Annotated in this window: 53 protein-coding genes; 29 read left to right on the forward strand and 24 right to left on the reverse strand. The window is 41.8% G+C overall.

What is annotated here, in order from left to right; genetic code table 11:
• Positions 1-256 precede the first annotated feature (256 nt).
• Both VIM89_RS07280 and VIM89_RS07285 read right to left on the reverse strand, forming a co-directional pair.
• A complete protein-coding gene (locus VIM89_RS07280; RefSeq protein WP_488155482.1) occupies positions 257-1120 on the reverse strand; it encodes a glycoside hydrolase family 16 protein in 864 nt (287 codons plus the stop codon).
• 9 nt (positions 1121-1129) lie between these two features.
• Positions 1130-1858: a hypothetical protein gene (locus VIM89_RS07285; protein ID WP_488155483.1), complete on the reverse strand. Its 729-nt coding sequence runs from the start codon at positions 1856-1858 to the stop codon at positions 1130-1132.
• A gap of 136 nt (positions 1859-1994) precedes the next feature.
• Between VIM89_RS07285 and VIM89_RS07290 the strand changes: the two genes are divergently transcribed.
• Positions 1995-3260 carry a metallophosphoesterase gene (locus tag VIM89_RS07290; protein WP_488155484.1) on the forward strand — a complete coding sequence of 422 codons (1266 nt, stop codon included), beginning with the start codon at positions 1995-1997 and terminating at the stop codon, positions 3258-3260.
• A gap of 182 nt (positions 3261-3442) precedes the next feature.
• Here the strand turns inward: VIM89_RS07290 and VIM89_RS07295 are convergent, their stop codons facing one another.
• Complete coding sequence (locus VIM89_RS07295; protein ID WP_488155485.1) at positions 3443-5161, reverse strand: sensor histidine kinase; 1719 nt, start codon at positions 5159-5161, stop codon at positions 3443-3445.
• A gap of 213 nt (positions 5162-5374) precedes the next feature.
• Complete coding sequence (locus tag VIM89_RS07300) at positions 5375-5740, reverse strand: response regulator transcription factor (protein ID WP_488155486.1); 366 nt, start codon at positions 5738-5740, stop codon at positions 5375-5377.
• A 280-nt stretch (positions 5741-6020) separates the two neighbouring features.
• On the opposite strand from VIM89_RS07300, the gene VIM89_RS07305 reads away from it, so the two are divergent.
• The gene (locus VIM89_RS07305; protein ID WP_488155487.1) at positions 6021-6503 is read left to right on the forward strand and encodes a hypothetical protein; all 483 of its coding nucleotides are present in this window, start codon (positions 6021-6023) and stop codon (positions 6501-6503) included.
• Positions 6504-6688: 185 nt separating this feature from the next.
• Here VIM89_RS07305 and VIM89_RS07310 read toward each other — a convergent pair whose 3' ends face one another.
• Entirely contained in the window at positions 6689-7369 is a 681-nt protein-coding gene (locus VIM89_RS07310) for a YiaD family glycine zipper/OmpA-like lipoprotein (RefSeq protein WP_488155488.1), read from the reverse strand.
• Between the two features lie 226 nt (positions 7370-7595).
• Here VIM89_RS07310 and VIM89_RS07315 point away from each other — a divergent pair, with 226 nt between their 5' ends.
• From VIM89_RS07315 to VIM89_RS07330, 4 genes are all read left to right on the forward strand, one after another.
• Entirely contained in the window at positions 7596-7748 is a 153-nt protein-coding gene (locus tag VIM89_RS07315; RefSeq protein WP_488155489.1) for a hypothetical protein, read from the forward strand.
• Positions 7749-7972: 224 nt separating this feature from the next.
• Positions 7973-8896 (forward strand): hypothetical protein, encoded by a 924-nt coding sequence (locus VIM89_RS07320; RefSeq protein WP_488155490.1) that lies wholly within the window; start codon positions 7973-7975, stop codon positions 8894-8896.
• Between the two features lie 331 nt (positions 8897-9227).
• Positions 9228-12245: a glycosyltransferase family 117 protein gene (locus VIM89_RS07325; RefSeq protein WP_488155491.1), complete on the forward strand. Its 3018-nt coding sequence runs from the start codon at positions 9228-9230 to the stop codon at positions 12243-12245.
• Positions 12246-12367: 122 nt separating this feature from the next.
• Positions 12368-13699 carry a WD40/YVTN/BNR-like repeat-containing protein gene (locus tag VIM89_RS07330; RefSeq protein ID WP_488155492.1) on the forward strand — a complete coding sequence of 444 codons (1332 nt, stop codon included), beginning with the start codon at positions 12368-12370 and terminating at the stop codon, positions 13697-13699.
• A gap of 105 nt (positions 13700-13804) precedes the next feature.
• Here the strand turns inward: VIM89_RS07330 and VIM89_RS07335 are convergent, their stop codons facing one another.
• Positions 13805-14131, reverse strand: coding sequence for an ATP-binding protein (locus tag VIM89_RS07335; protein WP_488155533.1), 327 nt, complete (start codon positions 14129-14131; stop codon positions 13805-13807).
• Between the two features lie 242 nt (positions 14132-14373).
• Between VIM89_RS07335 and VIM89_RS07340 the strand changes: the two genes are divergently transcribed.
• Entirely contained in the window at positions 14374-17436 is a 3063-nt protein-coding gene (locus VIM89_RS07340) for a glycosyltransferase family 117 protein (RefSeq protein ID WP_488155493.1), read from the forward strand.
• Between the two features lie 178 nt (positions 17437-17614).
• The gene (locus VIM89_RS07345) at positions 17615-18064 is read left to right on the forward strand and encodes a GNAT family N-acetyltransferase (protein WP_488155494.1); all 450 of its coding nucleotides are present in this window, start codon (positions 17615-17617) and stop codon (positions 18062-18064) included.
• A gap of 179 nt (positions 18065-18243) precedes the next feature.
• Here VIM89_RS07345 and VIM89_RS07350 read toward each other — a convergent pair whose 3' ends face one another.
• A complete protein-coding gene (locus VIM89_RS07350; protein ID WP_488155495.1) occupies positions 18244-18684 on the reverse strand; it encodes a DUF983 domain-containing protein in 441 nt (146 codons plus the stop codon).
• Positions 18668-19564 (reverse strand): AraC family transcriptional regulator, encoded by an 897-nt coding sequence (locus VIM89_RS07355; protein ID WP_488155496.1) that lies wholly within the window; start codon positions 19562-19564, stop codon positions 18668-18670. The genes VIM89_RS07350 and VIM89_RS07355 overlap by 17 nt, the downstream gene beginning before the upstream one ends.
• 358 nt (positions 19565-19922) lie before the next feature.
• On the opposite strand from VIM89_RS07355, the gene VIM89_RS07360 reads away from it, so the two are divergent.
• Positions 19923-20555, forward strand: coding sequence for an HAD family hydrolase (locus tag VIM89_RS07360; protein WP_488155497.1), 633 nt, complete (start codon positions 19923-19925; stop codon positions 20553-20555).
• Positions 20556-20706: 151 nt separating this feature from the next.
• Here VIM89_RS07360 and VIM89_RS07365 read toward each other — a convergent pair whose 3' ends face one another.
• Together VIM89_RS07365 and VIM89_RS07370 are read right to left on the reverse strand one after the other, a co-directional pair.
• Positions 20707-22218 (reverse strand): PAS domain-containing sensor histidine kinase, encoded by a 1512-nt coding sequence (locus VIM89_RS07365; protein ID WP_488155498.1) that lies wholly within the window; start codon positions 22216-22218, stop codon positions 20707-20709.
• Between the two features lie 54 nt (positions 22219-22272).
• A complete protein-coding gene (locus VIM89_RS07370; RefSeq protein WP_488155499.1) occupies positions 22273-22740 on the reverse strand; it encodes a PA2169 family four-helix-bundle protein in 468 nt (155 codons plus the stop codon).
• 260 nt (positions 22741-23000) lie between these two features.
• On the opposite strand from VIM89_RS07370, the gene kaiC reads away from it, so the two are divergent.
• The 6 genes from kaiC (at position 23001) to VIM89_RS07400 (ending at position 29991) form a co-directional block, all read left to right on the forward strand.
• Positions 23001-24749: a circadian clock protein KaiC gene (gene kaiC / locus VIM89_RS07375; RefSeq protein ID WP_488155500.1), complete on the forward strand. Its 1749-nt coding sequence runs from the start codon at positions 23001-23003 to the stop codon at positions 24747-24749.
• Positions 24746-25033 (forward strand): circadian clock KaiB family protein, encoded by a 288-nt coding sequence (locus VIM89_RS07380; RefSeq protein WP_488155501.1) that lies wholly within the window; start codon positions 24746-24748, stop codon positions 25031-25033. The genes kaiC and VIM89_RS07380 overlap by 4 nt, the downstream gene beginning before the upstream one ends.
• A 14-nt stretch (positions 25034-25047) precedes the next feature.
• Positions 25048-25368, forward strand: coding sequence for a circadian clock KaiB family protein (locus tag VIM89_RS07385; protein WP_488155502.1), 321 nt, complete (start codon positions 25048-25050; stop codon positions 25366-25368).
• Positions 25368-27035: a PAS domain-containing sensor histidine kinase gene (locus VIM89_RS07390; RefSeq protein WP_488155503.1), complete on the forward strand. Its 1668-nt coding sequence runs from the start codon at positions 25368-25370 to the stop codon at positions 27033-27035. The genes VIM89_RS07385 and VIM89_RS07390 overlap by 1 nt, the downstream gene beginning before the upstream one ends.
• 235 nt (positions 27036-27270) lie before the next feature.
• Entirely contained in the window at positions 27271-28803 is a 1533-nt protein-coding gene (locus VIM89_RS07395; protein ID WP_488155504.1) for a serine hydrolase domain-containing protein, read from the forward strand.
• A gap of 288 nt (positions 28804-29091) precedes the next feature.
• Positions 29092-29991, forward strand: a complete 900-nt coding sequence (locus VIM89_RS07400; protein WP_488155505.1) for a DUF3078 domain-containing protein — start codon at positions 29092-29094, stop codon at positions 29989-29991.
• Between the two features lie 207 nt (positions 29992-30198).
• On the opposite strand, the gene VIM89_RS07405 is transcribed toward VIM89_RS07400, so the two are convergent.
• The 3 genes from VIM89_RS07405 to VIM89_RS07415 form a co-directional block, all read right to left on the reverse strand.
• Positions 30199-30609, reverse strand: a complete 411-nt coding sequence (locus VIM89_RS07405) for a hypothetical protein (protein WP_488155506.1) — start codon at positions 30607-30609, stop codon at positions 30199-30201.
• Positions 30610-30701: 92 nt separating this feature from the next.
• Positions 30702-31346, reverse strand: coding sequence for a DUF2306 domain-containing protein (locus tag VIM89_RS07410; RefSeq protein ID WP_488155507.1), 645 nt, complete (start codon positions 31344-31346; stop codon positions 30702-30704).
• A complete protein-coding gene (locus tag VIM89_RS07415; protein ID WP_488155508.1) occupies positions 31346-32338 on the reverse strand; it encodes a serine hydrolase domain-containing protein in 993 nt (330 codons plus the stop codon). Before VIM89_RS07415 ends, VIM89_RS07410 begins: the two co-directional genes overlap by 1 nt.
• Before the next feature lie 231 nt (positions 32339-32569).
• On the opposite strand from VIM89_RS07415, the gene VIM89_RS07420 reads away from it, so the two are divergent.
• The 3 genes from VIM89_RS07420 to VIM89_RS07430 all read left to right on the forward strand — a co-directional run bounded on the left by VIM89_RS07420 (position 32570) and on the right by VIM89_RS07430 (position 35643).
• Positions 32570-33790, forward strand: coding sequence for an acyltransferase family protein (locus tag VIM89_RS07420; protein WP_488155509.1), 1221 nt, complete (start codon positions 32570-32572; stop codon positions 33788-33790).
• A 121-nt stretch (positions 33791-33911) separates the two neighbouring features.
• The gene (locus VIM89_RS07425; RefSeq protein ID WP_488155510.1) at positions 33912-34958 is read left to right on the forward strand and encodes a sensor histidine kinase; all 1047 of its coding nucleotides are present in this window, start codon (positions 33912-33914) and stop codon (positions 34956-34958) included.
• Positions 34948-35643: a LytR/AlgR family response regulator transcription factor gene (locus tag VIM89_RS07430; protein WP_488155511.1), complete on the forward strand. Its 696-nt coding sequence runs from the start codon at positions 34948-34950 to the stop codon at positions 35641-35643. Before VIM89_RS07425 ends, VIM89_RS07430 begins: the two co-directional genes overlap by 11 nt.
• 18 nt (positions 35644-35661) lie before the next feature.
• Here the strand turns inward: VIM89_RS07430 and VIM89_RS07435 are convergent, their stop codons facing one another.
• Positions 35662-36279, reverse strand: coding sequence for a hypothetical protein (locus tag VIM89_RS07435; protein ID WP_488155512.1), 618 nt, complete (start codon positions 36277-36279; stop codon positions 35662-35664).
• A gap of 114 nt (positions 36280-36393) precedes the next feature.
• On the opposite strand from VIM89_RS07435, the gene VIM89_RS07440 reads away from it, so the two are divergent.
• Positions 36394-36675 (forward strand): type II toxin-antitoxin system RelE/ParE family toxin, encoded by a 282-nt coding sequence (locus tag VIM89_RS07440; RefSeq protein ID WP_488155513.1) that lies wholly within the window; start codon positions 36394-36396, stop codon positions 36673-36675.
• A 9-nt stretch (positions 36676-36684) separates the two neighbouring features.
• Positions 36685-36978, forward strand: a complete 294-nt coding sequence (locus VIM89_RS07445) for a HigA family addiction module antitoxin (protein WP_488155514.1) — start codon at positions 36685-36687, stop codon at positions 36976-36978.
• Positions 36979-36982: 4 nt separating this feature from the next.
• Here the strand turns inward: VIM89_RS07445 and VIM89_RS07450 are convergent, their stop codons facing one another.
• Both VIM89_RS07450 and VIM89_RS07455 read right to left on the reverse strand, forming a co-directional pair.
• Entirely contained in the window at positions 36983-38452 is a 1470-nt protein-coding gene (locus tag VIM89_RS07450) for a rhamnogalacturonidase (protein WP_488155515.1), read from the reverse strand.
• 62 nt (positions 38453-38514) lie between these two features.
• Positions 38515-38844: an MmcQ/YjbR family DNA-binding protein gene (locus tag VIM89_RS07455; RefSeq protein WP_488155516.1), complete on the reverse strand. Its 330-nt coding sequence runs from the start codon at positions 38842-38844 to the stop codon at positions 38515-38517.
• Between the two features lie 90 nt (positions 38845-38934).
• Here VIM89_RS07455 and VIM89_RS07460 point away from each other — a divergent pair, with 90 nt between their 5' ends.
• Both VIM89_RS07460 and VIM89_RS07465 read left to right on the forward strand, forming a co-directional pair.
• Complete coding sequence (locus VIM89_RS07460) at positions 38935-39714, forward strand: enoyl-CoA hydratase/isomerase family protein (RefSeq protein WP_488155517.1); 780 nt, start codon at positions 38935-38937, stop codon at positions 39712-39714.
• Between the two features lie 153 nt (positions 39715-39867).
• Entirely contained in the window at positions 39868-42513 is a 2646-nt protein-coding gene (locus VIM89_RS07465) for a PAS domain S-box protein (RefSeq protein WP_488155518.1), read from the forward strand.
• A 30-nt stretch (positions 42514-42543) separates the two neighbouring features.
• Here VIM89_RS07465 and VIM89_RS07470 read toward each other — a convergent pair whose 3' ends face one another.
• Positions 42544-43416 carry a hypothetical protein gene (locus VIM89_RS07470; RefSeq protein ID WP_488155519.1) on the reverse strand — a complete coding sequence of 291 codons (873 nt, stop codon included), beginning with the start codon at positions 43414-43416 and terminating at the stop codon, positions 42544-42546.
• A 229-nt stretch (positions 43417-43645) separates the two neighbouring features.
• On the opposite strand from VIM89_RS07470, the gene VIM89_RS07475 reads away from it, so the two are divergent.
• From VIM89_RS07475 to VIM89_RS07485, 3 genes are all read left to right on the forward strand, one after another.
• The gene (locus VIM89_RS07475; RefSeq protein WP_488155520.1) at positions 43646-44566 is read left to right on the forward strand and encodes a hypothetical protein; all 921 of its coding nucleotides are present in this window, start codon (positions 43646-43648) and stop codon (positions 44564-44566) included.
• A 720-nt stretch (positions 44567-45286) separates the two neighbouring features.
• Complete coding sequence (locus VIM89_RS07480; protein ID WP_488155521.1) at positions 45287-46072, forward strand: sensor histidine kinase; 786 nt, start codon at positions 45287-45289, stop codon at positions 46070-46072.
• A 4-nt stretch (positions 46073-46076) separates the two neighbouring features.
• Positions 46077-46718 carry a response regulator transcription factor gene (locus VIM89_RS07485; RefSeq protein ID WP_488155522.1) on the forward strand — a complete coding sequence of 214 codons (642 nt, stop codon included), beginning with the start codon at positions 46077-46079 and terminating at the stop codon, positions 46716-46718.
• Here VIM89_RS07485 and VIM89_RS07490 read toward each other — a convergent pair.
• The 3 genes from VIM89_RS07490 to VIM89_RS07500 are packed head-to-tail and all read right to left on the reverse strand — an operon-like array spanning position 46715 to position 49084.
• Positions 46715-47794, reverse strand: a complete 1080-nt coding sequence (locus VIM89_RS07490) for a winged helix DNA-binding domain-containing protein (protein ID WP_488155523.1) — start codon at positions 47792-47794, stop codon at positions 46715-46717. The two genes, VIM89_RS07485 and VIM89_RS07490, sit on opposite strands and share 4 nt — an antisense overlap.
• On the reverse strand, positions 47791-48093 hold the full coding sequence (locus tag VIM89_RS07495; RefSeq protein WP_488155524.1) for a chaperone modulator CbpM: 303 nt from the start codon (positions 48091-48093) through the stop codon (positions 47791-47793). The genes VIM89_RS07490 and VIM89_RS07495 overlap by 4 nt, the downstream gene beginning before the upstream one ends.
• A 49-nt stretch (positions 48094-48142) precedes the next feature.
• Positions 48143-49084 carry a DnaJ C-terminal domain-containing protein gene (locus VIM89_RS07500; protein ID WP_488155534.1) on the reverse strand — a complete coding sequence of 314 codons (942 nt, stop codon included), beginning with the start codon at positions 49082-49084 and terminating at the stop codon, positions 48143-48145.
• A gap of 102 nt (positions 49085-49186) precedes the next feature.
• On the opposite strand from VIM89_RS07500, the gene VIM89_RS07505 reads away from it, so the two are divergent.
• From VIM89_RS07505 to VIM89_RS07515, 3 genes are all read left to right on the forward strand, one after another.
• Positions 49187-50188 (forward strand): hypothetical protein, encoded by a 1002-nt coding sequence (locus VIM89_RS07505; protein WP_488155525.1) that lies wholly within the window; start codon positions 49187-49189, stop codon positions 50186-50188.
• A gap of 94 nt (positions 50189-50282) precedes the next feature.
• Positions 50283-50696, forward strand: coding sequence for an ester cyclase (locus VIM89_RS07510; RefSeq protein ID WP_488155526.1), 414 nt, complete (start codon positions 50283-50285; stop codon positions 50694-50696).
• Positions 50697-50871: 175 nt separating this feature from the next.
• Positions 50872-52170, forward strand: coding sequence for a hypothetical protein (locus VIM89_RS07515; protein WP_488155527.1), 1299 nt, complete (start codon positions 50872-50874; stop codon positions 52168-52170).
• A gap of 55 nt (positions 52171-52225) precedes the next feature.
• Here the strand turns inward: VIM89_RS07515 and VIM89_RS07520 are convergent, their stop codons facing one another.
• From VIM89_RS07520 to VIM89_RS07535, 4 genes are all read right to left on the reverse strand, one after another.
• Positions 52226-52939 (reverse strand): Type 1 glutamine amidotransferase-like domain-containing protein, encoded by a 714-nt coding sequence (locus tag VIM89_RS07520; protein ID WP_488155528.1) that lies wholly within the window; start codon positions 52937-52939, stop codon positions 52226-52228.
• Between the two features lie 210 nt (positions 52940-53149).
• Complete coding sequence (locus VIM89_RS07525; RefSeq protein ID WP_488155529.1) at positions 53150-53632, reverse strand: SRPBCC domain-containing protein; 483 nt, start codon at positions 53630-53632, stop codon at positions 53150-53152.
• Position 53633: 1 nt separating this feature from the next.
• Complete coding sequence (locus tag VIM89_RS07530) at positions 53634-54242, reverse strand: DUF998 domain-containing protein (protein WP_488155530.1); 609 nt, start codon at positions 54240-54242, stop codon at positions 53634-53636.
• Complete coding sequence (locus VIM89_RS07535) at positions 54242-54565, reverse strand: ArsR/SmtB family transcription factor (protein ID WP_488155531.1); 324 nt, start codon at positions 54563-54565, stop codon at positions 54242-54244. The genes VIM89_RS07530 and VIM89_RS07535 overlap by 1 nt, the downstream gene beginning before the upstream one ends.
• A 207-nt stretch (positions 54566-54772) precedes the next feature.
• Between VIM89_RS07535 and VIM89_RS07540 the strand changes: the two genes are divergently transcribed.
• Positions 54773-55553: ABC transporter permease (locus VIM89_RS07540; RefSeq protein WP_488155532.1), on the forward strand; the 781-nt coding region annotated here is incomplete at its 3' end.

A 55553-nucleotide genomic window follows, 5' to 3' on the forward strand; every position in this document is an offset into this window, starting at 1 on the left:
ACGATCTTAAAACTACAAGGCAATGGAAAAATTACTACCAAAGAAATCGTAAAATTGTAAACGTATTGCAGGATGATTATTCACCTGTAAATCTATAACAGGATTATCTCAAAACCTGTAAACTTTTTTTAGGACGAGACAGCAGGTAGTTTCAGACTGCAATCATACCCATTCAACGTCAGCGACGTCGAACAGTGCGAGAAAATTCTAAGAATTGCGCAATTCTGGCGCAAGGTAGATTCAGAGATCAAAACTCTTACCCCTTCGGCTTCGTCACCAACACCCAATCCACTAACACCTTTGCCTGCCCGGCTTTGATCTTATCAACGGTAGCCTGCGAAATTCCAAAGTAAGGTTTGGTGATCTTGTTCACGCCGTTTGGATAACCACCGCCCAATGCGAAGTTGAGGATGATAAATTTAGGGTTATCAAATGCCCATTTGCCATAATGTTCAACCTGGGCTTTGGTCACAGTGTAAGTAATTACGCCGTCGGTTTTAAATACCATTTTGTCGGGTGTCCAGTCTACTGAATAAATATGCCAGTCGTTTACGGTGCTTTTCTTTGGGAGGAAATAACGGAAGGTGAGGGGAGTATTGCCAAAGTAATTCGGTCCGTGCATGGCATTGCTTATCCAGCTGCCATCGCCAACGGTTTCCATCATGTCAATTTCGCCGCAGGCAGGCCATTCGCCTTCGCCCAGAGCCCAGAATGCAGGCCATAACCCTTCGCCCGAGGTAAGCTTCATCCTGGCTGAAGCGCTGCCGTACGTAAATTCCATTTTTGCACGGGTGTTTATCCTACCCGAAATGAAGTCATACTTCTTCTGCTCCTTGCTGGTGTAGCCGGGGAGATATTTCGGTTTTATCATCAAAGCGCCATTTTTGGCTCCTTCTGCTGCCTTGCCGTGCACCATGTAAAGCACCGAGGTGGAATCGACATAGGCTTGCTGTTCATCATTCACGGTTTCGCCGGTAACCTCTACGTTCCACTTGCTGCGGTCGAGGCTTTTGCCATTAAAATCTTCAAAAAATACAGTGTCGACTTTTGCTTTTTGCTGCGCAAAGCATGGTATCGACGCGGCTAAAGCCAGGAAAGATAAAAGGAAGAAGGTTTTCATAATTGGTTTTTATTTCACGATATAATTATAATAAATCGGGGTCAATGAATGGCCAACAACTTTTGCAATAGCCTTTACCGGGTAGCCATCGTTGTTATAAGTATAGGTATAAACATCGGCATTTTTGGTAACAACGTTGTTAATATTGGTACTGGCATCACCATATAATATGTACATCAAAAAATAATTATTGTGGGGAATAGCAGAGAAATAATGTTTCATGTTATCATACGAGTAAATGCTCTCATCGTATAAACTGATGCTGCCGTCCGCATGGTAGTTTTTCAGACTGGCGATATTGCCCCGTTCATCATAAGTATAGGTCGAATAGCCTCCATGAAGCGTTTGTATTTCAGTTACCTCACCTTTGGAGTCAAAGGTAAAATATGCGGTATCAGGTTTTTTTGAGATCGCCTTCTCGATAAAGCTAACAGCAGGAGTGTAATAAAAATCAAACTCTTTAACTACAACACCGCCGGGATTTATCGTTTTAGCAACGCTCACGCGGCCTGCGTCGTCATAAGTCATGGTATAGTTTGTCCCGTCGCTGCTTTTTACGAGGGTTAGGTTATTTTCGCGGTTATAAAAAAACCTGGTGGTATCGATCGGGACGCCATCTGCACTGTCATCAATTATTTGTTCACTAAGCAAATATGTTTTTTGCAGACGCTCGCCTTTCTTACATGAAAAAGTCACGAATAGCATCAGTCCTAAAACACCAAACGTCCACTTCTTCATTGAATAAAAATATACAGGTTATATAATCGGTTTGCAAAAGTGTTTGAAAAGGTACTGTTTTTTTGATTAACAATCTGATATAATGACTTTTTAATTACTTCCGCTTTTATAAATTGCGCGTTACGCAAATCTCATTATGCACCGGGGCGGATTTATAAGAATATTTCTGATCATCGCAGCCATCAGTCTTCTGCTGGACTGGTATGTATTTAATGGTCTGAAAACTTTTGTTAAGGACTGGAAATCCGTACGCCTAAAGCGCGTAGTGCTTTGGGGATATTTGCTGGTATCAATAGGGGTGACAATTTTATTTATAGCAGGCACCGGCAGTTTCAGTACAGCAAAAGGGATGACGCCGTATCACGAATGGATGCTGAGCCTGCTGATCGCTCTTTTTATTACCAAGATAATCTTCTCCCTGATATTGCTTATCGGCGATATCGGACGACTTTTTTATGGCGTGGGTAATTATGCGGTCAATCATAATAATAAAAAGCCTGGTATCCCATTTGTTCCTGCACGCCGCAAGTTTATCAGCGAGGCGGCCATATTAGTGGCTGCAATTCCGTTTACCGGGTTCCTTTATGCGATGTTCAAAGGGAAGTACGATTATAAACTGCACAAACATACCCTTTACTTTGACGACCTGCCCGATGCTTTTGACGGGTTTACCATCACACAGATTTCCGATATCCATTCAGGAAGTTTTGATAATAGGAATGCCGTTCAGCGAGGCATTGATCTGGTGAAATCTCAAAAAAGCGACCTTTTTGTTTTCACCGGCGACCTTGTGAACAATGCTGCCTGGGAAATAGAGCCTTACATCGATATGTTTAGCCAACTGAAAGCGCCATACGGGCAGTTTTCCATATTGGGTAATCACGATTATGGCGATTATATTCACTGGGATAGCGATGCGGAGAAGGATGCCAATCTGGAAAAACTGAAGGAACACCACAAATCATTAGGCTACCGACTTTTGTTGGATGAAAACTTAGTGATTGAGAAAGGCGGGCAAAAAATAAGCCTGATAGGCGTACAAAACTGGGGCAGGGGCTTTGTACAAAAAGGCAACCTGGATAAAGCGATGACGGGTGTGGATAAAGATGCATTCAAAATCCTGCTTTCGCATGATCCGACGCATTGGGAAGAAAAGGTGCGTTACTATCCTGAAAAGATACATTTAACGCTATCCGGGCATACGCATGGCGCACAGTTTGGCGTAGAAACAGCAGGTTTTCGCTGGAGCCCCGTAAAATATGTTTACCTCGACTGGGCCGGGTGGATGGAGCAATACGGGCGTCAACTGTATGTAAACCGGGGGTTCGGCTTTCTGGCATTTTCAGGCAGGTTGGGCATATGGCCGGAGATCACAGTGATTACTTTGAAAAAGCGGGTTTGAAGTCGGAAGTCGGAAGTCGGAAGTCGGAAGTCGGAAGTCGGAAGTCGGAAGTCGGAAGTCGGAAGTCGGAAGTCGGAAGTCGGAAAAAATTTAGCCATTAAAATACAAATAATAGGGCAATACACCAATTAAAAGCCAACCGCCATGCGCCATGCACTAATCGGGCGTTGCAAACTGCAAACTCACAACTGCAAACTGTTGGCGGGTAGATTCTTCTCGTTTTTCTGATAAGGGATAATGAGCATAAAGGTGGTACCTTTTCCTTCCTCGCTTTTAACCGTAATTTTCCCTTTTTGTAATTTGATGAGTTGTTTGCAGATAAACAGGCCAAGCCCGGTACCGACCTGCTCTTTTGAAGAACTGGTTTGATAGTATTTTGAAAAAAGCCCCGACTGTTGCTCCGGACTGATACCTGCGCCGGTATCTGTTACTTCCACCTGCAAACGGGTGTCATTTGCGATTAGCTGCGCATTTACTGTAACGCCTCCTTCCTGAGTAAATTTGATGGCATTGCTCAGCAGGTTTACTACGATTTGTTTTAGCCTGAAACTATCGCCCAGCACAATAGCGTTTTTATTACCCGCGAATTTGTATTTGAGATACAGTTTCTTTTTTTCGGCGCTGAATCCCATGCTCTCGATCACCGTGCTCAGGATATAGTCGGGGTTAAAGGGTTCGGTATTGATGGTCAGTTCGCTATGCTCCATTTTTGCAGCGTCGAGCGTATCGTTCAATGTACGCAGCATCATATCCGATGATACTTTTATGGACTCGAGCATTTCTTCTTGTTTGGGCGTCAGGTCTGATTTACTGAAAATGTACAGGAAGCCCATGATCGCGGTAAGTGGGGTTCGTACCTCGTGGCTCATGTGGTGCAACAGTTCCATTTTTTGCTGGGCCAAAGCTACAGAGCTTTCAATTTCTTCACGCAATTGAAGCCCGGATTGGTGAATTTGTGTTATAAACACGATCAGCAATGCTGAGAATAATACCAGGAGACACAAAGCAGTGAGGTATAATTTATTCAGAAGCGTTGTACTGTCCTGGTACGATTTAAGAGCCATTCCCTTAAATTCGTCGGCCATATTGTAATTAATATCCTTTACCTGGTTAATTAAATTTCCTAATTCATTTATAATATAAGAATTAGTGGTAACCAACTGGCGCTGTGTATGTAATTGCTCAGCACTTTGATGCTTCAATTGCTGCAAAGCTTTATTATAAGCAAGCTGATTTTGTTTGATGACCTTTAGGGCCTTTGCATTGGTTTCTTTAGTATCGCGCTGGTGTCTTGTGTTGCTTCCGTCCTTATTGTTGATAGCATCTTTAATCCGTTCGATGAGGCCACGTTTCGAAGCAGCTTTATCAGCAGTATTGGGCTTACTAAAAGCTTCAGGTTTCTTAAAATTTAAATTGGCATTCAGCTCTTTTGTTTTATCAAGCCCAATTGAGTCGACATTGGCATAGGCTGTTAGCAATGAATCAAAACTGCGGCGGAGCAAATACAGGCGGCCTGACAGGGATGCCTTTTGCTGATGCCAGTATTTTATCCTGGCTCTTTCAAGCAAAGTAAGGTTCGATGTATCCGACACTTGTTTTTGCAGCAAAGTGTCTATTTTGTTAAAAGCAATGGATATCTTTTGCTGGTAATTTTCTTTTAATTTCCTGTTATTGTTTATCAGTGATTGCTGAAAGTTGTCATCAGCCAGGTGAAGCAACAAAAGTATTTTTTCGGGTTCCGCACGGTTGCTTTCAATATCTTTTGATACTTGTGATATTTTATTTAATTTATCATTAATAGAGTTGCGAACAAATAACGCCACCACGGAAAGCATGATAATAAATCCAAGAAAAGCAAAGAATATCCTCCTTGCAAGGGTTCTGGTATAAGTTAATTTCATTAAATCAATTTAGGACCGGCACTGTCTGCCTGAAAACACAAATCACATTTGTAAGCAGATCTATCACCAATAAACGTTGTCGTTTTGGACGAATTGCATCCCTTTAGGGATGCAAAGCTCTTATCTTAATTATTTATTGCACATATTATCCTCTGGGGATTGTTAAAAGCCCCAAAAGCTGGATAACAAATAAGTTTTGTGCTTGATTAAAGACTAATCTAAAATGAGATTATTTACTTTACTCACCAGTTCATCTAAGCCAAAAGGTTTGGAAATGATGTCATCACAAGGCAGTGTTGAAAAATCGGCCCCACGGTGATAAAAATACGAGCATAGCATTACCGGTGTGCTCCCAAACCGGGGATGCCATTTTAATTGGTGGCAAATATCATCGGATGATTTACGTCCGGCAAGCCTGTCGTCGAGTATAAATAGATCGGGTTGGAAAATTTTGGCAATTTCTATCAGGTTGTGACTATCGGAGGTAATCAATACCTGGAATTTTTCGTAAGTAAGAGCTTCCTCTACAGCTTCCAGTATAAACTGGTTGTCGTCTAATACCAATATACGCTTTAGCATAATCGTTGTTGTCTAATAAGGGGTTGTTGTGTAAAGGTTTTTTCCATTCAAATCAATATGAATTAAAACTTCCTAAAGCTTTCTTATGACTATATAAACGGAAATAGGTTTAAGCTATTTTAGGCGAGAATGTTAAATAATGTAAAATTGGTGTAAGGTTTTTGTTATAATATGTTGCGTTTAGTACATCTCAAGCCTGTTTTGTCATCTGCAAATACTTATTTCCTTAAATATTATCATTGGGAGTATTTATATTATTTTTGCAATAAATAATATACTTATGAAAAAACTATTGCAAACATCGGCCCTTATCATCGTATTAATATTTGCTTTCACAGCATGTAATACTGTTAAAAAATTACCGGCTACGGTTGCTGGAGCCTCGCGTGCCCGTTTTGTAGGTAATTGGACACTTACCAGAGTTAGTTATGAAGGTTTGGTGCCGGGAGCGGTACAAACCGTATTTGACCAGGGCGCCCCCGAAGATTTTAACGGCAGCACCTGGAACTTAACCAATAGTGGTAATGGCAAGTATACTTTGGCCAATGGTGCATCGCAAACTATATTCTGGTCATATAATAATACTAATGGTGAAATCTTCCAGTTTAAGAAACTTTACCCGGGAGATAGTGCCCGGAAGGTACAGGAAGGCTATCAACTGGTAGTAGCGGCTATCGACGATAATTATATGACTTTAAAATCACCGGTAAGCCTGGGCAATAAAACAGCTTACGTGGTTTACTCATTCAGTAAAAACAAGTAAACAAGAAAATATTAAAATAAAAAACAAATGTCATACGAACGAACGGGAAGGGTATGTGTGATGGCGTGAGGAGAAATCTTATACACCTTGCATTGTTCGCTTTGCAAATTGTATGAGATTTCTCACCCGCGTCACTGCGCAAGGCCTACCTGTGGATTCGATGACATCGTTTTTTAGGAGTTTATTTATTGTGCAGCCTGTGTAGCCTGTTGCTTCATCTGGTCGTTAGCAACGATAACAATTTCTACACGACGGTTTTGTGCACGGCCTTCAGCGGTGCTGTTCAGTGCGATTGGTTCTGTTTCACCTTTGCCTTTCGTGCTTAAGCGGGAACCATCAATGCCCTCGCCAACTAAAAATGCTTTTACTGCACCCGCTCTGCGGATAGAAAGATCCATATTATGTTCGGCAGTACCTGTGCTGTCGGTATGCCCAACCACGAGGATATTGGTTTGAGGGTTATTTTGCAATGATACTGCAAGCTTTTTCAAGCTTGTTTGGGCCACGGGCTTTACGTTTGTTTTATCGATATCAAACAAAATTCCCGAATCAAATTTTACAAGGATACCTTCACCTTCGCGGGTAACGGTTGCTCCGGGAACGGTTTGCTTGATCTCAGCGGCCTGTTTATCCATTTTGTGGCCAATTAAAGCTCCTGCTGTACCGCCCACTGCGCCACCAATAATGGCGCCTAATGCCGTATTACCTGCTGCCTTACCAATAAATGCCCCAATAACACCGCCGCCGCCTGCACCGATAGCAGCGCCCTTCTCTGTTTTGGTGAATGAGCTGCAGCCTGAAAATAAAATACTGGCTGTGGCGATGGATATGCCTACTGTGGCAATTTTGATCTTCATGTTCTTCATAGTCAATAGATTGCGTTTGTTGTAATTACTAAATAATAGATATTAAATATCTATTTATATATATGGCAAAGATAGACAGATAAAAAACAATCACAACCTCATGCCTCAACGATAATATATTCTGATGATGTTATGACACATATTTTATCGATATTATTACTTCTAATATTTTAGTTAGCCTTTGAATGAAATAGGATAGACAGCAAAAAAATCTATCTTCGCGGCAATGATCAGTCCGCGTTCAAAGAGTTATTATGTTGCTGCCATAATTATAGGGTTATCGGTCGGACTTGCTACACGCGATATGCCTGTTGGTATCCTGCTTGCCGTGGTATTGATGATCTTATTCTCAGAGCTGAGAAAAAAAGGCAGTCAATAAAAAAGATGCTGCATCTGCAGCACCCCTTCGTTAAACATAGAACAGTTAAAATTAATTAGTAAAAATATATTGGGAGTTATTTGTCTTTCTTCAAGTTTCGTTCTGTTAAGACTGCAAGAATTATATATGGTTTAATATGAATGATAATATTTCTGACTAACTAACTAAACCATAAATCCGTATTACAGTCTATTGAGCTTTATGATATATTATTAAACTATTTGATGAAAGTTTTTTACGTACCCCTATTATTTCTGCTACTCATTAGCGCAGGCAGAGCATTGGCCCAAACCACCACAACAGAGGACCCGGAAGACCTTCTCGACAAACTGGAAAGTCAACTAAAACAGGATAAAAAGGCCTCTTTTAAGATCGGTGTAAATTATCTGAGCAATAATGTATTTATGGGACGAGCAGATACCGTTCGTACGCCAACCATTTTGCCTGAGGTGAAATACATTTTTAAGAACGGCATTTACCTGGCCGCCACTGCCGATTATATTCCAAACCGCGTAACCAACAAACTGGATGGAGGAAGCACTGCATTGGGATACGATTTTGATATTACCGACGATTTTAACGGTGGCATATCGTTTACCAAACTATTTTACGCTGCCAATAGTACGCAGATCGGTTCATCCATTGGCAGTACCATCAATGCTAATTTGAGCTACAATATTGAAGATATTATTACGCCCATTATTAGCGTCGATTATAACTTTTTGAAGCAGGACTTTGGTCACGATATCTTTTTAAACGCCGGTATATCGCACGATTTTGCTATTGAAGGAATATTCGGTGATAAGGATCTTTTTATTATTTCACCTTCAGCCAACCTGAACGCCGGTACGCAGAACTTCTATGATGCTTATTTCGTTCTTAAAAAATATAAGCTAACCAAAAAAGCCCTGGCTTTGGAACAAGCTGCAGAAAGTTTGATCGTAAAACGGGAAGATCAGCTAAGCAAATTTAAATTACTTGATTATGAGCTCTCTGCACCTGTTGAGTATAAAACAGGAGTGTTAATTCTGAGCTTTACACCAACCTACGCCATTGCAGAAAATAAGTTACCGCCGCGGGTTACCAAAGGTATGGTGAATACTTCGGGCATATTTTATTTTGAAGTAGGGGCGGCGCTGAAGTTTTAATCAGTTGCTAAAAAAACTATGTCATTTCGATGAGCGGACTGGGTAGCGCTTTTGGGCGAAGAGAAATCTTATACGATAAGCAGGGCCGCTTTGCAAGGCGCAAAAGATTTCTCCTCACGCCATCACTGCTCCCACCCCTTGTTCGTTCGAGATGACACGCCTTAGATTTTTGGATTATAGATTCTCATATCTCAAATCTCACATCCCAAATCTGCGCAGCTCCCCCAATCGTTAAATAATGTTAAAAGATGTTAAACCAAAGCTGCTCATTATAAATAGCTTACAAATAAGCCGGATATTAGGGTATTGATAAACTTTTACCCTGATAACCATGCATTTTAACAAGATCAACAACCTTTTGGGTTGGCTCTGCTTTGTCATTGCATCCACTACCTACATCTTAACCCTCGAACCATCCGTAAGCTTTTGGGATTGCGGCGAATTCATTTCCTGCGCCTATCGGCTACAGGTATCGCACCAGCCGGGATACCCGCTTTTTGCGATGATCTGTAAAGTATTCTCGTTATTGAGTTTTGGCGACGTGCATAAAGTGGCCTACTTCACCAATATGGCCTGTGCGCTGGCCAGCGGGGCAACCATCATGTTCCTGTTTTGGACGATCACGCTGATGGCCCGGAAAATGATGCTGAAAAATGGCAATCAACCCGATGGCGTTAAACAAACGCTCATTTTTGGTGCGGGTATTATTGGGGCATTGGCCTTGGCCTTCAGCGATACGTTTTGGTTCTCAGCAGTAGAGACGATTGTTTTTGCTATGTCAGCATTATGCACTGCAATTGTGTTCTGGGCAATACTGAAATGGGATGCCAAATCAACCGAGCCAGGTGCCGATAAATGGATCGTATTTATTGCCTATATGATCGGATTATCCATCGGTATACATCTTTTAAACTTGCTTACAATCCCTGCCATCGTGTTCGTTTACTATTTCCGCAGGTATAAAAATATCAACCTAAAAACCGGCATTATTGCTCTCCTCATCAGTATTGGTATACTGGCTTTTGTGCAATTCGGCATCAGGGGATATACAGTTGCGATAGCTGCTTATGCTGACCTTTTCTTTGTGAATACCTTAGAATTGGGCTTTGGCAGCGGAGCGATTTTCTTTTTTGTTTTGCTGATCGGTGCATTGATATTGGGCATTCGCTATAGCATCCACAAGGGTAAACCAATGCTCAATTTGGCTCTGGTGTGTATAACGTTTATTTACTTTGGCTACTGCTCTTTCGCTTATGTACCTATCAGGGCAACTGCCAATACCGATTTGAATAACTCGCACCCTGATAACGCCTTTACATTATACTGGTACCTGAACCGCGGCCAATATGGCGACGTACCGTTGGTATCTGGTCCGTATTATGATGCGAAAATCATCGATCAAGCCGAGGGCGGAACTATCTATGCTAAAGGCAAAAATAGATACGAATCAGCAGGGAAGACACCGGTCTACACTTACGATCATACTACAGTTTTACCACGGATGTTTAGCCAAAGAGACCAGGATCCTCAATTTTATAAGCAATGGTTGGGACTATCGGATAATGATGTTCCTACATTCTCAGATAATCTGCGGTTTATGTTCACCTGGCAGATATGGCAAATGTATGGCCGCTATTTTCTATGGAATTTTGCCGGGCGTTATAATCAGCAGGATGGTCAGCTTGAAAAAAGTGGCTTGCATAACTATTCTAATGGCGACTGGACAACCGGTATTTTCGATAAAGGCAAGCATCTTCCAAATTCTGTTTTGAATGATAAGGGGTATACGCCGCTTTATGCGCTGCCTTTAATACTTGGGTTAATCGGCTTGTTTTACCACTCACGGCAAAGTAAAAAGGATGCTTTTATAGTTGGTTTGTTTTGGTTTTTCACCAGCATCGCCATCGTAATGTATGTAAACCAGGCGTATCAGCCACGCGAACGTGACTATTCTTACGTGAGTTCATTCTATGCTTTTGCTATCTGGATCGGTATAGGGGTGATTGCCATTGCTGAGTTTATGCGCAAAAAGGTAAATGCCCGTATGGCCAGCTATGCAACTATTGGCTTGTGTATGCTGATCGGACCGGTATTATTAGTAAAACAGGAGTGGAAAGGACATGACCGCTCGACCAAAATGACGGCGCATGATATGGCGTATAACTACCTGATGTCGTGCCCTAAAAATGCGATTTTGTTTACCGGGGCCGATAACGATACCTATTCATTATGGTATGTGCAGGAAGTAGAAGGAGTGAGGCCGGATGTGCGTATCATTGTGAATACACTTTTTGGCAGCGACTGGTACATCCACCAGATGCAGGGCAAGATGAATCAATCTGAGCCATTGCCTATCACCATGAGCTTTGATAAATACAAGAATGGCACCCGCGATTATATCCCATTTAATGATGCCAGGTTACCTGACTCCGTCGAATTGAAAGATGTGTTTGATTTTGTTACCTCCGACAACCCGCAAACCAAGGTTGAAATGCAGGATGGCGAAGTATTAAACTATCTGCCAACCAAAAACTTTAAGCTGACTGTAAATGCTGATGCACTGGTGAAAAACGGCGTGATCACCCCGGATCAAAAAAGCAGGGTGGCAGACAGCATGCAATGGAAATTTCCGGGCAATTACCTGATGAAGGATAATCTCGCACTCATCGATATTTTGGCCCATAACGACTGGAAAAGGCCGATTTGCTTTACAGTAACAATGGGTAATGACGGATTTAACGGCTTGCAGGATTACTTGTATAAAGAAGGTTTTGTTTATCACCTGATTCCGTTCAAACCAGATGCAAATAATCAGACTAAGGTAAACACCCGGGTGATGTATGATAACGTGATGAACAAATTTAAATGGGGCAATTATAAAACCGCCAGGTATTTGGACGAGCAATCAACCGGGTTATTTTATTCATTAATCACCAATACCTTTACCGAACTGGCTGACGGTTTAATGGCAGAAGGGCATAATGATATGGCATTAAACGCCATAAAGAAATATGATAACGAGATGCCTGATATTTATCCCTTTGTTGGCATCGCTCAAAGTAAATTCAGAGTGATCGATACTGCTTACCGCCTGCATGCAAATAATGTAGCCAACAAATATGTATCGAGCATGGATAACTATATCACCGATCAGCTGAATTATGATTATAATCTACTGCAAGCCAGTCCTGGTGATGTAAATTCCTCGAATGTGCAATTTGAAATGTCGGTATTGAACGCCATGACGCAGATCACAAAGGATAATCAGGAATTAGCTTTGAATAATAAACTGCAGGCGCAGTTAAGCGATTATGAAAGCAAGTTTGCGGGGGTGATTGGGAAGCAATAGTAATTTTCACAATTCATGAAGTTAATGTCCGCTGATAATATCAGCGGATATTTTTTTGCTTTTAATTGAGCAATAATTTGATTCAGGAATTAAATTATTTAATTTAGGGCAACTTAAATCTTATGAACAAAAAATCCATACTACTCCTGCTATTAACAATTAGTGTAATTTTTTTTAGTTGTTCAAAAAGTAGTCAACCCAATCCTGGCCCTAAGGGTGATGGAACTACTGATAGCAGTATTAAAATCGAAATTGTAAGCGGCGATAACCAGACCGACACCATTGGCCGCCCATTAGTCTCGCCAATCAATGTGAAGCTTACAAAAAACGGGCAGCCTTTGGCCAACTATAAGGTTGGATACCAGGGGTCCGGATGTAACAGCGATCATACGGATATAACATATACCAGTGCTGATGGTACTGTTAAATGCTATTGGTCGCTCGCAGGAGATATTGGACAACAAACACTGAAAATTTACGCAATGGATAACAGCAATACAAAACTGGACTCCATTACTGCTCATAGTACAGGTATTGCGCCCGGCAATGGCGGCTGGCACTATTCAGCTTGCACAGTACCCGCAGGTTTCACAGTATCGCCATTTTGCAAGCTGAGCAACGGCAGACTTTTTAATGCGGTGATCGATGAAAAAACTTGGTTAAGATATTCGGATGATAACGGAGCCAGTTGGAACGCCGTTAAAGCTTTAGGTAATACCCATCAATTTGCATTAATAGCGTCATCCACAACAGATGAATTATATGCAATTGCAAATGATGGCAACTATTATTCTACAGATCAGGGTAATACCTGGACCAATTTACCTGTGCAGGCTTTTAACAGCCAACTGCTATCAGGTTTAATTTTTACGCCTAACGGAAATATATTTGTTAGTACCCGATTCAACGGACTTTACATTTCTACAGACAAAGGAAAAACATGGACAGCCGTACCACTATCAGCTATAAAGGAGTCAGCCTCGGGAAGTGGAGTAGATGGCGATCTGGCTTATCCGTTTGGAGATAAAGATGGTAACTTTTATATTTTGGGTCTGGAGGGACAAACCATACATAAATCTTCTGACGGAGGTAAAACATGGGCGCAAGTATTTCCTGCCGGCAATCTTTTGGTAACATCAATCTGCATTGACCCTACTACTAACTGGATATATGCGACAGTGCAAACCAGTGGGATATATGTTTCAAAAGATGAGGGCGTTACATTTAGTTTAGTGATAAATTATAACCTGGGATTTGTAGAAAACCTTAGCGTACAAAGTGATGGTAATTTGTACTTTAGTACGACTTCTTATATCTATGGCTCAATTGGAGCGACATCCCCTTTAAAACAAGTAACTGAAGCAGGGCCTATACCATCCAACTGCATTGTGGCTAAAAATAATAACCTTGTAGTTAACAACTTCTGGCTGGGTACAATTGGCTATCGCAATTAATTTAAACCATCAATAAGTAAAAGGAAAGCTCACAAAGTTATTGTAAGCTTCCTTTTTTATTTAGCTTTGATTTCTCCCAACGAAAGGCCTTATTTAATCTTTACCTCACCGGTAACTCCACAATAAATTCCGAGCCTTCATCCTCTTACTTTCAATACTGATATTACCCCCGTGTCCCTTCACCAAAATTTCATAACTTAAAGATAAACTCAAACCTGTCCCTTCTCCCGTAGGTTTAGTGGTAAAGAACGGCTGCATGATCTTATCTTTTATAGCATCGGATATCCCGTTGCCATTATTTTTACTATTAGGAAATCGGCAACCTAACCGTGAATTCTGTTCAATTGCGTGATTAAGGCATGGTAAGGTACAAAAAAAACAAACGGAACGAACAAGTTTTGTTATTGTGTTCCAGTTGGTTAATTGGTGTATTTGAAGTGAACCCCAGCGATAGTTTGCAGTTTTAAGTTTGCGGTTTGCAGTATTTTATTTAAAGGTTACTTCAAATCTGCCAACTGCCTACCGGCAACTGCAAACTTCTTTCCGCCTTCCGACAATTTTTCATAATTTCGATCACATTTGTTAAAAGATGTTAAGGGGTTTGTTATTTATCTGGAAAGATTTATAAAAATGCAGATATTAGCCCCCGCAAAAAAGTATACTAATTATCTTCCATGCAATACAAAAAGATCAATAACCTTTTAGGATGGCTGTGTTTTGTCATCGCTTCAATCACTTATATTCTGACATTAGAGCCTTCCGTAAGCTTCTGGGACTGCGGCGAGTTTATCTCCTGCGCCTATCGCTTACAGGTAGCCCACCAGCCAGGTTACCCGCTTTTTGCTATGCTGGGTAAGTTTTTCTCGCTCTTTTCTATGGGCGATAAAACCAAGGTGCCATATTTTACCAATATGGGGTCGGCATTGGCCAGTGGTGCTACGATCATGTTCCTGTTCTGGACAATCACCGCTATTGCCAAAAAAATGCTGGTTAAAAGAGGCGAAGAAGCCGACAGCAACAGCCAGATTATGATATTTGGCGGGGCTTTGGTAGGCGCACTAGTATTTACTTATACCGATACCTTCTGGTTCTCGGCTGTTGAAACCATCGTATTCGCGCTATCATCCTTATGTACTGCAATCGTATTCTGGGCAATATTAAAATGGGAGGCTCATTCTGACGAGCCCGGCGCTGATAAATGGATCATTTTTATTGCTTATGTGGTTGGTTTATCCATCGGTATCCACCTGTTGAATTTGCTGACCATCCCGGCTATCGTGATGGTATATTACTTCCGCAGATATAAAAATATTAACGTAAAAAGCGGTGTCATCGCTTTTCTGATCAGCATAGTAATTCTGGGTCTGGTGCAATACGGCATAAGGGGATATACTATCCAGTTTGCTGCCTATTTCGACCTTTTCTTCGTAAATACTATCGGCCTGGGTTTTGGCAGCGGAGCGTTTTTCTTTTTTGCTGTGCTGATCGGGCTGATCATATTCGGTATCTGGTGGAGCATCAAAAACAATAAACCTGCGCTCAACCTCGCGCTTTTGTGCGTGGCATTTATTTATTTTGGCTATAGCTCATTTGCTTACATTCCAATCCGTGCTACCGCGAATACCGATCTTAATAACTCGCACCCTGATAATGCATTTACTTTGTATGGCTACCTGAACCGTATTCAATATGGTGAAACACCGTTGCTGACAGGGCCTTACTTTGATGCTAAAGCGATTGACCAGACCGAAGGCAGCATTATCTATCGTAAAGGCGAAAAGAAATATGAGAACGCAGGTCGTAAGGTAAATACGGTATATGATCATACTACTATCTTCCCGCGTATGTATAACACCGAAAACACGGATGGTTCTTACGCACAGGACGCCCGTTTTTACAGGGAATGGCTGCACATGGGCGATACTGACGCCCCTACCTTTAGCGATAACCTGCGCTGGATGTTCAGTTGGCAGATGTACCAGATGTATTTTCGCTATTTCCTATGGAATTATGTAGGAAGATATAACCAGTTAGACGGTCAGCAAAGCACGGAAGGCGTTGACGGAAACTGGACATCGGGCATATTTGATGCAGGCAAACATTTGCCGAAATCGCTTACCCAGCACCCTGCAGGTACACCAATTTATGCCAGCAATGCCTATACACCGTTGTATGCAATTCCATTGATATTAGGTTTAATCGGCTTGGTGTTCCATTTCCAGCGCGATCAGAAAGATGCCCTTGTGGTGTTACTGCTATGGTTCTTTACTGGTCTGGCTATTGTACTGTATGTAAACCAGCCGAGTGTGCAGCCGCGTGAGCGTGACTACTCGTATGTAGGTTCGTTCTATGCATTTGCTATATGGATAGGTTTGGGTGTAATAGCCCTCGCTGATTTGGCGAAGAAATTTATGACGCCAAAAACAGCAGGTATGGCCGCAACGATAGTCTGCTTGCTTGTTCCGATACTGGTAGCCAGCAAAGAATGGGGCACACATGACCGTTCTACTAAAATGACGCCGCATGATATGGCTTATAACTACCTGATATCGTGCCCGCCAAATGCCATACTGTTTACTTATGGCGATAATGATACCTACTCATTATGGTATGACCAGGAAGTGGAAGGTATCCGGCCGGATGTGCGCATTGTGAACCTGAGCTTGTTCAGCGGCGACTGGTATATCCGCCAGATGACCAAGAAAATGAACGACTCGGAGCCATTGCCTATCACTATGCCTTATGATAAGTATAAAGAAGGTGTGCGTGATGCGATACAATATATTGACAGGGGTATCCAGGGCTCCACCAATTTGAAAGAGGTTTTCGATTTCATCACTTCTGATGACGATGCCTTTAAATACACCCTGCAGGATGGTACTAAGATCAATTATCTTCCTACTAAAAACTTCAAATTACCGGTGAATCCGGACGAAGTGGTAAAAGACGGTGTGGTAAGCGCCGACCAGAAAAGTAAACTGGTTGATACCATGACCTGGAAATACACCTCAAACTTTGTTACCAAAGATAACCTGGCATTCTTAGATATATTGGCCCACAACAACTGGAAACGGCCAATTTGCTTTACTATAACTGTTGGCCAGGAAAACATGATGGGGCTGCAGCCATATTTATATAAAGAAGGCTTTACCTATCACCTGATCCCATTCAAAGCTGATACTGCCAACCGCGATCAGTTGGGTAAAACCAATACTTTGGTGATGTACGATAACATCATGAACAAATTTAAATGGGGAAATTACAAAACGGCCAAGTATCTTGATCCGGAATCGACCACGATGTTCTATCCGGTAATCATGCAGACCGTGTTGGAGTTAACTCAAAACCTGGTACAGGAAGGTCACAAAGACCTGGCATTAAAAGTACTGCACAAGTATGATGCTGAAATGCCTGATATCTATCCCTTCATCGACCTGGCGCGCAGTAAGTATTTCCTTGTTGCCACAGCGTATACTTTAAATGATGTCACCCTTGGTAATAAGTACGTGAACAGCATTGACGACTATGTTGCCGATCAGCTGGATTACAATTATAGCCTGATGCAAAAAGATGTAACAGATGTCGATCAGCGTACTGTACAGCTGGGCATATCATTGTTGGATGCTTTAAGTAAAGTGACAAAGGATAATCATCAAACGGCCATTGCTGATAAGATTGATAAACACATAAAGGATTACGAAAGTAAATTCTCTGCTCTGATAGGCAAACAACAGTAATAGATTCATATCATTATATTTCAAAAGCCATCTTTGATTATCAGAGATGGCTTTTTTTGTACATTAGGAGAAAACGGGTGTCACACTGAGCCTGTCGAAGTGCGGTGCGGTAAGGCCTTCGCCCGCCAATGCTTCGACAGGCTCAGCATGACAACGCTCTTAAGGAATAAAAGATATTATGAATATAAAAAGAATCAACCTCTCAGAAGCCAGCCTTGTTATCGGTCTCTTCGATAAATACCGCGTATTTTATAAAAAAGACAGCGATATAGGTTTGGCAGAACAGTTTATCAAAACACGTTTAAGTAATAATGAATCCGTGATCTTTGTTGCTTTAGAGAGTGATTTGCCGGTAGGCTTTACGCAATTGTATCCAAAATACTCATCCGTAAGTGCAGTTAAAAACTGGATACTGAATGATCTGTATGTTGAACCCGGTCATCGCAAACAGGGCATTGGCGAAGCACTAATAAAAACAGCAATGGATTTTGCAAAAGGCGATGGGGCGATTTATATTCAATTGGAAACGGCAGTAGGCAACTACACTGCTCAAAGTCTGTATGAGGGAATAGGCTTTCAAAAACAGGAACCCGATACAGAGTATTTCATGTACCGGATTCTTGTTTGAATTTCTTTAAAACTGGTTACAAACAAAAAACCATGTCATTTCGAACCTGCATCAGGGCCTACAGTGAGGGCGCAGGTGAGAAAACTTATACGACATGTATAGCAGACTATGTGTCGTATAAGTTTTCTCCTCACCCAAGCGCTTAACCTCCTGCAGTTCGTTCGAAATGAACATTTTTGTTAGTTTTTCATTAACTCGCTGTAAGGTTTCTTAGCCCTTTCCGGATCATAATTCAGGTTAGGGGTAAGCCAGTATAATAATATCACCCTTGAATAGCGATAGTTGATCGGAGAAAGAATAAAAGCCCCGCCAAGCAGTATAGCTATATAAAGCCATGGCGATTCGGAACCGGTAAGGATAAAGGTAGCTACAGCAAAGGTCACCATTTGTGCCACGTTCATTCCATAACTTACAAACATGGCTACATAAAAGTAACCGGGCTCAATTTCAAACTGAAAATTACAGTAAGGGCAGTTCCTGTAATCTCTTTTTTTGCCAAAGCTGTACATTTTACCAATAAACATATCGCCCTTGCGGCATTTCGGGCATTTGCATTCTAAAGCGGCTTTAAACTGGGATAAAGGCTTTTGTTGTGGTATATTATCAATTTCTGCGGTCATTTTTTTTGTGATTTAAAGTAATTTTTCTGAATTCTTCCGGGGTTAAGCCGGTATATTTTTTAAAAAATTTAGTAAAATAAGAATTGTCGCTAAAGTTGAGCTGATAACCTATTTCGGCTATGGTCAGGTCAAGGTTAATAAGTAATCTTTTAGCTTCCAAAAGCACCCGGTTGCGGATAACTTCGCCGGCCGATATTCCCAGTAGGTCACTACACAATGCATTTAAATGATTGGGTGTGATATACATCAGCTCGGCATAATCCCTCGGCAGCTTTAACGTTGCAAAGTTTTTTTCTATCAGCTTCTGAAAGTTCTTCAGCAATGTATAATTATAGGGTAATGCCTGCTTTTCTTTTTGACCAACATTTGTGCGGTTTAATAATATAAATACCTGTAGCAATAATGCCCTGATCAAATCAAGACTCATGCGGTCGGTGGTTTCACTTTCAGCAATGATATCCTCAAACAGATTAATAATTTTTGGTTGCAAAGCTGGCTTAATCTGTATTACCGCATCGTCAATAATTCCGCTGAAAAATGAGAATTGATCAAGGTACTCATTCTTTAATAGAAAAGACTCAAAGAACGATTGTGAAAAATGGATCACGTACCCATCAACCTCGCCTTCAAAATTCCATGAATGTACCTGACCCGGGATCATGAAGTAGATCTGATAGGGGGTTACATCGAAAGTTTTAAAGTCGATAGCGTGCGTTCCTGCTCCCTTAGTAAACAAAACCAGGTGATAAAAGGTATGTTTATGCGGGAAGTAAAGATCGCGGTGTTTTTGCAAATAAATGGCAAAACGGCTGATAAGCAGATCTTCCTGCTGAAAGTCAGAAAGCTTGCAAATATCATATATGGGGAATGTGCCTTGCATGGCAACAAAATTACATGATATATGCAATTTAGTATGGCAATAAATAGGGGATGAATGGTATTTTTTACTGATTTATGGTTTTTGATGCCTGAGTATTGACAAAAAATAATCCCCCGCCGGGTAGCGGGGGATATATGGACCTGTCTTACTCGCTAATTCAGGCCAAACCTAAACCTTATCAACCGTAAAAATCATACTTAATTCTGAATTTTTCATGAAATAAGTTAAAAATTAAGTAATAATTTGTTTACATCCTTATTGATCTGGCAATCCCGGGTAGTATGGTGAATGTAAAAGTCTTAATAATCAGTATAATTCTACCAGAATTATGATAAACTTGCCCCAAAATAAAATAGTAATGGAAAAACCCGACAGTATAATATTTGATATGGACGGCACCTTGTGGGATGCTGTGGATACCTATACCGAATCATGGAACATCGTTTTCAGGGAGTTGGGCATTGATAAGACCATTGAAAGGGATGAGCTGGCCAAAATGGTTGGTTGGGAAGGCAAAAAAGTCTGGAATGCCATTATGCCCGGTTACCCGGTAGAAAAACAGGAAGAGATTTATGCCAAAGTAAATGACGTACGCAAAGTCCTGCTGCCACAAAAAGGCGGGGTATTATATGATGGGGTAAAAGAAGGATTGGCCCAACTAGCTACCAAATACCAGCTTTTTATAGTAAGTAACTGTGCGAAAGGTATTATCCGGTTGTTTATTGATTGGGCAGGTATCGACGAACACATTATTGACGAAATAGCTTATGGCATTAATTACATGCCAAAGCATCATAACATAAAATTACTGGTTGATAAGCATCATTTAAAAAATCCGGTTTATGTAGGCGATACCGAAGGAGACGGCCAGCAAAGCAGGCTGGCAGGTTTGCCTTTCGTGTTTGTAAGCTACGGCTTTGGCGCTACAGATGACCATGATGTACGTTTTGATAGCTTTAGGGAGTTTACGGAGTATTTTATGGGGTTGTAATATCACGCGTCATGCCGAATTTATTTCGGCCATCCCATCATAAAGGTATGAGATATGCCTGTCTGCCGTTGGCAAGTCGCAAACCAAGCAAGCGTGAATGTCCTGTGGGGTGCTGAAATAAATTCAGCATGACATTTGTAGAAATTTGAGATTAAACCGCCATCGGCAAGCTAAAATAAAAAGTCGATCCTTCGCCTTCCGTGCTTTTCACCCAAATCTTCCCTTTATGGCGCTGAATGATCTCGCTGGATAGATAAAGCCCGATACCGAAACCTGAAACGTTCCGCCCTTCGTCTTCTTCGGCACGGTAAAAACGCTGGAATATTTTTTCCTGGTCTTTGGGTTTGATGCCGATGCCTTCATCAGTAACCGATACTACCGCATTTCCGTCGTTCACTTCGCATTTCAAAATAACGTAGCTCCCTTTTGGAGAATATTTAATAGCATTATTTACCAGGTTGCTGATCACCTGCCCGATCTTCGCCCTGTCGGCATTAACAGTTAATTCGCCTGACGATTCAAAGCGTATGGAATGCGTATTGCTTAATATCCGGCTTTCAGTCAGCACTTCCTCAATAAGGGCACAGATATCAAATGTTGTCCAAATGAGTTTTAATTTGCCGGGTTCAATTTTGGAGAGATCGAGAAAGCCGTGTATAAGAGCCGTCATCTTATTTACCTGGTTGCCCGATTTTACTACTGCGGTTTTTACAAACGGATCAGTGGTGCCTGATAATTTGGTTTCCATTAATTGCAGATAGGCTTTAAGCGAGGTGAGCGGTGTTTTCAGCTCGTGGCTGGCCATCGCAATAAAATCATTCTTCCTGATCTCGTCACTTTTACTTTCGGTAATATCTACAATGGTACCGAGCATGCGCACAGGTTCTTTATTTTTATTGTATTGTACTGTGCCTTTGGTACGTATCCAGTGCAATGACTGGTCAGGCCAGTAAACACGCACCTCATAAAAGTAGCTGCCATCGATCAATGCCTGATTAAAAGCTTTTACCACGATATTTTCCATATCGTCGGGATGCACCTGTGCTCTTACATGATCGAGCGTGATAACTGTATCAGGCGGGTGGCCGAAAATTTCTGCCATCTGCTGTGAATAGGAAAAAGCATTATCAGATAAAGTCAGCTCCCAAAATGCCATGCCCGTAGCTTCGGCAGCAAGTAACAGGCGATGCTCGCTTTCCTGGGCCGCTTCTTTTGCTTTTACTTCGGCAGTAATATCTGTAAATGTGCTCAGGATATAAGCTACTTGTTGTTGGTCGCCGAGTATAGGAATATTGGAAAACGACCAGTAATGAGGCGTTTTATGATCAGCACCCGGCTCAAAAATATCGTAGCGGTAAACCGGGACATCTACCTGCTCGCCCGTCCGTATAACATGTGAAAATATCTTTCGGGCCGCAGCATCATCGTTCTGGTCAATATCATCCTGGTATATCTCCAAAAAGCTTTTCCCCACAACAGCCTCACGCGGCAAACGTGCAGTTTTTAAATAAGCGTCGCTTACCGCGGCAATGGTAAACTGTGGAGCGTCCGTTTTTATAAGTAAAGAGCCGGGTGACTTTTCAAAAAGTACACGAAAAAGATCAACGGGGATACTATCGGGGAAAGTATCAGTCATACCAGCAGCGCTTAAAATCGGGTTCAAGTTGTTAAGTTATGCAAATTCTGTCTAATTCAGAACTGTTTGATACTTACAAATTTAATGCAGGCTTGCAAATCCGCCCTTAAGCATTAATACGTATTGGTAAGAATTTTCAATGTCATGCATGTGTTTTCTTAGAAGAGCTACGCCTTTTTTATCCCAATGAAGTTCCGGGGCATTAAATGCTTTTTGATAAATAGCTTTTACAACATCCTCACAGAATTCGCAATATTCAAGCATTTTATTTCGAGTCTCTTTGAAAATGAATGCCTTAAGATCGGTCCATGAATGATAGAATTTGCCGGCCATGCTATCGGGTCGCGCAGGCTTACCACCTAATTGATAGATATTATAGGTCAGTTCTTCAATATGCTGATAGCTTTGATAGATCATGTCAGAAAGCAGCTCTTCCAGATCTTCGTCCGGCGTTGTTGCAATCCGTTGCCTATAACCCGTTATACGGTCTTTATTGATCCGTATCAGGTCATTCAAGGCTGATATCTGGTACTCTATGTATTCGCGCATATTCATCTTACAGATGCAATCTTTATACCAATAACCCGGTTTAAAGCAAATGGTTTATATATTGTTGATTTTCAGACGAAAACGTATGTGCCTAACAGGAAACTTTTTCACATTAAAAAACAATTTTGCAGCTTCAGGGTTGATACAACATTTGTAAAAATCTAAATAGTTAACGTTCAGTTTAATAGAGTTTACTGATCTGTTATTAAATTAGAACGATAGAAATTTATTTAAGAGAGATTTCATCAGCCTTTAAACCTATGAAAACTACCAATAACACGAAACAGAAAAAAGAGAATAAAACATTACCATCGCTGCAAAAATCTCCAACCGGAATCTCCGGATTGGATGAAGTAACCGGAGGCGGCATACCAAAAGGCCGTCCCACCTTAGTTTGTGGCGAAGCAGGCAGCGGCAAAACCATGCTGTCGATTGAGTTTATTGTAAAGGGCGCCATGCAGTTTAACGAACCCGGGGTGATCATGACCTTTGAGGAACGCGCTGCAGAATTGGCCGTAAACGTTGCCTCGCTGGGTTTCGACCTGGAAAAATTGCAGGCCGATAAGAAAATAAAGATGGACTATGTCCATATTTCGAGGGCAGAGATACAGGAAACCGGCGAATATGATCTTGACGGATTATTTATCAGGCTCGGTCATGCCATCGATAGTATCAAGGCAAAAAGAGTGGTATTGGATACCATTGAAAACCTCTTCGGAGGGCTGGATAATGAAGGCATATTAAGAGCCGAACTAAGGCGCCTTTTTACCTGGCTAAAAGATAAGGGGGTAACCGCTATTATTACCGGCGAACGTGGTGAAGGTAAATTAACCCGTTACGGACTGGAAGAATATGTATCCGACTGTGTGATCCTGTTAGACCATCGCGTGGTAAACCAGATATCCACCCGCCGGATGCGCATAGTTAAATACCGTGGCTCGTTGCATGGTACCAATGAATATCCGTTCCTGATAGATGCTGAGGGTATTTCGGTACTGCCGGTCACATCGCTCAAATTAGATAAGGAAATTACATCCGACCGTATTTCATCGGGCATACCGACTATAGATGAAATGTTGGGCAGCAAGGGCTTTTTTAGAGGAAGCAGCATCCTGATATCGGGTACAGCCGGTACAGGTAAGACCAGTATTGCCACCGCATTTGCGGATGGCGTATGCCAGAATAAAGAGCGATGCCTGTTTTTTGCTTTTGAGGAACCACCGCTGCAGATTATACGCAATATGCGTTCGATCAATATGGACCTGAATAAACACGTAAAAGCAGGACTGTTAAAGTTTTGTGGCGCACGGCCAACGCTATATGGCCTGGAAATGCACCTGGTAGCCATCCATAAGGAGATTCAGCAATTCAAACCATCAGTGGTAATATTGGATCCGATCACCAATTTTATATCGATAGGTTCAATAAGCGAGGTTAAAAATATGCTGATCCGTCTTGTTGATTTTCTGCAGAATGAACAGATAACCGTCATGTTTACGGCGCTGACCTTAAATGATCAGATGAATGACCAGACTGATGAAGCCATATCATCACTGGTAGATAGTTGGCTATTGATAAAAGATATTGAGTATAACGGTGAACGAAACAGGGCGATGTATGTGATGAAGTCGCGCGGGATGAAGCATTCTAACCAGGTGCGGGAATTTGTGATCAGCGACGACGGTCTTGAATTGATCGATGTATATGTTGGACCGGATGGCGTCCTGACCGGCTCTGCCCGCGAAGCGCAAATGTTACAGGAAGAAACGGGCGTAGCCATACATAATTATGCCCTCAGTCGCAAGGACAGGGAGATTATGCGTAAGCGCAAAGTATTGGAATCTAAAATTGCCAACCTCAATTCTGAGTTCGAGTCGGTAGAAGAAGAGCTGAATAAGGTGTATGAAGAAGAAGAGTTAAGAAAACAGATATTGAGCAAAAATCGTGAAATGATGCAAACGATAAGGCGGGGCAATGGAGCTGATGAACCACAAAATACTAAGAAATGACAACAGAACATAAAAAATGGGAACTAAGGTTATATATAGCCGGGCATACCGAAAAATCGGTCACGGCCCTGAATAATCTTAGACGCTATTGCGAAGAACACCTTAAGGGTCAATATAAAATAGAGGTGATAGACCTGTTGCGCAAACCGCAACTGGCGGAAGGCGACCAGATACTGGCAACGCCGACGCTGGTGCGTAAAGTGCCCGAACCCATTAGAAAAATTATCGGAGACCTGTCTAATGAAGAAAAAGTGCTTGTTGGTTTAAACATTATCCCTGCTTAAATGATTTATTTATAATGGCAGAGAACAAAAGCGTTTCTGAGCCGAAGAAACCTAAAAATACATATGTGATGCGCCTTTTTATAACGGGGGCCTCGCCTAACTCGACGCGTGCCATATCGAACCTGAAGAAGATATGCGAAGAATATTTAAAAGATCGCTATGAGCTGGAAATAATTGATGTTTATCAACAACCCTCAGTTGCTATAGATGAGCAGGTGATCGCATTGCCGATGCTGATAAAAAAGGCCCCGGGCATGGAGCGGAAATTAATTGGAGACATGTCCGATAAACCTAAAGTGCTTAGAGGACTTGAAATAAATGCAGTGAATTTGTGATGGAAAAGCAGATTTCATACGAAGAATTACTAAATAGAAATAACGAATTACAATGGCGGCTGGACGAAGCAAATGATATGCTTGAAGCCATCCGTACAGGACAGGTTGATGCGCTGATAGTTAAAAATGGCGGTATGCATAACCTGTACACTTTAAAAACAGCCGATCATACCTACCGTGTCTTCATCGAAAAAATGAGCGAAGGCGCGGTGACGATTGATGAGGGTGGCTTTATATTATATTGCAACAGCAGTTTTACCAACCTGGTACAAGTTTCTGCTGAAAAGGTCGTTGGAATACCTTTTATTGATTTTATTGCTGAAGAATCAAAGGCAGGCTATAAAAAAATAATTAAGAAAGCCTGGAAAAAGGATACCAAAGAAGAGTTTATGATTAAGAGCGGCAACGAGAAGACAACCTGTTGCCTGTGCTCCTTTGCAGCAATTGATATGGATTGGGGACATAGCCTTAGCGTAATACTAACAGACCTGACAATACAAAAGGCGGCGCAGAAGCATTTAATAAGCCAGAATGAAAAGCTGGAGGCTGCCCAGAATGTGGTTACTCAACAAAAAGACGAGTTGGAGTCGATAGTAAAAGAACGCACTAAGGATTTATCCGTTAGCCGGGGAAATTTAAAGCTATTGGCCGATCACATCACCCAAATGACCTGGACATGCATGCCCGATGGTAGGGTGAACTTTTTCAATGAACGCTGGTACAATTATACAGGCCTTGGTTTTGAGCAATCTATGGGATGGGGCTGGCGGGAAACCATTCATCCGGATGATATTGAAAACTTCATGGATAAATACCGTGAAGCCCTGCATACCGGTGGGATATTTGAAGTTGAAAACCGGTACCGCAGGGGAAAAGATGGTGTTTATCGCTGGCACCTGAACCGTGCAATGCCTTTGCAGAATGAGAATGGTGAAATCATATTATGGGTTGGTACAGCTACAGATATCGAGGAACAAAAACGGGAACTGGAGCGCAAGGACGAATTCATTGGTGTTGCCAGTCACGAATTAAAAACGCCGTTGACCAGTTTGAAAGGATATCTTCAGCTTATTTTACTACATCAGAAGGATGACTTGCCAATAACGGTAAAACAGTACATTAATAAAGCAGTAATTGCATTGGGCAAGCTGCAATTTTTAGTGGACGACTTGCTGGATATGAGCAAAATAAAAGCAGGCAGACTGAACTATAACATGGATGTTATTAACCTGAAAGATGTAGTGGCAACCTGCGTTGAAAATGCTGCGCATATGAATCCGGCTTTTACGATAGAATTAGAGGGTGAAGAGGATTTGATGGTAAAAGGTAATGCTGAACGTATTGAACAGGTGCTGATGAACCTGATCAATAATGCCGTTAAATACTCCAATGGGAATCGTAAGATAATCGTTAAATCATTTAAACATGAGAACTGCGCCCGCGTATCGGTTGCCGACTTTGGTATCGGCTTATCAGAAGAACAAAAACTTAAGATTTTTGAACGCTTTTACCGGGTCGAAGATAAAAAGAACATGACCAGTGGTTTGGGCATGGGTCTGTACATCTCGTCCGAGATCATCAATACACACAATGGCAAAATAGGTGTGGAGAGTAAGTTGGGTGATGGATCTACCTTCTACTTTGATCTGCCTTTGGTAGAAGCTTAGTGACTGTTTAATATCGCGCGCAGATTTACTCACCCGGTCATTGCTTCGCTCGACCACCCTCTCTATGCTTCGCATAAAGAGGGGATTTTTATTTTTTTTACCCTCTTTCCGCAAGGCGGAGAGAGGGTCGACCAGCGTAGCGTCGTCGGGGTGAGTTGACTCTGCGCCTGCTTTATTCGGCAACTGTTTTAAATTTCCGGGAATATAGGTAAATATGTAACTCATAAACTTCGCCATGAAACTTTTTACCTGTCCTGAAAAATCGATTTTCTTCATTTTATTATGCTTTTGTTCGTTAGCATTATCTGCTCAAACCTATAAACCACCTGTTTTTACCGATGCAGACCGGCTGAAAAGAATCGAAGCCACCTACCCGGTGATCGATAAACTGTATAAAGAATATGCAGAGCAAAATCATTTTCCGGGCCTGGTATATGGTATTGTAGTTGATGGCAAACTGGTGCATGCAGGTAGCGTTGGTTATACTAACCTGAAAGATAAAACAGAAGCTACTTCTAAATCTAACTTCCGCATTGCCTCAATGAGCAAAAGTTTTACAGCGATGGCTATCCTAAAACTGCGCGATGAAGGAAAGCTAAAACTGGATGATCCTGCCTATTTATATATCCCTGAAATGAAAGGGCTGAAATATCTGACCAAAGATGCTACACCGATTACCATCCGAAACCTGCTTACACATTCCGCAGGCTTCCCGGAAGATAATCCCTGGGGAGATCGTCAACTGGCCAATACCGATCAACAACTAATTGATCTCTATAAAAAAGGTATATCTTTTTCCAACGATCCGGGTTTAGGCTATGAATATAGTAATCTCGGCTTTGCTACACTGGGTTATATCATTAAAAAGGTATCCGGAAAAAGTTACCAGGAATATATCACCGAAAATATTCTGAAACCACTGGGTATGACGCATACCTATTATGAATACGACAAAGTCCCTAAAGAACAATTGGCACATGGCTATCGCTGGATTGATAACCAATGGGTAGAACAGCCTATGCTGCACGACGGTTCCTACGGCGCAATGGGCGGGATGATCACCACCATCGAGGATTTTAGCAAGTATGTGGCACTACATTTAGAAGCCTGGCCGCCGAGGGATGACGCAGAGACTGGCCCGGTTAAAAGAAGCTCCATCCGCGAAATGCAATATCCGTGGGATGTAAATGGTTTTAATGCAAATGGCAGGCCTTATCCTTTTGCATCGGCCTATTGCTATGGTTTGCGCTGGCGGAAGTACGCGAATGGTATGACTGCCGTTGGGCACACCGGTGGCTTACCGGGATTTGGCAGTGAATGGACCATTTATCCCGAATATGGAATTGGAGTGATCAGCTTCGCTAATCTTACTTATGCCAATGCGGGCTCGATCAATGTGCAGGTGGCCGATACATTATTGCGGTTATCGGGTGTCAAACCACGACAATTACCGGCCTCCGATATCCTTAACCAGCGACGGGACGAATTGATAAAACTATTGCCCAACTGGGATAATGCACAAGCCAGCGGAATTTTCGCTATGAATTTCTTTATGGATTATTTCCCGGATAAATTGAAGGCCGAAGCAAAAAGCATTTTCGATAAAGCGGGTAAAATAAACAGCATTGGAGAAGTTGTGGCTGAAAACCAATTGAGAGGTTACTTTATTATGAACGGCGGGCAAGCTAATATCAGGGTCAGTTTTACCCTCACCCCGGAAACCCCTGCTTTGATACAGGAGTATCGTATCAGCCTGGTAGCTAAGTAAAATTATGCTGCATAGTTTACTCACCCGGTCATTGCTTCGCTCGACCACCCTCTCTACACTATGTGTAAAGAGGGTGTTTTATTTTTTTCTTTTTCCCTCTTTACCGCTTGCGGTAGAGAGGGCCGAACAGCGTAGCGTATTCGGGGTGAGTCAAATACGCGCCATGCTAACCTTGGCCGGTAATCACCAAACTAACCGTAATTTTTTTCGGTTGTGCCCGTTTTTTAATGGAATTCGTACTTTTAACTCCGAATTAACCACTCTACCCCTCATTAAAAAATTATCCTTATGAAAACAACATTCCTTATTCTTTCATTTTTGTGCTTAAGCCTGGCGGGATTTTCGCAAACAACCACACCGCCTAAAGACACCACCAAGATCTGGACTATTCACGGACAAAACACCTTCCTGATCAACCAGGCATCATTTAATCACTGGGCCGCAGGCGGTACCAACGCTGTAGCCGCCAACCTGGTTTTGGATTACGATTTCAACTATAAGAAAGGCAAATGGAGCTGGGACAATAAAGCTATAGTTGGCTATGGCCTTAGCAAACAAAATGGAACCGGCTGGCGCAAAAACGACGACCGTATTATCCTGAACAGTTTGCTTGGTTATCAAACTGATTCTAAATACTGGTTATATACCTTTTATACCAACTTCCAGACGCAGTTTACCAAAGGCTATAATTACAATGCCGATGGTAGCCAGACTTTAATATCGGCGCCATTTGCACCGGCTTACTTGACTTTCGGTCCGGGTTTTGCCTATAAAAAGAATGATAATTTCAGGATCAACCTTTCGCCTGCTGCCGTTAAGTACACATTTGTTACCAATGATTCATTATCAAACGTAGGTTCATTTGGCGTGGCGCCGGGCGAAAAACATTTCTTCCAGTTTGGTGCTTCGTTGGATGCTTACTATAAGGCCAATATCGCAACCAACATTTCTATCGAAAACATCTTGAAAATGTATACGGATTACCTGAAGCAACCGCAAAACATTTACCTGGATTATACTTTGAACCTGTTTATGAAGGTAAATAAGTTTGTGACTGTAAACGGTGGTGTGGAGTTGATCAATGACCCGTATGCTAAGATACCTGTGCTGAACAATGGTGTACCCGAAACCCATTCGCTCTTCCAGGTGAAGCAGATATTTGGGGCAGGGTTGACGTATAAGTTTTGATCGATCAAGAAAATGTCATGCTGAATTTATTTCAGCAACCCATCAGAAAGGAGTGCGATAGGCAGGTCTGCTATATGCAAATCGCAGACTTAGCAGGCGTGAATATCCCGTGAGGTGCTGATCCGCTGATTAGCGGACAGCATGACTTATCTTTTTTATTCCGATGCCCTCACACTATAAGCCAACACACGTGATTATAAATCCGGACTAAGGATATGACTCGTTTATTTTATCGATGAGGTCAGAAAAATCATCCAAAGCCCCGTTTCGGTAAAAATAAACGTATTTAGCGTCTTTATTTTCGTCGTAGTAAACAAGTTTATAAAAATTGGGGTTGTAAAATATTACCTTATTTATGCCTCCTATGTTTTCCTTTTGTACGACAATTGGCTCTTTTGAAAAAACATTATAAATGTATAAAGATTCATTTTCATAATAAATTTTTTTCCAGTGTCGAAAAGTAAACAGCCAATACAGCATCATCGGTAACACCGGAACCAAAAATACCATCGACGAACCGCTTGAATCTGTGCACATAAATACGATTACCACAAGAGAAAAAATTGGGCCGCCGAAAACACCGGCATTAAGTCCACCGTCCGAATAAAGTTTAGTCATAATATCAAAGTTAATTTTTTCCCGCCAGTTCAAATAGCCACGCTAAAATAAACTTACATGGTTAAGCCACCCCACCTGAATGGGCGTTTGTTTTATTCCGACGCTCTCAAACTATAAGCCAAAGCACGAGATCGTTTACTAATGATCATTTCAGCAACAATCAAATTAGGCACCCAGCAAAGCCAGGAAATAACGCGATATGCTGTGATAAAATCAAAATGCATTAATCCCGTTGCGAGCGGCAGGTATATCCGCAAAGTAACCGCTGCAAAAGTGAGCGCATAATTGCGGATCATCCAGTTCTCATGCTGTTTGATATCTCTTTTAAGAATGCGGGTATAAGCCATTAAATCGGTGAAGAGCCAGGCTAATGCTAATGAACCAAATCCTAAAACTGAGGTAATGCCACCTGAAGCAAATAGGGCAATATAGAAGCCGGCTGTGCTGCTCAAAACCACAGAACCAACGTAAATTTTACCTATGGTACGGTGCGTGTTCAGGTAGCGGTCGCGTAATTTTTGACTGAATTGTGTCCAGCCGGTGAGCATGGCAATACCGCCAAAGGTGATGTGAATATAAAAGGCCGTGTGCCAGGCTGTGCTTTCAAGCAGCTCGACAGTTTTGCTTGCCCAAAGGCCCTTGCCATGCATGTCGACTATATAATAGGTGAGTGGGTAAACACCTACTGATATGGCTAAAAGTGCAAACACAATCCATACAAAGGTTTTTCTTTTCATCACTTTAATTGTTGATAGATTATAGGAAATATCTTGTTTAGAAACAGGTTTTCGGCTTTTATGGCTGTGAAATCATTGATGCTTTCGTTTACTGAAATTACAGCTTTTTTGGCCGGAATTACAAATACATGCTGACCACCCCAACCCAGCCCGTAAGTGACCGGTGTGCCATTATAATCGTAATGATAAAAGCACAAAGCATAGGTCGATCCGTCAAATCCCCAGGGTGTGCGGTAGGATATGGTTGGATTTAATATTGCATCGATCCATTTTTCAGAAACTATTTTTTTGCCATTATAATAGCCTTTATGAAGCAGCAGTGAGCCGATCTTGTTCATATTCATATTAGCCATTTGAACACTTAATAATCCGCACCCATCATAATAACCGTCGTTCATTTTGCCCCATTTTATATTCTTAATATTCATCGGCCCGAACAAGAATTTATTGGCAAAGTCAAACGTGCTCATGTCGGTGGCCTTGGTAAGAATGACGGATAATAGATGCGTTGCTGCATTATTATAATGGAATACTTTGCCGGGCTCCGAAACCAAAGGCTGTTTTAAAGTATAATCCGACGGATCAGGTAAACTCAGGTATTGATTCAATCTTACCAGATCCTCATGCCATAAACCCGATGCCTGGTTCATAACCTGGCGGATGGTGATGGTTTGCTTCCGCTTATCGGTATCGTTCTTCAGTTGAGGGAAATACTTGGCGATCTTTTCATCAACCGACGAGATATAGCCTTTATCAATGGCAATGCCTATCAATAACGACATCACGCTTTTAGTAAGCGATTGGTTATTATAAAGAGTGGTATCCGTCTTCCCATTAAAATATTGACTGAAAACAACCTTGTCATTCTGCGAAACCACTACAGCATATAACTGCTTATTATTTTTTACATATGCCGATGTATCGATCCTGATCTGTGCATGTGCGTCAGATAAAAAGGCAGTCAGGAAATACAGGAATAATATTCTCTTCATGATAGGTTTTCTCAGTTTTATATTTTGACGTTGAAAGGTGATTTGGGTTACAGCCCGGTTAGTTAGATTTTTCATTTTAAGGATGTTAGTCGATCACCGGGACAAAAGTAGGATGGATAACCATGACGGACATCAGACATTTTATCCACTCGTCACCCGAATTTGTCCACTGGTCAAAAATCTTTCCTGAACGCAGTTTTTGAGGCTTCCTTTATATTAAAAATCACGACAATGGAAACCTCACAACGACAAACTTACCTGGATTGGTTAAGGATAATATCCATACTGGGTGTATTATTTTTTCATTCGGCAATGCCTTATGTTGCCGAGGATGGCTGGCATATCAAAAACCACGAGACCAGTAACCTGTTGATGGAATCGAACCATTTTTTGCACCTTTTTCGCATGCCGCTGCTCTTTTTCATTTCTGGCACAGTAAGCTTTTACATGATGCAGCGGCGCTCTACTTTAAGCTTCATCGGTTTACGTTTCCGCAGGCTTTTCATACCGCTTTTGGTGGGCATGTTTATCATTGTGCCGCCTCAAATTTATATGGAACGCTTGGCCAATGGCTACAAAGGCAGTTTCTGGGATTGGTATCCAAGTGTATTTAACTTTGTGCCCTATCCTAAAGGCAGTTTTAGCTGGCACCATCTATGGTTTATCGCCTATTTGTTTTTATACGATCTCATCTTCGCGCCAATGTTTGCCTGGATGATCTCGCCAAAAAGCGACTCCTTTAAAGAAAAATTAGCTGCACTGGCCAATGGCAAATGGGTATACCTATTGATGTTGCCGGGAATCATCTGGTTTGCACTTTTAAGCCAAAAGCTCCCCGAAACAAACGATCTTGCTCACGATGGCTGTTACTTTGTTTACTGGCTGTTATTCCTGCTCGCGGGATTCGTTTGCATCCTGCAACCAAAGCTGATGGACAGCCTGCAGCGCAACCGCCGATTTGCCCTGAGCATTGGCTTTGTTAGTTTAATGATATGGGAATGCATGCGCTGGAATAAAGTAGAACCGGGCTATAGTAACTGGCCATTCCACGGCAATCTGTTCATCTACCTGTTCATCGCCTTGCGGCCAATTATAGCCTGGGGATGGGTATTGGCATTGGTTGGCTATGGCAAGCATTACCTGAACAAGAAACATGCTATATTAAATTATTTAAATCAGGCGGTGTATCCGTTTTACATCCTGCATCAAACAGTTATTGTCTTGGTGGTATATTATATTGTTCAAACACAAAATGAAAGCATTCTGTCGAAATATATTTATACAGTCGGCATCACTTTTTTTGTGAGTGTATTGATCTATCATTTGTTTGTCCGGCCGTATGCTGTAACACGGTTTTTGTTTGGGATGAAACCAAAGGATAAGGTTAAACCTCAACCTGTGATGGAGATTGAAAAGGATGATGTGAAACCAGTGGTGGCGTTATCGGCATAAAGAAAAGAGGGTGTCATGCTGAGCCTGTCGAAGTGCGGTGCGTAGAGGCCTTTGCCAACCATACTTCGACAAGCTCAGCATGACACCCGTTATTTTGACTTGAGTTTACTAATTTAGATCGATGAATTTTTTCAGAAAATATATATTCCCCGCATTGTATGGCCTACTGGTTTATTTCACCATCAGGCTGCTGCATGATACTGACGTGCACCAACGTTTTTGGGAAAGGCAGTTTTACATCAATGCAGTAGAAGTGGCCTGTTCTATTATTGTGGGGTATATCGCGATCTACCTCTTTCAAAGGTTCTTTAAATATTTTGATAAACGCTGGCCGGTTCAACTGAGCTACCAGGGTGTAGCCAGGGAATTGGCGATACTGGTAGGCGTCAACCTTGTATTGGTCAACGCGGTTTTTGTGCCGATGGATATGGCCCTGCATTCGGATTGGAAACCCTGGTATATATCCGGGGCTGATGTGGCCGATATTAACATGATCCCGACCCTATATGCAATTGTTTATTACGGCATAGCGCGCAGCAGTATATGGCTAAAGGCCTATGTGGATAATAAAGTTCAATTGGAAAAGGTTACGAATGAACATTTACAAACGGAACTTAAGTTTTTAAAGGCGCAGTACCATCCCCATTTTTTGTTTAACGCGCTGAACACGATCTACTTCCAGATGGACGAGGATACTGAAGGGGCTAAACGGAGTATTGAAAAATTTTCGGAACTACTACGCTATCAACTTTATGATCAGCAGCAACAAGTACCGGTGATGCAGGAGATAGAGTACCTGCAAAGTTTTATTGATCTGCAAAGGATACGCAGCTCGGATAAATTGAAGTTAAAAGTTGATTTTGATAAAAAGCTGAACGGTCAATTGGTTTATCCGTTGTTGTTTTTGCCGTTGGTAGAGAATGCTTTTAAATTTGTCGGGGGAAATTACGAGATGTGTGTGGAAGCAAAAGTGAATGATGGGCAAATCGATTTTAGAGTGGAAAACTCGGTGCCGCTGTTAAAGGAAACTGTTAAAAAAGCAGGAGGGATAGGTTTGGAAAACCTGAAGCGCAGGCTCGACCTGCTTTATCCTGGTAAGCATTCATTGACATTAGAAAATGGCGGCGATCATTTTAAAGCCGAATTGAAACTGGACTATGAGCGATAAGATCAATTGTATAATTACGGATGACGAACCTTTTGCACGTAAAGGTTTACAGGGCTATGTAGAGAAAATCGATTTCCTGGATCTGAAAGGCTCATGTGAAGATGCCCTGCAACTAAGCAATATGCTGCAGCAACATCCGGTCGATCTGCTATTTCTCGATATCCAGATGCCGCATATTACCGGTGTAGAGTTTTTAAGAGCATTACGCAATCCGCCTAAAGTGATATTTACCACTGCTTTTGAGCATTACGCTATCCAGGGCTTTGAACTGGATGTGATGGACTACCTGTTGAAACCCATATCCTACGACCGTTTCCTGAAAGCCGCCTGGAAAGCCAGGGATTATTTCGCGATGAGGGAGCAAACGACCAGCAGTGTTCCTTACCTGTTTATAAAATCAAATGGACGGTTAGAAAAGATCATCTTCAGCGATATCCTGTTCATTGAAGGCATGGAAAACTATGTGGCAATTTATCTCGAAAATAAAAAGATCATCACGCATTGTACTATCAAATCGCTACTGGAGAAGCTGCCAGCCAGGCAGTTTATCCAAACCCACAAGTCGTATGTAGTAGCTATTGATAAGATTAGTTCAATTGAAGGGAATACCCTGCATGTGCAAAGCTACCAGGTACCAGTGAGCAAATATTTACGCGAAGAAGTGATGGGGCAGATTGTCCGGTAAGAACATTATTCCCGTATGTCATTCCGATTGCGCAGCGAGGAACCTTCTGCGATTTGCCGGCGAGCTATGCATTCTCTTCATTTGAAAAGCCAAATACGCTAACGGCACCAACATCATAAAATCGACAACATGCGCAATCCATTCAATACGCAGAATACGTGACGCGGGGAATAAAGCCCCTGAAACTGCAATTAGAACTCCCACCCAAACGGGAACAGTGTTGGTTTTGGCCAGTACGATTCCTAGTATCAGTAAGCTGATAGGAAATGCCGGTCCGCCAATCCAGAAAATGATATTGGTGAGTACAGGGTATTGTGAAAGTGTAGTAAGCATGGTATGATGAGGGATATTGAAGACGACCGTCAGGATATCGCGCAAAGCAAACGCCACCCCTCCGCACAAGCAGCCGTAAACCGCAAGCAGGAAACCCCACGAAGCATAATTAGGCGTCCGTTCGCGCAGCATATCAAATAACGCCAGGAATGCCGGCACCCAGAATATACTGCCAATGATCAGCAATAAGCCCGATGTTGTATCATAAGTTCCATACTCATTTTGCGTATTCCAGAAGAAGCTGGAAGCTGCATAAAACGTTGGTGCAAGCAAGAGAGAAATTGCGTTTAGTTTTATCCTCATTGTTTCGGGTTTCGGGATGTGACTATTGAAAATGAAAGGAGGTTACAGCGCTTAATGCATTGTTAAATTGTAAAAGAATGCTTATCTTTGACGTTAGTAACGCAATTCGATACTATGATAATTTCCTTTGGATCAAAAGACACAGAAAAAATTTGGAATGGTATAAGAGTAGCTAAGTTGCCGATGGAAATACAGTTGATAGGAAGAAGAAAGCTTAGGATGATTCACAATTCACAGAATATTCAAGACCTCACAATTCCACCATCAAATAAGCTGGAAAAGAAAAAAGGCGATCTAAAAGATTACTATAGTATCAGAATTAATGATCAATGGCGCATCATTTTTAAGTTGGAGAGTGGTAACGCCAGCGATGTTGAAATAATAGATTATCATTAAAATCAAAAAATGGAAAGATTACCTAACATCCATCCCGGAGAAATATTACAGGAAGAGTTTTTGATTCCTCTTAGTATAACTCCATATCGTTTGGCAAAAGAGACCAGGATACCTCAAACACGTATCTCGGAAATAATAAAAGGCAATCGAAGGATCACTGCCGATACAGCTTTGAGATTAAGCCAGTTTTTTGGCAATACCGCAAAGTTCTGGCTAGGCCTGCAAGACGACTTTGATATAGAAAATGAGATGCTTGAAAAGCAAGGTGAATTTGAACATATCAAACGCTTTGTTGCAGCCTAAGTAATTAATGATCAGTATTTAGATGCTGAGTCTCTTGAATGCCCTTCGCCACTTGTCCTTTTACATTATGTGAATCCAACCCTTTCACATCATCTAGTACAAAAGCCGGACGGACGTCCTTATTCAGATAGCTTACTTCGATATCTCTCAACTTCAACCCATCTACATGGCGGATATAAAAGCCATAAGCAGCCGTTGTGCCGAACATGGATGGCTCAGGATAATTCTTTTCCAGCTCGGGTACTTTAGTGGCATCTTTCGCTTTGCCGCCACCTTTGAAATAGATACGGATATTATTCAGGTCGAGGTCTTTGATAGCGTGACCGGGTATACCTGTAATGATACAAGCCTGGTCGGCATCGCCGTTATAAACCCTAACGTTGCTGATAGATACCCTCCGGATTTCGCCAATTGGTGTGCCTTCTGGTCCACGCATGCGGGCACCGAGGCGTAAGAAAATAGGTGCGTTTACGATATCGCGCATGGTAATATTGCTGATTTCTACATCTTCCAGCAAGGCTCCGTCTACGGACTCAAGTGCCAATCCCCGGCAGTAATCAAATACACAATTGGTGATCGTAATATTTTTGAACCCGCCATTTGATTCAGTGCCAAACTTGATGCGCCCCGTCGGATGCAAACCATAATGCGGGTTTTCCGTACGCTTGTAAGTACCGTCAAGAAAGCTGCCCTCATCATAACCACTTACCTGGCAATTGGTGATGGTAACATTCTCTGTTGCGCGGGCCAATCCTAAAGCATAGGTGCTTTTTAAACAAATACCATCATCATAAGGTGAATTGACGCTGCAATTGGAGATGCGCACATTTCGGCAACAATCAATATCCATTCCGTCACGGTTGGTGTCCATCTTTAAGTTATCAATAGTCAGGTTATCTACGCCTGTAGCCAGGATAGCAAACCATCCGGCATGCAAAAAAGTAACGTCGCGGATGATCACATTGCGGCATTTATACAAGGTCAGCGCTTTATTGGCCACTTTGCTATCCTTCTGATGATCATTTATAAGTCCTTTACCCCAGATCATTCCGGGGCCTAAGATTGAGACATCGTGCAGATTTTCACCCCAGATCAAAGAGTTATGAAAATGACTATGGCCGAAATCCTGGTAAGTTGTGTTAACAGTTTCTTCGGCCTGGTCGTAAACTTCACCTGGGTTTTCGCTGGTAGCTATAATAGTCGCGCCCTGATCAAGATAAATCGTAATGTTACTCTTTAAATGTATCGATCCGGAAAGGTAATTTCCTGCAGGCAAATAAACCGTTCCGCCGCCTGCATCGGCAGCTATTTCGATGGCTTTATTAATAGCCTTCGAGTCGAGGTTATTGCCATCGCCTTTGGCTCCGTATGACCTGACATTATAAATTCCACTTTGCTGCATAGTCTGATTAAAAACATTTGTATAAAAGACAGTTATTAATAAAGTCAATAACAAAACTGGTTTACGGTTCATGGCAGATTTATTGGGTTAAGGGAATGATTTTACAGGCTTGGTAACGAAGATAAATCTAATCTTTATCTTTTGGAAGTTTTTTGGCTGGCAGTTTCCCAGGCTGTGGTGATAACATCATGCAGCATATCCAGGCGCACTTTTGAAAGCTCGACATAGGTAGCGCCTTTTAATCCCCATTTATTAGGAATAGGATAAAAGATGGTGGGATCGAAGGAATGAAAAACAGATTGATCAATTGGCGAAAGTATCACCGTCATGCGGTTATCAGCGGGCCATAAAGTAACGAATGTCCGTTTGTTTTTTACCTTAAATGCCGGTCGCCCCACATGCACATATTCTTCCACATTGGGAAGCGATAAAGCGATCTGGCGGGCGGTTTCGATATCAGCCATATAAATCTTTTGAATCGATAAATATAACCACTCTGTTTGCAGGTACACCAAAATGTGTCGACATTTACAGCGATCTTTTAAATCCGACCTATGTCTGAAAACCCAAACGGATATGTAATTGCCATCTACAAGGATGGTATTAGTACTATTACTTTTTATCACCCTGCACAAAACTCTTTACCTGCCGATCTTTTAAAACAGCTTTGTGCTGAAATTGAAAGAGCGGGAAATAATCCAGAGACAAGAGTGATTGTATTAAAAAGCGATGGCGACCGTACCTTTTGTGCCGGGGCGAGTTTTGCTGAACTGGTGCAGATAAAAGATAAAGAGGCCGGAACTGAGTTTTTCTCTGGCTTTGCCCGCGTGATCAATGCCTGCCGCAAATCACCCAAGATCATCATCGTACGGGTACAAGGTAAAGCAGTAGGAGGTGGGGTAGGTTTAGCAGCAGCGGCAGATTATTGTTTGGCAACCGAAGCAGCTTCTATCAAACTAAGTGAACTGGCCATCGGTATTGGCCCGTACGTGATTTCGCCTGCGGTGATACGCAAAATAGGCCTGTCTGCATTTTCGCAATTGACAATCAGGGCGGTTGATTTTCAATTTGCCATCTGGGCAAAAGAAAAAGGATTATATAATGATATTTACCCCGATATCAATACACTAGATACTGAATTGGATGCGTTGACTCAAAAACTGGCTTCCTATCATCCCGAGGCCTTACACGGCTTAAAGCAAATCCTTTGGGAAGGCACAGAAAACTGGGATGACTTATTAACTCAACGTGCTGCCATAAGCGGTGAACTTGTATTATCAGAGTTTACACAGCGAACTTTAAAAAGCTTCCTTGAAGGTAAGAGGGTTATCTGATTGTATATCAGTATTTTTACTTAGGTTTTCTTCTGGTAGTATATTTATTTGCTTTTTTTTCTCATAAATTTATTCAAGATTAATTTTTTAGTTAAGCCTTAAAACTTGAACCCCGGAATTTGTTTCTAACGTATAAAGGCATTCGGTCTGTGTATGACTACCCTGCAAAAGAATAGAACAATTACGGTTATCAGCTGCATTACTATAGCAACAGGTATTGTTGTTATACTTGGATGGTTATTGAGTATTCCGGTCCTTAAGCAGATCATCCCCGGGTTTGTCAACATGGTGTTCAACACTGCTCTGAGTTTCGTTTTATTTGGCGGAGCATTGTTATCCACACAGTATTCTAAAACTAAATCCCAAAATATAACATTTCTTTTTTTGTCATCCGCAGGGACACTTATCGGGCTTATTACTCTGCTACAGTTTATCTTTCATTTCAATACCGGTCTGGATGAGTTATTTGTAAAGGATACGGAAAAAGTTTCGGCTACGCATTTATTTTCTGGACGAATGGCTTTTAATTCCGCCATTTGCATTACCATTTTAGGATTGGGCCTTTTAATGCTTACTATAAAAAAAACCGCATTTGATCTGTTTGCCCAGTGGTCTTTTCACCTGGTTACTATCGTATCAGCTATTGCGCTGATTGGTTATTTATACGGGGCCTCATTGTTCGATTCGCTGTTATATGTAAGCTCAATGGCTGCTCATACCGCTATACTTTTTTTCATATTATCAGTAGCAGCGTCCCTTCTGAATCCTCAAATCGGTATTGCATCACTGTTCACAGGCAAGCATATCGGTAATAAAATGGCCAAAAGACTATTTACCCTTATGGTAATTATGGTGGTCATTTTCGGCTCGCTCAGGGTACAGACAGAACACTATAAATTATTTTCACTGGAAATTGGCATCTCGTTACTAGCGGTTTGTTTCATACTGATGAGCCTTGCTATCATTTGGAATACGGCATTATGGCTGAACAGGGTTGACGCTGACAGATCAAAAGCAGAAGCCGAGGTGAAGCAGATGAATGCTGAATTGGAGAGAAGAGTGGAGGAGCGTTCAGCCGAATATCAAAAAAGCGAAAAAAAATACCGGTTATTGATCGAGCACGCTTCTGACGCTATTTATGTGCTGGATGCAAACGGATATTTTACAGATGCAAATGCCAGCATGTGCGAAATGATGGGATATAGCCGTGATGAGTTACTGCAGTTAAATGTAGATGCAATTGTTGACCCTGAAGAGCTCAAGGTCGATCCACTACCAAAAGATAAGAAGGGCGAAGAATATTCGGAGATCCGCGAACGCCGGTTTATGCGTAAAAACGGAGCGGTCTTCCCGGTGGAAATCAACGTGAAAAGGTTTATGGATGACCGTGTGCTGGTAATGGCCCGCGATATCACCTATCGCAAAAAAATGGAAACCGAACTGCGTGATGCCGAATTGAAGTTCAGGACGGTGGCCGAAAAATCAATAGTGGGTGTTTACATCGTTCAGAACGGAAAATTCGTATTCGTGAATCCACGCTTTGCAGAGATTTTTGGTTACCAGCCTCATGAAATCATAAATACAATGGCTGTAGATGGTATTATTCATGATGACTACAAGCATGTTACAATCGAGGCTGTTCGCAAAAGAATTGAGGGCGAAGTGGAAAGTGTGCATTACGAGGCAATGGGACTGAAGAAGGATGGCTCGGCCAATTGGGTGGAGTTTTTCGGCAGCCGGGCAATAATAGGAGGCCTGCCAACCATCATCGGTTCCATGGTAGATATCACCCAGCGTAAAGCTGCGGAAGAGGAGCTGAGATCATCTGAACAACAATATAAACTGCTGTTTGAAAGTAACCCTTTGCCGTTATGGATGGTTGACAAGGACACAATGCGGGTTATAGCCGCCAATGAAGCAGCCGCCCGGTTATACGGATATACAAAGGATGAGTTACCAAACATGGAGGTTACTGCTTTCAGGATACCGGAGGATAGAGGGCTGCAGATGAGGGAATGGCGGGAGGATATAACCACCACTTCGGAAAGAAATGTTTTACGGCATGTAAAAAAAGACGGAACAGTAATGTTTGTACAGGTGGTAGCCAATGATATCATATTTGAGGGCAGATCAGTAAGACTCTCGTTGACTCATGATATTACGGAAAGACTTAAATCAGAAGATATGCTGCGTAAATCGCAAGCTAATCTGCAAACGATATTAAGCACTACCGATACAGCTTATGCATCTTTTGATACCGATTTTAAACTCATTGCCTATAATCCTACGGCTTTCAATTTTATCAGCGGGCAGTATCGTCACAAACCAAAGGAAGGTGACTATCTGGGCGATTTTATCCCGGCACACCGCTGGCCAAAGCTGATGGAAATGGCAACCCAGGTATTAATGGGTGATCATTTTCATTACGAGATCGATTACCCTCAGGATGATGGTTCAACTCAATGGTATGATGTGAAGCTTTCACCACTAACAGATGGCGGCGATCAGATACTAGGTATGCTGGTAGCTTTGTATGATATCACCGAACGGAAAAATGCTGAGCAGGACCTGCAAAGTGCCTATGTACGCATTCAAGACCATGTAGACAGTATTAAAGGAATGGCCTGGAAGCAATCGCACCTGATACGCAGTCCGCTGGCTAACCTGAAGGCCTTGTCAGAAATGCTGAAAGGACACCCTATGGACCCTGAAATACTAAAACACTTCCAAACAGAACTCAACCGCCTCGACGATATTATACACGAAATGGCCCGCGAAGCCGCAGGCCATGGGGTGTAATAAAGGTGTTGAAAATGTATTTGCAAAGTATTAGTCGCCAGAAGAGGTGGTACTTGCTTTGTTGGCTAAAGAAAAGATCAGTTTGAACGATAAACCACTTATAGTTTTGTCATAAAACAGATTATTATCACTTGTATCAAGCGCATTATAATTTGTTCCGCTTCCATTCGGAATAGGTTTACCTTCATAGTTGTTTACAACATAATCCCGCAACTGACGGATTCTCGACACGTCATAAAATAAGGCTGCCTGTAAGTTATCGGTAATAAAATATCCGACACCCAAGCCTCCATTTACGGATTTATTAAAAGTTACACTAGAGGATACATTAGCTAAATCCAAAGATGCATCAATTGATACCCTGCCCCAGAATGTGTTGCCTGTAGCATCGCTTTTTTGATTTTTTAAATTCTTCGCCTGGGACTGGACTGAGTCTAATTGGCTTATAATTTTTTTATCGTTAGGTAATAACGCTAATTGTTGGTTTAATGTATTTGTTGTTTTATCCATTGCTAGCTTTTGATAACTATAATTTGTTTTAAAATTCCGGTAAGCTGTTTTTTGCGATTGTTGTACAATAGTGTTATCAGTAGGATCGACAGCAATTTTTCCTAATTTGACCATGATAACTGACGATATTACAAATGACTGCTTATTTAAAGGTTGCAGTTGAAGGTTATGATTCCCATCGGTAGTTAAAGAGTAATCATAAGTTTTATCGAATGTATGACTATAACCTATTCCAAATCCAAAAGTTACCCCATTTAAATTAGGTAGTGTTTGCCCCGATGAAGGATTGCCTGAACCAGAAGTTGAGTTGCCTTGTTGTGTGCTGCCGTTATCCTGGCCAAATGCTAGTGTAACCGCACAAATAAAAATAAAAGTAATTGTTACCTTTTTCATAATAAAAGGTTGATTGCCTACTCTGAATCCGTTTTCGGCTTTCCCGGTTTAAGTGAACTTTTACTCAAATCTCCGGGCGAATGGAATGTAACGATGACGCAAAATCAACCTTTCTGACAGGGTGTTTTTACGGTATTAAAATGGGTGTAAAAACGGGTATAATGTATTGGTTATTTGGGGAATTTAGGAGGTAATTAATCAAATCATTCACAATTTAACCCTAACTGTTATGAAAAAATTAGTATTTGGAATTTTTGTTGTTTTGATTGCATCGTTATTCGGATGTAATAAAAATAAACAAATAAAAGCTTCTATATCTATTCCTGTAAATAAAACTCTCAATGGATATGATTACAGTAGAGCTTTAAAAATGATAGACAATTTCTACAAATTAAAAGACTCTGATATCAGCAATAAGTCTGTATCCTTATGGCTTAGCAAAGAACAAATTAATAGTATCGATACTTTGTTACAAAGTGAAGCTAAAGCTGATAGTGGCCTGACGGATGGCATAAGGTTTTATTTCGGCTGTGACAAACCCTTAAGCACTACTAAATTAGAAGTTTCGATATTACTAGTTTCAACGAAGAAGAGAACGCCTCCAAGCGCTGGTTTAAGCACTCACGGAGATTATTACAATCATATTGCAGACTTTTTAAGTGGAAGTTTTGGTGATGTCTCAGATGATAGTGCTCCCCCGGGTGCCCTGTTATATGATTCAAACATTCCATGTTCTGCCTCTGATGATACCTGCAATTCCTCTACAAGTTATCATTATCTTAATTGTGATACAACTTATAAATGGGTTCAAGCGCATATAAAATCTGATAAAAATCCCATAAATACCAGAAGCGAATGGTTCTCACTATGCTTTATACATAGTATAAACCTTGCATTGCAAAATTCTGCAAATAAGCTTGATGGCATTCGAGTTTACTTAGGGAAAGGATATCTTGATAAACTGTCACACACTATAAGAGATGTTTTCATTTTAGTACCTACGTATAGTTCTGGTAATTCACATACCGACTATTATCATTGTTTAGAAGACCTGGGACAATCTATATGTGACTCTTCATATAGCCATAACAAATATTTCTTCTTCGGAGGGTATGACAACGGCGAACTATGCCCCAACAACTGTGATTAATATAAGAGCGAGGTATTTTTGACTAACTTTAGGACTATTAACCCTAATAGTCCTAAACGTTATGCAAGTATTACATTACTTTACCTTAAATACTGGTATAGAAACAGTATGTTTTATAACGTCATTAATCTGGCTTATAAATTATAAAGGACAGCCTATTTGGAGAAATGTTGTGTTTTTGCTTTTTATAACATGTAGTGTCGAGTTTATGGGAATTTATGTTAAAAGGTTATACCTGCATGATAGACTACATGTGCATCCTAACCCTTGGTTATATAATATTTTGTTACTATTTCAAATAGTCATTCTAAGTATAATGTTTAATTCTTTGTTAACAAAATACATTAAAATAAAGTCTGCAATATTTATTATCGCTTTGTTGATGGTCTCTCTTTATGTTTATGAAATCTGGGAGCATGGGGTTTTTAATTACAACAACTTAACCTATTCAGTCATGTCAGTTATTATTGTGTTGTGCAGTTTAATTTATTTCTATTTATTACTCAAAGACGATAGTTATATTCAATTAAGTAGATCAGCAGATTTTTGGTGGATAGCGGGTCTTTTGTTTTTTTATTTCGGAAGTACAGTTGTGAATCTATTTTACAGCAAATTATCACATATTATGATTACTCCTAAACGAAGCTTAAGCTACTTTATCTTTAACATCCTTAATGTATTGTTATACAGTTGCTGGAGTTACTCATTTATCTGCAGAAGATGGCTAACAACGACATCACAGAGCTTATCATAATTACGACCCTTATTTTTCTAATAGCACCGACGTTCCTGGTGCTATATATTTTTATTTATAATAAGCGCAAAAAACGTCACCTCGAAGAAAAGCAACTCATGCAACTCACCTTTGAATCAGAACTAATCAAAACCCAAATGGAAATCCGCGAGCAAACCATGCAAACCATTGGGGCCGATCTGCATGACAACATAGGACAGTTGCTGAGCTTAACCTCACTGACACTCAATTCGGTCAAACTTGATGATGCCGAAAAAGCACAGCAAAAGATCGATGCCGCGCTCGATCTGACGATGCGCTCGATAAAGGAAATGCGGTTGCTCGGAAAATTGTTGCAGGGTGAACAATTGATTGGCCTGGGGCTGTGTGAAGCAATAAGGCACGAGATCAACTGGATAGAAAAATCGGGGCAATATATTGTAAACTATGAAATTGAAGGAGAACAACCGGCACAGAATAACCCAGATAAAGATTTGATCCTTTTTCGCATACTCCAGGAGGTGTTTAATAATATCATCAAGCATTCAAAGGCTAGCGAGATCAGTATTAAGCTGGCATATAGCCAGGAAGGAGTCAGGCTACAGGTAATTGATAACGGGGCTGGATTTGATGTAGCCAATTTGCCTGATGATCAGAAAGGCATGGGATTGCTTAATATTCAGAAAAGGGCGGAGATAGTAGGAGGACGGTTCTTTATACAATCGCAATCGGGCGAAGGTACTTGTATCGAAATATTTATTCCTTATCCATAAAGAAATGACAACAGAAAAAATAAGCATTGCTATTGTGGACGATCACACGCTGTTCAGAAACGGGGTAGCCGGATTGATGAGCGAGTTTGATGGACTGGAGGTGGTTTTTGAGGCCGAAAACGGTCAGCAGATGCAGTATGCCTTAGCGAAACATGCATTACCCGATGTGGTACTAATGGACATTAACATGCCGGTAATGGATGGGTACGATGCGACAAGCTGGCTAAAGAAAAACTATCCGCAGATAAAAGTTTTGGCGCTCAGCATGTTTGAGGATGATAAAGCTGTGATTAAAATGATCAAGAGCGGTGCCAGTGGCTATGTGCTGAAGGAATCGAAACCAGGGGAATTGCTGGATGCCATAAAAACCATACATACCAAAGGTGTTTACATCAATGACATGGTTTCGGGTAAACTGATCCGTACAGTGGCAGATGATGAAGATGCCCCGGACTTTACTAAAAAGGAATTGGAGTTTTTGCGCCTTTGCTGTTCGGAGCTCACCTACAAAGAAATAGCTGATAAAATGTTTGTTAGTCCGCGCACGGTAGATAACTATCGTGAAGCACTGTTCCTGAAGCTGAACCTGAAATCAAGAACCGGTTTGGTGCTTTACGCTATACAAAACCAGATATTTACCTTCTAAATATTTATTGTAAAATCTTTTAACTGCAGAAATTTAGCGTAACGTTTTGCTGCGGCTTCGATAGCTGTTTGATTTGCTTTGCTTAATGGCTGGAAGGGAATAAGTTCAATATCTACTTTTGATTTCCCGATAAAACGTTTCCATATTCCAATAACCTTCCCGTTTACCACAATGGTATGATTGAAAATGGTTCCGCGTGGGTCAGCCTTGTTGACGTCGGATGCAGCTATGGTGGCGCTTCTGTCTTTATAGCTTACAATGTATTCGTCATAATTCGGCAGCAGAAAAGTGGCCGGTGATTTACTTTTGGATAAATTTTGCTGTTCAGCAAACCAGTAAATATTACCATTTAACTCTGCGCTGGTTAATTTATGCTTTATTGCTTCAAGCCCGGCTTTTGCGTCAATTACAGTTAATCCGCTCCACCATACATAATCCTGCAACGTGGCTGGCCCGTGTGAAGTAAAGTACCGTTCGGCTAAAGCAACCAGAGCTTCCTGTTTATCAAAAGGTTTAGTTGCCGGTACGCGTTCATCTAACAAAGCATAGGTGAATTGTTTCCCCTTGCGACCACCGCTACATACCAAACCGATAAGCTCCATCTGCATCATGATATGGATAAAACGCTGCTCATTCGTGGCGACTCCTGCCTGTTCCAATGCTTCTGCAATCTCATCACGCGTCAATTGCTTGCCGCCTTCAATCACTTTCAGGATAGCCTTTTCACTTTTGGAGAAAACGATGTGGTCGAGTTGGTGCTGCCTGTGCTGAGTTCCGGCAATGGTCATAACCCTGGGCGCAGTCAACTGAATCACCCAGCGAACATCTTTAGGGTGAACAAAGTGCCAGGTGGGTCGCATTACATGGGTACGGATGATGTCGCCATTGGTAAAGGCATCTTCAATGGTTTTGTCGGTAGCTCCTTTAAGCCGCTGGGCAATTGCCCATTTGGCGCCCGCATAATCTTGTGATTGGATGGCGCCCATGTAGTATACCAGATCAGCAGGTTGGGTAAAGACAGGAGAGGCCAGGTGCTGGTTCAGCAAGCGCAGTTCGCGGATTTCGGCTATGGTCATTTTGGGTAGTCTTCTTCATAAAGTCTAAGCCTGTTTTTCAGTGTCCGCATTTCCTGGTGCATAGTCTCTACGCGGTCCAGAAGGTGTGTGATCGCTTCAATTCCTGGCAGGTTAATATCAAGCTCATGATGCAGGCGCACCATTTTTTCAAGACGCTGTAGCTGAGTTTCAGGGATAAACTCACCCTTGTCAACAATAGTAATCTCGATGAGACCCGCATCGCCCAGTGAACGGACAAAGGTATGCTCAACCTCGTGCCAGGTACAAAAATCGGTGGTAGATATCAGGGTCGTTGCCATAGCCTTAAAATTCTAAATACTAATTTCTAAACTCTAAAATCTTTCTGCTTTAAGCTTTAGTCTTTTCGCTTTCAGCTAGTTCAGTAAATAACTCTTTTTGTTTATCAGTAAGGTTAGTGGGTATTTGCACTTCGTAGGTGAGGTACAAGTCGCCAAACTGCCCTTCCTTCTTATAAACCGGGTAGCCTTTGCCTTTCAGTTTTACTTTGGTTCCGTTTTGGGTGCCTGCAGCTACTTTGAGCTTCACCTTTCCGGTCAAAGTATCTACAGTGATCTCGCCGCCTAAAACTGCTATATAAAGGTCGATCTGCTTATTCACATACAGATCAGCGCCCGAACGTTTAAACTGCGGATCGTTCGCGATAGCAAAACTAATGTACAAATCACCTGCCGGACCGCCATTGCTGCCTGGTCCGCCGTGGCCGGCGATTTTGATGGTCTGCCCGTTCTCCACTCCTGCGGGAATGGTGATGCGTATCTGTTTGCCGTTAACGGTTAAGGTTTGTTTATGGGTCTCAGCCGCTTCGCGGAAACTCAGGTGCAACTCGGCTGTAAAATCTTGTCCGCGGTATTTAGCCTGTGCATGTGAACGACCGCCACCGCCAAACATCTGCTGGAAGAAATCGGAGAAGTCGCCACCACCGCCAAAGTCTTCATAATTTTCAAAGCCCTGCCCGAAGCCACCTCCAAAGCCGCTGTACTGACCACCGCCATATTGCTGCCGGTTTTGCTGCTGCTGACGTGCATATTGTTCGTGCTCCTCGCCGTGCTGCCAGTTCTCGCCATACTTGTCGTATTTCTTGCGCTTTTCAGCATCGCTCAAAACCTCATTGGCCTCGTTTATCTGTTGAAACTTTTTGTTGGCTTCGGGGTCATTGGGATTAAGGTCGGGATGATATTTCCGGGCCAGCTTGCGGTAAGCGGCTTTTATATCCTTTTCGGATGCACTTTTATCCAGACCGAGTATTTTGTAATAATCAATAAAGGCCATATCCAGGTATCTGTACAACCTAAACCTGTGAGTGGCGGTTTAAGTTTTGATGAGTATAAAATTAGCACTTTATGTTTAATTTGGCCCTTAATAGCATTTACTATGAAGACATTATTATTAGCAATCTTTTTTACAGCTTTTTCTTACCTGTGTTTTGCCCAACAAATCTATGCACCATCAGCAGCTTTACCGGCTAAAAATCTGGCCATATTCGGCAGAGGTCTGTATCCGGGCGATGATAGCACATATAACTTGTTAAAACATAGCGGATTCAACACGCTGCTCTTATCCAGTTTTTATATTCATGCGGATGGCGACCTTTATTCCGGCGATTCTCATCAGCCTATTATTCATAACGGCAAATGGGTGGGAGATTCTTCTTACGTAAGAAGGGTGACTGATCTTAAAATAAAATCTTCTATAACCCGCATTGAAATTTTACTGGAAGGGCGCTGGTACGGACAGCCGCCGAACACCTATGATTTCATCCGTGATTGGTATGACTCAACTAAGACTGTATCAGGTATCGTGACTGGTATTGATGAGCGTAGTACCTTATATAATATCTGTAAAGTGTTAAAAGAAGTGCTGGGTGCAGATGCTTTTTGTATAGATGATGAATCCGTGTATGACAGCCCCTCAATTATTGCAATGGGCAAGATTGCAGCAAAGCTAAATATGCATATGACATTATGCCCTTTTACGAAATACGAATATTGGGACGATATTTTAAAGTCGTCTGATGCAAATGTAGTTGATGCTTTGTATTTACAGTGTTATGATGGCGGAGCTAAAAACGATTTAAAGGACTGGGTAAATGCGCTGAAATGTAAGCAGCCGATATATCCGATATTTATGGCACGAGGTTCTTTTAGCACATGCAGCACTTATAAAGGAAGTAAGTCTGTAGCAGAGATCAAGGCACAGTTGAAAGACTTTAAGAGGGATTATCCGGAAATGAGCGGTGCTGCGATATGGCAAATGCAAGATTTGAAAAATTTTGTAAAAATGGGATGCGCTGTAAAAGATCCAACCTCCGGAGATGCGAAAGATGTGGCCCAGTTTTTAAGTGAGTTGAAGAAGGCTTTGAAAAGGGGGATATAGATATTACGCTTACTGTCCCGCTAAAAAAATCGCAATGAAAAGTTTTTACAGTTATATTTAAGACATTAATTGTTAATCACCAACGCCTTCCCATATGAGCCCCGAAGAAAACAAAAAAATTATTGGTCACTTTATTGACGAAGTGATAAACAGGAAAAATTTGAATGCTGCTGATGATATTGTAGCTGAAGACTTTATTGAGCACGTACCATTTCCTGGACAGCAACCCGGGAGAGAAGGGCTAAAATTTGTGCTTAATGCAATGTTTACCGGATTTCCTGATATGAATTGGACGGTTAATGAACAAATAGCCGAAGGTGAAAAGGTCGTAACCCGATTTACATGGACCGGAACTCATAAAGGTGAATTTATGGGGATACCACCTACACAAAAAAGGGTAGAAGTATGGGGAATAGTTATTGATGTTGTTAAGGACAATATATTTTCTGAAAGCAGAATAATAATGGACAGTATTGGATTATTGCAACAATTAGGGGTGATGCAATAGCCTTTTAAAAATTTCTTGACGCGCAATTATGCAAGGTAACTAGAGACTACCAGTTTATTAGCAAACTGAGGACTTCGGGAGGTTTTTTTAGTTCACGAATATTTTAAGCAGATAGGGACGAATATACGGTAACGAATTTTTGCTTATATTAGAGCTTTTAAAAAAGCTAAGCCTTATGCAATACAAAATAGTCTTAACACTATCATTGTTTATCCTTTTTATAGTCTCCTGTAAAAAAAATAACCCTGTACCACCTAAGGCAACACCCGAGATATCAGGCTTTAATATATCAACAAAATATGTTGGGGATGCTACTTTTCTTATTCCCAAGTTAGCAAGCAATAGTAACGGTGCGTTTACTTATTCAAGTAGTGATCCTGCCGTAGCCAGTATAAAAGGGGATAGTATTCAAATCAATGGAGCAGGTACTGTTACTATAACCGCAATGCAGGCGGGAACAGCATCATATAATACCGGATCTATCACAACATCTTTTAAAGTTCTGCCAAGTGTTTATATTACTGGATGGGCATACGGATCATCCGGAGATCAGCCAATGTATTGGCGAAACGGAATCGCCACTAACCTATCTGGGCTTGGCACCACTAATGGTATCTTTATACACAACAACGACGTTTACATAAGCGGAAATATCCAAATAGATGGTGCGGGGTACGGCGGATACTGGAAGAACGGAGTACCTCACCCTATACAACAAAACGGCATAGTGAATGGTATAGCGGTCCTTGGCGATGATGTTTATGCTGTTGGCTATATTCAGACGCCAGCATATGATCTAACTGCTACTTTGTGGAAAAACGATGTGGCTATACCATTAACCAACCCTTTTTCGTGTTGTGGCGTAGTAAGTTCATCAATGGCCTGGGCAATTGCAATAAAAGACAATGTAGTTTACATCTCAGGAACATCATTCAATCCTTTCCAATTAGGGGCGGCAACAATATGGAAAACAGATGGCAGTGCTGTTGCACTCACGACTCCCAATATGACAACCTTAACGGATACTGTTTCTACTGCTTATGGGATAACATTCCAGGGGAATGATATGTATATTTCAGGCTCAGTTGGCACGGGATATGGCAGCAGCGATTATTTAGGCTATTGGAAGAATGGAACTTTTTTTGCAAGTAAATTACCATCTCACCCCTACCCAAACAATACCTCAATTGTAATAAATGGAAGTGACGTATACACTGCCGGAATTGATGGGGCAGATGGCGTCCTGTATGCTGCGTATTGGAAAAATAATGTAGAATCTATACTTGCCACACATGCAACCGCGACAGGCATTGCATTTTCCGGAAGCGATATGTACGTTGTGGGTACTACTTTAGCAGTCAATAGCCTCACATCGCAACCAAGTCCGGTTTATTGGATTAACGGAACGCTTGTAAATTTGCCGACGCCGGTACCAAACAATACAATGGCAACGTCTATCTTTATCCGGAACTAATAAATCCTCAACGCTGGTTATAAAAACATCTAATGGAATTATCTTTAGGACGACTCTAAAAAAGTTCCCAATGTCCCTCTGAGATCACTTCAATCGTATTATTCTCCACTTTAACAGCGGTTTGCTCGTCAATGGCGTACACCGGAACACCTATTTTAGAGGCCCATACAGGTGCGTTGGCTTCCGAAGCCTCTCTGTGATTTTCATTTCTGTAGTGGGGGATAATAGCGAAGTTGATGAAGCCCGCGCCACGAGCAGTCACCAGGGTAGCGGTGAAGGTATCATAATTGATTATTTCAGTGCTGATGGAGGAAGCTATGGTTGTTGGCGGATTGCCATAAGATTCGGCGAACAGCTCGCTGGTGGCCATGGCACCGGCACTTACACCTACATAAACCAGTTTGTCGAGTGTCGGCAGGAAATCAGCGAGACCGGATTCGCGCAGCCAGTGACTGAGAAACACCGGATCTCCTCCCCACACTAACAGTGCGTCTGCTTCACGAAGGGTTTGCTGCCATATTCCTTTTTCTATACTGGGAAGCATGGTGAGTTCGAAAATACCCAATGATTTCCAACCAAGTTTGCAGATGGGTGAGCCGAGTTCTCCGTTAATGGCTTTCCACACGAATTGCGGCCCGCCGGCAAATGGATACATGCCCGTAGGAACGAAGAGTGCGTTGGATTCGGCAATAGACTTGCCTAAAAGGCCGGTTAGGGCGTCTTGAATACTTTGATTGCTAATACCGCTGGAGGTTAAGAGAAGTTTCATGACCTGTTTTGGCAAAGATAATTACCGAAAATGAATGCTGTAAGGGACAGACGCGCCAAAACGACGGGCGGTTTGAGCCAAAAAGTATAATGGATGTTCATAGAAGCAAAATATTCCAGCAAATGGTCGTATCTTAGCGCACCACTTATTGTTTAAATTAAGACAGAGAATATAAAGATAGATTAATCCTCCCGGATTGACCGGCAATGGCTATAAAGTAGGCAACAACCGGTCCAACTTGATAAACATATCTCTCACACCGCTATCCATACCGCTTTTCACGATAGCATCCCTGACCGTTGTGGTAGGACAAATTTGATGCATCGTCAATTTCGTGCGGTTATCGGAAAGCTCATCAAATGTGAGTATTTCCAAAACCACATTGCCACGTTCGGGCAGATCCATGTATTCGCCGGTCTGGATGATGCGTAAAGGGGTGGTCAGCTCATGGATCACACCTGAAAAAGTACACACAATTTTGTCGCCTCTTTTACAACTCCAGTTATAATGGCCACCACTCCGGTAATCTTGTGAATTAAAGACGAGGGTTAGATCAAAGGGAGCATAAAATTGACATAGGATATCCGGGTCGGAAAAAGCTTTGAAGACATTTTTTCGTGGCGCATCAAATTCCCGTATAATAAATAGTTCCTGTGCGCCGGGTTCGGCGATGATTTGAGTTTCTGGATTCATATCAGTGATTTACTTGTTGATTTCGTTTGATCTGTATATCGGCCACAATAACCAGCCAGATGTGATAGCAAAAGAATAAGATGCGCGAAGGATACCCGATGGGGACATTCGGACCCACCGCATTTTTCCCTAAAGGAATGATATATAAATTCAAATGAACAATAAAGCCGATCAAGGCTAATATCGGCAGCAGTCCGATCCATTTCCCGAGCCCCTTATTGCCCTTTCGAAAACAAATAAACCCAGCTGCCACGGGTAATAAAATCATTGCTGAAGTGCCGCAAATGGTATGAATCAGGGTAGTCGTGATCCGCATATCCGGCGGGTAGGGATTAGTCACAAAAAGGCCGACACCAACAGTGCCCAAAAAACAGATCAGCAAAATGAATCTGCCCGTCTTTGGCTCTTTTAATGCCAAAGCTAAACAGAGGTAAGCTAAGGCCGATAGTTCAAAGGCCGTTTGCATCAGCCAGCCGAATCGTCCTATTGCCCACTCACTGATGGTGGTAGAATAGACGGGAAGGTCAGGTCGCAAATAGATCAATAAGACTTGGAGCAGCTCGTAAAGTACAGCCAGTACAATAGCCAGTTTAGCGGATAGTGTTTTCATTACTCTTCGTTGTTCATTTGTTTTAAAATACCATCCAGTTTACTAAATCTGTTCTCCCATAATTGCTGGAACGGTTTCAGCCAATCGGCTATCGCTTTCATATTTTCGGGTTTAAGTTCATAATGCACTTCGCGTCCCCGCTCTTGTTGCGATAGTAATCCGCATTCAGTGAGTATCTGCAAATGCTTGGAAATAGTGGAACGTGTGCTGTTAAATTCGGCGGCGATGGCACCCGCAGTCATAGCTTGCGCCATCAATAAGGTAAGTATCGCTCTGCGGCTTGGGTCGGCAATAGCCTGGAATACATCTCTTCTTGTAATCATTATGTCGTCATTTGACGTCAAATATAATAATATACAGTCAAATGACGTCATATTTTTTTAAAAAATTTATATTACTTTAGGCATTGCCAATTCAGCCTGAAATAAGATTCGATATCCGGAATTTTATCGGATGTTATCTTATCATCCTTGCAACGAATTCCCGGTCTGAAGCGTCTTTTAGCAGGTAAAGTCTAAACCCTTGTTTTTATGGAAGAGCATGTTTGGTCACTGGTCGAGCTTTTTATTTCGGGAGAAGCAACTGATGCTGAAATAAACGAATTAGCCTACCTGTTAGGCACGCATCGTAATTTACTGGACCCGGTAAAAGAATTCCTGACCGAATACAAAGACCCCGACCCCAGGATTACTTCGCTCCAAAAACAGGCACTATTAAACAAAGCGGAAAATGTGAGTAAGGACTTTGCCCGGTTAAGCCGTACAGAAAGCCCGTATCGCAACGGGCGTGTTGTTAATGGTTATCATATTTCACGGCGGCACAATCGTTCAAAAATCAGATTGGCAGAAAAGATCAGGAATGAAGTCCGGATTCTTAATATGCTGTTTAAAACCACTTACAGGCAAATCCGCCAAAATAAAGCTATATCCTTTATCAATATCAGCGGGCTGACGATCGGCATGACGACAGCTATACTCATTTTCCTATGGGTGGCAAATGAACTCAGTTATGACAATTTCAACATTAACCGCGACCGTATTTACCAGGTTTTTAGCCAGAACACAATTAACGGAAAGCTGGAAGCTGATGGGGGACTGCCTTCTATACTGGCGCCTGTATTGAAGTCCAGCTATCCGCAGGTGGAAGAGGTTAACCGTCTTTCGGGGGTAGGGTCTTTTGTCCTGAAAAATGGGGATAAGCGTTTTGAGGGTAAAGGACTGTTGACGGATGCAAACTTTTTCAAATTTTTCAATTATCCATTTTTGAAAGGCAATCCTGCTACTGCACTCAAGGGCCCGCACACTATAGTGT

Origin of the sequence: Mucilaginibacter sp. (assembly GCF_036568825.1) — a bacterium.
Classification (GTDB): Bacteria; Bacteroidota; Bacteroidia; order Sphingobacteriales; family Sphingobacteriaceae; genus Mucilaginibacter.

Bases quoted from the DNA above. Each gene is read 5' to 3' on its own strand.
- VIM89_RS07280 (WP_488155482.1), bottom strand. From the start codon at position 1,120: ATGAAAACCTTCTTCCTTTTATCTTTCCTGGCTTTAGCCGCGTCGATA.
- VIM89_RS07285 (WP_488155483.1), bottom strand. From the start codon at position 1,858: ATGAAGAAGTGGACGTTTGGTGTTTTAGGACTGATGCTATTCGTGACT.
- VIM89_RS07290 (WP_488155484.1), top strand. From the start codon at position 1,995: ATGCACCGGGGCGGATTTATAAGAATATTTCTGATCATCGCAGCCATC.
- VIM89_RS07295 (WP_488155485.1), bottom strand. From the start codon at position 5,161: ATGAAATTAACTTATACCAGAACCCTTGCAAGGAGGATATTCTTTGCT.
- VIM89_RS07300 (WP_488155486.1), bottom strand. From the start codon at position 5,740: ATGCTAAAGCGTATATTGGTATTAGACGACAACCAGTTTATACTGGAA.
- VIM89_RS07305 (WP_488155487.1), top strand. From the start codon at position 6,021: ATGAAAAAACTATTGCAAACATCGGCCCTTATCATCGTATTAATATTT.
- VIM89_RS07310 (WP_488155488.1), bottom strand. From the start codon at position 7,369: ATGAAGAACATGAAGATCAAAATTGCCACAGTAGGCATATCCATCGCC.
- VIM89_RS07315 (WP_488155489.1), top strand. From the start codon at position 7,596: ATGATCAGTCCGCGTTCAAAGAGTTATTATGTTGCTGCCATAATTATA.
- VIM89_RS07320 (WP_488155490.1), top strand. From the start codon at position 7,973: ATGAAAGTTTTTTACGTACCCCTATTATTTCTGCTACTCATTAGCGCA.
- VIM89_RS07325 (WP_488155491.1), top strand. From the start codon at position 9,228: ATGCATTTTAACAAGATCAACAACCTTTTGGGTTGGCTCTGCTTTGTC.
- VIM89_RS07330 (WP_488155492.1), top strand. From the start codon at position 12,368: ATGAACAAAAAATCCATACTACTCCTGCTATTAACAATTAGTGTAATT.
- VIM89_RS07340 (WP_488155493.1), top strand. From the start codon at position 14,374: ATGCAATACAAAAAGATCAATAACCTTTTAGGATGGCTGTGTTTTGTC.
- VIM89_RS07345 (WP_488155494.1), top strand. From the start codon at position 17,615: ATGAATATAAAAAGAATCAACCTCTCAGAAGCCAGCCTTGTTATCGGT.
- VIM89_RS07350 (WP_488155495.1), bottom strand. From the start codon at position 18,684: ATGACCGCAGAAATTGATAATATACCACAACAAAAGCCTTTATCCCAG.
- VIM89_RS07355 (WP_488155496.1), bottom strand. From the start codon at position 19,564: ATGCAAGGCACATTCCCCATATATGATATTTGCAAGCTTTCTGACTTT.
- VIM89_RS07360 (WP_488155497.1), top strand. From the start codon at position 19,923: ATGGAAAAACCCGACAGTATAATATTTGATATGGACGGCACCTTGTGG.
- VIM89_RS07370 (WP_488155499.1), bottom strand. From the start codon at position 22,740: ATGCGCGAATACATAGAGTACCAGATATCAGCCTTGAATGACCTGATA.
- kaiC (WP_488155500.1), top strand. From the start codon at position 23,001: ATGAAAACTACCAATAACACGAAACAGAAAAAAGAGAATAAAACATTA.
- VIM89_RS07380 (WP_488155501.1), top strand. From the start codon at position 24,746: ATGACAACAGAACATAAAAAATGGGAACTAAGGTTATATATAGCCGGG.
- VIM89_RS07385 (WP_488155502.1), top strand. From the start codon at position 25,048: ATGGCAGAGAACAAAAGCGTTTCTGAGCCGAAGAAACCTAAAAATACA.
- VIM89_RS07390 (WP_488155503.1), top strand. From the start codon at position 25,368: ATGGAAAAGCAGATTTCATACGAAGAATTACTAAATAGAAATAACGAA.
- VIM89_RS07395 (WP_488155504.1), top strand. From the start codon at position 27,271: ATGAAACTTTTTACCTGTCCTGAAAAATCGATTTTCTTCATTTTATTA.
- VIM89_RS07400 (WP_488155505.1), top strand. From the start codon at position 29,092: ATGAAAACAACATTCCTTATTCTTTCATTTTTGTGCTTAAGCCTGGCG.
- VIM89_RS07405 (WP_488155506.1), bottom strand. From the start codon at position 30,609: ATGACTAAACTTTATTCGGACGGTGGACTTAATGCCGGTGTTTTCGGC.
- VIM89_RS07410 (WP_488155507.1), bottom strand. From the start codon at position 31,346: ATGAAAAGAAAAACCTTTGTATGGATTGTGTTTGCACTTTTAGCCATA.
- VIM89_RS07415 (WP_488155508.1), bottom strand. From the start codon at position 32,338: ATGAAGAGAATATTATTCCTGTATTTCCTGACTGCCTTTTTATCTGAC.
- VIM89_RS07420 (WP_488155509.1), top strand. From the start codon at position 32,570: ATGGAAACCTCACAACGACAAACTTACCTGGATTGGTTAAGGATAATA.
- VIM89_RS07425 (WP_488155510.1), top strand. From the start codon at position 33,912: ATGAATTTTTTCAGAAAATATATATTCCCCGCATTGTATGGCCTACTG.
- VIM89_RS07430 (WP_488155511.1), top strand. From the start codon at position 34,948: ATGAGCGATAAGATCAATTGTATAATTACGGATGACGAACCTTTTGCA.
- VIM89_RS07435 (WP_488155512.1), bottom strand. From the start codon at position 36,279: ATGAGGATAAAACTAAACGCAATTTCTCTCTTGCTTGCACCAACGTTT.
- VIM89_RS07440 (WP_488155513.1), top strand. From the start codon at position 36,394: ATGATAATTTCCTTTGGATCAAAAGACACAGAAAAAATTTGGAATGGT.
- VIM89_RS07445 (WP_488155514.1), top strand. From the start codon at position 36,685: ATGGAAAGATTACCTAACATCCATCCCGGAGAAATATTACAGGAAGAG.
- VIM89_RS07450 (WP_488155515.1), bottom strand. From the start codon at position 38,452: ATGAACCGTAAACCAGTTTTGTTATTGACTTTATTAATAACTGTCTTT.
- VIM89_RS07455 (WP_488155516.1), bottom strand. From the start codon at position 38,844: ATGGCTGATATCGAAACCGCCCGCCAGATCGCTTTATCGCTTCCCAAT.
- VIM89_RS07460 (WP_488155517.1), top strand. From the start codon at position 38,935: ATGTCTGAAAACCCAAACGGATATGTAATTGCCATCTACAAGGATGGT.
- VIM89_RS07465 (WP_488155518.1), top strand. From the start codon at position 39,868: ATGACTACCCTGCAAAAGAATAGAACAATTACGGTTATCAGCTGCATT.
- VIM89_RS07470 (WP_488155519.1), bottom strand. From the start codon at position 43,416: ATGAAAAAGGTAACAATTACTTTTATTTTTATTTGTGCGGTTACACTA.
- VIM89_RS07475 (WP_488155520.1), top strand. From the start codon at position 43,646: ATGAAAAAATTAGTATTTGGAATTTTTGTTGTTTTGATTGCATCGTTA.
- VIM89_RS07480 (WP_488155521.1), top strand. From the start codon at position 45,287: ATGGCTAACAACGACATCACAGAGCTTATCATAATTACGACCCTTATT.
- VIM89_RS07485 (WP_488155522.1), top strand. From the start codon at position 46,077: ATGACAACAGAAAAAATAAGCATTGCTATTGTGGACGATCACACGCTG.
- VIM89_RS07490 (WP_488155523.1), bottom strand. From the start codon at position 47,794: ATGACCATAGCCGAAATCCGCGAACTGCGCTTGCTGAACCAGCACCTG.
- VIM89_RS07495 (WP_488155524.1), bottom strand. From the start codon at position 48,093: ATGGCAACGACCCTGATATCTACCACCGATTTTTGTACCTGGCACGAG.
- VIM89_RS07500 (WP_488155534.1), bottom strand. From the start codon at position 49,084: ATGGCCTTTATTGATTATTACAAAATACTCGGTCTGGATAAAAGTGCA.
- VIM89_RS07505 (WP_488155525.1), top strand. From the start codon at position 49,187: ATGAAGACATTATTATTAGCAATCTTTTTTACAGCTTTTTCTTACCTG.
- VIM89_RS07510 (WP_488155526.1), top strand. From the start codon at position 50,283: ATGAGCCCCGAAGAAAACAAAAAAATTATTGGTCACTTTATTGACGAA.
- VIM89_RS07515 (WP_488155527.1), top strand. From the start codon at position 50,872: ATGCAATACAAAATAGTCTTAACACTATCATTGTTTATCCTTTTTATA.
- VIM89_RS07520 (WP_488155528.1), bottom strand. From the start codon at position 52,939: ATGAAACTTCTCTTAACCTCCAGCGGTATTAGCAATCAAAGTATTCAA.
- VIM89_RS07525 (WP_488155529.1), bottom strand. From the start codon at position 53,632: ATGAATCCAGAAACTCAAATCATCGCCGAACCCGGCGCACAGGAACTA.
- VIM89_RS07530 (WP_488155530.1), bottom strand. From the start codon at position 54,242: ATGAAAACACTATCCGCTAAACTGGCTATTGTACTGGCTGTACTTTAC.
- VIM89_RS07535 (WP_488155531.1), bottom strand. From the start codon at position 54,565: ATGATTACAAGAAGAGATGTATTCCAGGCTATTGCCGACCCAAGCCGC.